55 protein-coding genes, 7 tRNA genes, 1 rRNA gene, 4 pseudogenes and 1 riboswitch are annotated in these 57,671 nt (G+C 41.9%); of the genes and pseudogenes, 47 read left to right on the forward strand and 20 right to left on the reverse strand.

Translation table 11 applies throughout. The features are described 5' to 3' along the window. The first annotated feature begins 139 nt into the window (after nt 1–139). The 5 genes from rrf (at nt 140) to C6Y01_RS15495 (ending at nt 3,268) form a co-directional block, all read left to right on the forward strand. Nucleotides 140–255, forward strand: a 5S ribosomal RNA gene (gene rrf / locus C6Y01_RS15475). A 42-nt stretch (nt 256–297) separates the two neighbouring features. Next, a tRNA-Asn gene (locus C6Y01_RS15480) sits at nt 298–372 on the forward strand. A gap of 1 nt (nt 373) precedes the next feature. Beyond that, a tRNA-Thr gene (locus C6Y01_RS15485) sits at nt 374–446 on the forward strand. Nucleotides 447–801: 355 nt separating this feature from the next. Then, complete coding sequence (locus tag C6Y01_RS15490; protein WP_034664447.1) at nt 802–2,241, forward strand: SulP family inorganic anion transporter; 1,440 nt, start codon at nt 802–804, stop codon at nt 2,239–2,241. 46 nt (nt 2,242–2,287) lie between these two features. Then, on the forward strand, nt 2,288–3,268 hold the full coding sequence (locus C6Y01_RS15495; protein ID WP_080869583.1) for a bile acid:sodium symporter family protein: 981 nt from the start codon (nt 2,288–2,290) through the stop codon (nt 3,266–3,268). Nucleotides 3,269–3,307: 39 nt separating this feature from the next. Here C6Y01_RS15495 and C6Y01_RS15500 read toward each other — a convergent pair whose 3' ends face one another. From C6Y01_RS15500 to murQ, 6 genes are read right to left on the reverse strand one after another with little or no spacing between them, the layout of a single operon-like run. Continuing rightward, nucleotides 3,308–4,555 (reverse strand): exo-beta-N-acetylmuramidase NamZ family protein, encoded by a 1,248-nt coding sequence (locus tag C6Y01_RS15500; RefSeq protein ID WP_034664443.1) that lies wholly within the window; start codon nt 4,553–4,555, stop codon nt 3,308–3,310. Between the two features lie 11 nt (nt 4,556–4,566). Further along, on the reverse strand, nt 4,567–6,486 hold the full coding sequence (locus tag C6Y01_RS15505; protein WP_034664441.1) for a glycoside hydrolase family 3 protein: 1,920 nt from the start codon (nt 6,484–6,486) through the stop codon (nt 4,567–4,569). Nucleotides 6,487–6,499: 13 nt separating this feature from the next. Further along, on the reverse strand, nt 6,500–7,855 hold the full coding sequence (gene pbp4b / locus C6Y01_RS15510; protein WP_034664439.1) for a penicillin binding protein PBP4B: 1,356 nt from the start codon (nt 7,853–7,855) through the stop codon (nt 6,500–6,502). Nucleotides 7,856–7,874: 19 nt separating this feature from the next. Further along, a complete protein-coding gene (locus C6Y01_RS15515) occupies nt 7,875–9,248 on the reverse strand; it encodes a PTS transporter subunit EIIC (RefSeq protein ID WP_034664437.1) in 1,374 nt (457 codons plus the stop codon). Beyond that, nucleotides 9,245–10,114 carry a MurR/RpiR family transcriptional regulator gene (locus C6Y01_RS15520; protein WP_034664434.1) on the reverse strand — a complete coding sequence of 290 codons (870 nt, stop codon included), beginning with the start codon at nt 10,112–10,114 and terminating at the stop codon, nt 9,245–9,247. Before C6Y01_RS15520 ends, C6Y01_RS15515 begins: the two co-directional genes overlap by 4 nt. Nucleotides 10,115–10,128: 14 nt before the next feature. Beyond that, the gene (gene murQ, locus C6Y01_RS15525) at nt 10,129–11,040 is read right to left on the reverse strand and encodes an N-acetylmuramic acid 6-phosphate etherase (protein WP_106038457.1); all 912 of its coding nucleotides are present in this window, start codon (nt 11,038–11,040) and stop codon (nt 10,129–10,131) included. 220 nt (nt 11,041–11,260) lie between these two features. Between murQ and C6Y01_RS15530 the strand changes: the two genes are divergently transcribed. The 12 genes from C6Y01_RS15530 (at nt 11,261) to glmS (ending at nt 20,305) form a co-directional block, all read left to right on the forward strand. Continuing rightward, nucleotides 11,261–11,335, forward strand: a tRNA-Glu gene (locus C6Y01_RS15530). Nucleotides 11,336–11,341: 6 nt separating this feature from the next. Then, nucleotides 11,342–11,417, forward strand: a tRNA-Val gene (locus C6Y01_RS15535). A gap of 3 nt (nt 11,418–11,420) precedes the next feature. Further along, nucleotides 11,421–11,493: transfer RNA gene (locus tag C6Y01_RS15540), tRNA-Thr, on the forward strand. A gap of 28 nt (nt 11,494–11,521) precedes the next feature. Continuing rightward, nucleotides 11,522–11,606, forward strand: a tRNA-Tyr gene (locus tag C6Y01_RS15545). 4 nt (nt 11,607–11,610) lie between these two features. Further along, nucleotides 11,611–11,682: transfer RNA gene (locus C6Y01_RS15550), tRNA-Gln, on the forward strand. Between the two features lie 136 nt (nt 11,683–11,818). After that, nucleotides 11,819–12,730, forward strand: coding sequence for an arginase (gene rocF / locus C6Y01_RS15555; RefSeq protein WP_034664429.1), 912 nt, complete (start codon nt 11,819–11,821; stop codon nt 12,728–12,730). A gap of 183 nt (nt 12,731–12,913) precedes the next feature. Continuing rightward, nucleotides 12,914–13,477 carry an RNA polymerase sigma factor SigW gene (sigW, locus tag C6Y01_RS15560; protein ID WP_034664426.1) on the forward strand — a complete coding sequence of 188 codons (564 nt, stop codon included), beginning with the start codon at nt 12,914–12,916 and terminating at the stop codon, nt 13,475–13,477. Between the two features lie 14 nt (nt 13,478–13,491). Beyond that, nucleotides 13,492–14,118: an anti-sigma-W factor RsiW gene (gene rsiW, locus C6Y01_RS15565; protein WP_034664492.1), complete on the forward strand. Its 627-nt coding sequence runs from the start codon at nt 13,492–13,494 to the stop codon at nt 14,116–14,118. 217 nt (nt 14,119–14,335) lie between these two features. After that, nucleotides 14,336–15,157, forward strand: a complete 822-nt coding sequence (gene cdaA / locus C6Y01_RS15570) for a diadenylate cyclase CdaA (protein ID WP_060595397.1) — start codon at nt 14,336–14,338, stop codon at nt 15,155–15,157. Beyond that, nucleotides 15,150–16,559 carry a CdaR family protein gene (locus C6Y01_RS15575; protein ID WP_106038458.1) on the forward strand — a complete coding sequence of 470 codons (1,410 nt, stop codon included), beginning with the start codon at nt 15,150–15,152 and terminating at the stop codon, nt 16,557–16,559. The genes cdaA and C6Y01_RS15575 overlap by 8 nt, the downstream gene beginning before the upstream one ends. Before the next feature lie 25 nt (nt 16,560–16,584). After that, the gene (glmM, locus tag C6Y01_RS15580) at nt 16,585–17,931 is read left to right on the forward strand and encodes a phosphoglucosamine mutase (RefSeq protein WP_034664420.1); all 1,347 of its coding nucleotides are present in this window, start codon (nt 16,585–16,587) and stop codon (nt 17,929–17,931) included. A gap of 571 nt (nt 17,932–18,502) precedes the next feature. Next, nucleotides 18,503–20,305: a glutamine--fructose-6-phosphate transaminase (isomerizing) gene (gene glmS, locus C6Y01_RS15585; protein WP_106038459.1), complete on the forward strand. Its 1,803-nt coding sequence runs from the start codon at nt 18,503–18,505 to the stop codon at nt 20,303–20,305. A gap of 57 nt (nt 20,306–20,362) precedes the next feature. Here glmS and C6Y01_RS15590 read toward each other — a convergent pair whose 3' ends face one another. Together C6Y01_RS15590 and C6Y01_RS15595 are read right to left on the reverse strand one after the other, a co-directional pair. Further along, complete coding sequence (locus C6Y01_RS15590; protein ID WP_106038460.1) at nt 20,363–21,058, reverse strand: hypothetical protein; 696 nt, start codon at nt 21,056–21,058, stop codon at nt 20,363–20,365. Next, on the reverse strand, nt 21,010–23,514 hold the full coding sequence (locus tag C6Y01_RS15595; protein WP_106038461.1) for an nSTAND3 domain-containing NTPase: 2,505 nt from the start codon (nt 23,512–23,514) through the stop codon (nt 21,010–21,012). The genes C6Y01_RS15590 and C6Y01_RS15595 overlap by 49 nt, the downstream gene beginning before the upstream one ends. Nucleotides 23,515–23,991: 477 nt before the next feature. On the opposite strand from C6Y01_RS15595, the gene C6Y01_RS15600 reads away from it, so the two are divergent. The 17 genes and pseudogenes from C6Y01_RS15600 (at nt 23,992) to C6Y01_RS15685 (ending at nt 37,453) form a co-directional block, all read left to right on the forward strand. Beyond that, on the forward strand, nt 23,992–24,348 hold the full coding sequence (locus C6Y01_RS15600) for a DUF2200 domain-containing protein (RefSeq protein WP_106038462.1): 357 nt from the start codon (nt 23,992–23,994) through the stop codon (nt 24,346–24,348). A gap of 161 nt (nt 24,349–24,509) precedes the next feature. Continuing rightward, a complete protein-coding gene (locus tag C6Y01_RS15605; protein ID WP_106038463.1) occupies nt 24,510–24,701 on the forward strand; it encodes a PLD nuclease N-terminal domain-containing protein in 192 nt (63 codons plus the stop codon). 14 nt (nt 24,702–24,715) lie between these two features. Continuing rightward, complete coding sequence (locus tag C6Y01_RS15610; RefSeq protein ID WP_106038464.1) at nt 24,716–25,633, forward strand: ABC transporter ATP-binding protein; 918 nt, start codon at nt 24,716–24,718, stop codon at nt 25,631–25,633. Continuing rightward, nucleotides 25,630–26,394: an ABC transporter permease gene (locus C6Y01_RS15615; protein WP_106038465.1), complete on the forward strand. Its 765-nt coding sequence runs from the start codon at nt 25,630–25,632 to the stop codon at nt 26,392–26,394. Before C6Y01_RS15610 ends, C6Y01_RS15615 begins: the two co-directional genes overlap by 4 nt. 10 nt (nt 26,395–26,404) lie before the next feature. Then, nucleotides 26,405–26,674 (forward strand): annotated as a pseudogene (locus C6Y01_RS15620) (RidA family protein); the annotation flags it as partial. A gap of 240 nt (nt 26,675–26,914) precedes the next feature. After that, on the forward strand, nt 26,915–27,637 hold the full coding sequence (locus tag C6Y01_RS15625) for an ABC transporter ATP-binding protein (RefSeq protein ID WP_106038467.1): 723 nt from the start codon (nt 26,915–26,917) through the stop codon (nt 27,635–27,637). 63 nt (nt 27,638–27,700) lie between these two features. After that, nucleotides 27,701–29,050 carry a sporulation killing factor system integral membrane protein gene (gene skfF / locus C6Y01_RS15630; RefSeq protein WP_223249947.1) on the forward strand — a complete coding sequence of 450 codons (1,350 nt, stop codon included), beginning with the start codon at nt 27,701–27,703 and terminating at the stop codon, nt 29,048–29,050. A 19-nt stretch (nt 29,051–29,069) separates the two neighbouring features. Next, complete coding sequence (locus C6Y01_RS15635; protein ID WP_106038468.1) at nt 29,070–29,585, forward strand: HEAT repeat domain-containing protein; 516 nt, start codon at nt 29,070–29,072, stop codon at nt 29,583–29,585. Between the two features lie 457 nt (nt 29,586–30,042). After that, nucleotides 30,043–31,170, forward strand: coding sequence for a DUF418 domain-containing protein (locus C6Y01_RS15645; RefSeq protein ID WP_106038469.1), 1,128 nt, complete (start codon nt 30,043–30,045; stop codon nt 31,168–31,170). 163 nt (nt 31,171–31,333) lie between these two features. After that, entirely contained in the window at nt 31,334–31,705 is a 372-nt protein-coding gene (locus C6Y01_RS15650) for a GntR family transcriptional regulator (protein ID WP_034664402.1), read from the forward strand. 5 nt (nt 31,706–31,710) lie between these two features. Continuing rightward, nucleotides 31,711–32,586, forward strand: a complete 876-nt coding sequence (locus C6Y01_RS15655; protein WP_034664399.1) for an ABC transporter ATP-binding protein — start codon at nt 31,711–31,713, stop codon at nt 32,584–32,586. Beyond that, nucleotides 32,570–33,175: an ABC-2 transporter permease gene (locus tag C6Y01_RS15660; RefSeq protein WP_034664396.1), complete on the forward strand. Its 606-nt coding sequence runs from the start codon at nt 32,570–32,572 to the stop codon at nt 33,173–33,175. The genes C6Y01_RS15655 and C6Y01_RS15660 overlap by 17 nt, the downstream gene beginning before the upstream one ends. Nucleotides 33,176–33,352: 177 nt before the next feature. Further along, nucleotides 33,353–33,556 (forward strand): annotated as a pseudogene (locus C6Y01_RS19315) (AraC family transcriptional regulator); the annotation flags it as partial. Between the two features lie 135 nt (nt 33,557–33,691). Further along, a complete protein-coding gene (locus tag C6Y01_RS15670; protein WP_080869585.1) occupies nt 33,692–34,324 on the forward strand; it encodes a TetR/AcrR family transcriptional regulator in 633 nt (210 codons plus the stop codon). Between the two features lie 51 nt (nt 34,325–34,375). Continuing rightward, a complete protein-coding gene (locus C6Y01_RS15675) occupies nt 34,376–35,059 on the forward strand; it encodes a bacitracin ABC transporter permease (RefSeq protein ID WP_106038470.1) in 684 nt (227 codons plus the stop codon). Between the two features lie 28 nt (nt 35,060–35,087). Next, nucleotides 35,088–35,846, forward strand: a complete 759-nt coding sequence (locus C6Y01_RS15680) for a DUF4097 family beta strand repeat-containing protein (RefSeq protein ID WP_106038471.1) — start codon at nt 35,088–35,090, stop codon at nt 35,844–35,846. 218 nt (nt 35,847–36,064) lie between these two features. Beyond that, on the forward strand, nt 36,065–37,453 hold the full coding sequence (locus C6Y01_RS15685) for an amino acid permease (protein ID WP_106038472.1): 1,389 nt from the start codon (nt 36,065–36,067) through the stop codon (nt 37,451–37,453). 39 nt (nt 37,454–37,492) lie between these two features. On the opposite strand, the gene C6Y01_RS15690 is transcribed toward C6Y01_RS15685, so the two are convergent. The 7 genes from C6Y01_RS15690 to C6Y01_RS15720 all read right to left on the reverse strand — a co-directional run bounded on the left by C6Y01_RS15690 (nt 37,493) and on the right by C6Y01_RS15720 (nt 44,203). Then, complete coding sequence (locus C6Y01_RS15690; protein ID WP_106038473.1) at nt 37,493–38,374, reverse strand: glycerophosphodiester phosphodiesterase; 882 nt, start codon at nt 38,372–38,374, stop codon at nt 37,493–37,495. Nucleotides 38,375–38,466: 92 nt separating this feature from the next. Beyond that, nucleotides 38,467–39,801, reverse strand: a complete 1,335-nt coding sequence (gene glpT / locus C6Y01_RS15695; RefSeq protein ID WP_034664381.1) for a glycerol-3-phosphate transporter — start codon at nt 39,799–39,801, stop codon at nt 38,467–38,469. A gap of 225 nt (nt 39,802–40,026) precedes the next feature. Continuing rightward, nucleotides 40,027–40,797 carry a SurA N-terminal domain-containing protein gene (locus C6Y01_RS15700; RefSeq protein WP_106038474.1) on the reverse strand — a complete coding sequence of 257 codons (771 nt, stop codon included), beginning with the start codon at nt 40,795–40,797 and terminating at the stop codon, nt 40,027–40,029. Between the two features lie 152 nt (nt 40,798–40,949). Continuing rightward, nucleotides 40,950–42,833, reverse strand: a complete 1,884-nt coding sequence (locus tag C6Y01_RS19275) for a thioredoxin domain-containing protein (RefSeq protein WP_106038475.1) — start codon at nt 42,831–42,833, stop codon at nt 40,950–40,952. Nucleotides 42,834–42,862: 29 nt separating this feature from the next. After that, the gene (locus tag C6Y01_RS19280) at nt 42,863–43,024 is read right to left on the reverse strand and encodes a DUF255 domain-containing protein (protein WP_095407591.1); all 162 of its coding nucleotides are present in this window, start codon (nt 43,022–43,024) and stop codon (nt 42,863–42,865) included. 131 nt (nt 43,025–43,155) lie between these two features. Next, entirely contained in the window at nt 43,156–43,758 is a 603-nt protein-coding gene (locus C6Y01_RS15715) for a YczE/YyaS/YitT family protein (protein ID WP_106038476.1), read from the reverse strand. Between the two features lie 10 nt (nt 43,759–43,768). Next, nucleotides 43,769–44,203 (reverse strand): GNAT family N-acetyltransferase, encoded by a 435-nt coding sequence (locus C6Y01_RS15720; protein WP_106038477.1) that lies wholly within the window; start codon nt 44,201–44,203, stop codon nt 43,769–43,771. A gap of 141 nt (nt 44,204–44,344) precedes the next feature. Between C6Y01_RS15720 and C6Y01_RS15725 the strand changes: the two are divergent. Beyond that, nucleotides 44,345–44,796: pseudogene (locus C6Y01_RS15725) on the forward strand (MarR family winged helix-turn-helix transcriptional regulator). Nucleotides 44,797–44,874: 78 nt separating this feature from the next. Here C6Y01_RS15725 and C6Y01_RS15730 read toward each other — a convergent pair. Both C6Y01_RS15730 and C6Y01_RS15735 read right to left on the reverse strand, forming a co-directional pair. Next, a pseudogene (locus C6Y01_RS15730) lies at nt 44,875–45,042 on the reverse strand (DUF255 domain-containing protein); the annotation flags it as partial. Nucleotides 45,043–45,106: 64 nt separating this feature from the next. Continuing rightward, entirely contained in the window at nt 45,107–45,613 is a 507-nt protein-coding gene (locus tag C6Y01_RS15735; RefSeq protein WP_034664374.1) for a hypothetical protein, read from the reverse strand. A 193-nt stretch (nt 45,614–45,806) separates the two neighbouring features. Here C6Y01_RS15735 and C6Y01_RS15740 point away from each other — a divergent pair, with 193 nt between their 5' ends. The 7 genes from C6Y01_RS15740 to C6Y01_RS15770 all read left to right on the forward strand — a co-directional run bounded on the left by C6Y01_RS15740 (nt 45,807) and on the right by C6Y01_RS15770 (nt 49,891). After that, on the forward strand, nt 45,807–46,067 hold the full coding sequence (locus C6Y01_RS15740) for a metal-sensitive transcriptional regulator (RefSeq protein WP_003217059.1): 261 nt from the start codon (nt 45,807–45,809) through the stop codon (nt 46,065–46,067). Between the two features lie 123 nt (nt 46,068–46,190). Further along, nucleotides 46,191–46,673, forward strand: coding sequence for a DsrE/DsrF/DrsH-like family protein (locus C6Y01_RS15745; protein ID WP_095285905.1), 483 nt, complete (start codon nt 46,191–46,193; stop codon nt 46,671–46,673). 14 nt (nt 46,674–46,687) lie between these two features. Beyond that, the gene (locus tag C6Y01_RS15750) at nt 46,688–47,041 is read left to right on the forward strand and encodes a rhodanese-like domain-containing protein (RefSeq protein WP_088003756.1); all 354 of its coding nucleotides are present in this window, start codon (nt 46,688–46,690) and stop codon (nt 47,039–47,041) included. 47 nt (nt 47,042–47,088) lie between these two features. Next, nucleotides 47,089–47,649, forward strand: coding sequence for a sulfurtransferase TusA family protein (locus C6Y01_RS15755; protein ID WP_106038479.1), 561 nt, complete (start codon nt 47,089–47,091; stop codon nt 47,647–47,649). A gap of 14 nt (nt 47,650–47,663) precedes the next feature. Continuing rightward, nucleotides 47,664–48,791, forward strand: coding sequence for an MBL fold metallo-hydrolase (locus tag C6Y01_RS15760; protein ID WP_034664364.1), 1,128 nt, complete (start codon nt 47,664–47,666; stop codon nt 48,789–48,791). Between the two features lie 34 nt (nt 48,792–48,825). After that, nucleotides 48,826–49,056, forward strand: a complete 231-nt coding sequence (locus C6Y01_RS15765) for a sulfurtransferase TusA family protein (protein WP_034664361.1) — start codon at nt 48,826–48,828, stop codon at nt 49,054–49,056. A gap of 58 nt (nt 49,057–49,114) precedes the next feature. After that, nucleotides 49,115–49,891, forward strand: a complete 777-nt coding sequence (locus tag C6Y01_RS15770) for a sulfite exporter TauE/SafE family protein (RefSeq protein WP_106038480.1) — start codon at nt 49,115–49,117, stop codon at nt 49,889–49,891. Nucleotides 49,892–49,926: 35 nt separating this feature from the next. Here the strand turns inward: C6Y01_RS15770 and C6Y01_RS18985 are convergent, their stop codons facing one another. Beyond that, nucleotides 49,927–50,103 carry a hypothetical protein gene (locus tag C6Y01_RS18985; RefSeq protein ID WP_162839382.1) on the reverse strand — a complete coding sequence of 59 codons (177 nt, stop codon included), beginning with the start codon at nt 50,101–50,103 and terminating at the stop codon, nt 49,927–49,929. 330 nt (nt 50,104–50,433) lie between these two features. Continuing rightward, nucleotides 50,434–51,867, reverse strand: coding sequence for a proline--tRNA ligase (gene proS, locus C6Y01_RS15775; RefSeq protein ID WP_095285912.1), 1,434 nt, complete (start codon nt 51,865–51,867; stop codon nt 50,434–50,436). Between the two features lie 397 nt (nt 51,868–52,264). Beyond that, nucleotides 52,265–52,364: riboswitch (purine riboswitch) on the forward strand. A 77-nt stretch (nt 52,365–52,441) separates the two neighbouring features. Between proS and C6Y01_RS15780 the strand changes: the two genes are divergently transcribed. From C6Y01_RS15780 to C6Y01_RS15805, 5 genes are all read left to right on the forward strand, one after another. Then, on the forward strand, nt 52,442–53,614 hold the full coding sequence (locus C6Y01_RS15780) for an MFS transporter (RefSeq protein WP_106038481.1): 1,173 nt from the start codon (nt 52,442–52,444) through the stop codon (nt 53,612–53,614). Between the two features lie 248 nt (nt 53,615–53,862). Continuing rightward, a complete protein-coding gene (locus tag C6Y01_RS15785; protein WP_034664352.1) occupies nt 53,863–54,321 on the forward strand; it encodes a MarR family transcriptional regulator in 459 nt (152 codons plus the stop codon). A gap of 111 nt (nt 54,322–54,432) precedes the next feature. Further along, nucleotides 54,433–54,678 (forward strand): hypothetical protein, encoded by a 246-nt coding sequence (locus C6Y01_RS15790; protein WP_106038482.1) that lies wholly within the window; start codon nt 54,433–54,435, stop codon nt 54,676–54,678. After that, nucleotides 54,675–55,136: a 2-thiouracil desulfurase family protein gene (locus tag C6Y01_RS15795; protein ID WP_106038483.1), complete on the forward strand. Its 462-nt coding sequence runs from the start codon at nt 54,675–54,677 to the stop codon at nt 55,134–55,136. The genes C6Y01_RS15790 and C6Y01_RS15795 overlap by 4 nt, the downstream gene beginning before the upstream one ends. Before the next feature lie 456 nt (nt 55,137–55,592). Continuing rightward, nucleotides 55,593–56,420: an aldo/keto reductase gene (locus C6Y01_RS15805; RefSeq protein ID WP_034664349.1), complete on the forward strand. Its 828-nt coding sequence runs from the start codon at nt 55,593–55,595 to the stop codon at nt 56,418–56,420. Between the two features lie 41 nt (nt 56,421–56,461). On the opposite strand, the gene C6Y01_RS15810 is transcribed toward C6Y01_RS15805, so the two are convergent. Then, nucleotides 56,462–57,544 (reverse strand): iron-containing alcohol dehydrogenase family protein, encoded by a 1,083-nt coding sequence (locus tag C6Y01_RS15810; protein ID WP_034664488.1) that lies wholly within the window; start codon nt 57,542–57,544, stop codon nt 56,462–56,464. Nucleotides 57,545–57,671: the final 127 nt, after the last annotated feature.

Genomic DNA, 57,671 nt, shown 5'->3' on the forward strand with positions numbered 1-57,671 from the left:
ATCAGGTTGATAGGTCTGAGGTGGAAGCGTGGTGACACGTGGAGCTGACAGATACTAATAGATCGAGGACTTAACCTTTATTCTAATGTGAAGCTTGAACATTGTTATCTAGTTTTGAGAGAACATTCTCTCCATCAGGTTTGGTGGCGATAGCGAAGAGGTCACACCCGTTCCCATACCGAACACGGAAGTTAAGCTCTTCAGCGCCGATGGTAGTTGGGGGTCTCCCCCTGTGAGAGTAGGACGCCGCCAAGCTTTTTGTTTATATCCTTCCAATGGAAGAAGTTACTTTATCATTCCGCAGTAGCTCAGTGGTAGAGCTATCGGCTGTTAACCGATCGGTCGTAGGTTCGAGTCCTACCTGCGGAGCCATGCTTCCATAGCTCAGTAGGTAGAGCACTTCCATGGTAAGGAAGAGGTCAGCGGTTCGAGCCCGCTTGGAAGCTTTCCTCTAAATTATAATGATTAATGTTTAAGGTTTCTCGATGATGAGAAGGCTTTTTTTGTTTGTTTTAAAATGTTGAACTTGCTCAGTGACAAGTAGACTAATGAAAATGGAATAGATCGATTTTTAAGGAAGCTTTGTATCAATTTTCTACACATTCCTTCTTTTTGTTCTTGATTCTTTAGTGCCTTTCTTATATTCTTACTAAAGTGATGATATCCTCTCTAACAAAAGACTCTGTACGTCCCTCTTCCCCCCCGAAAGTGAAGCATTATTTATTTTTCCTTTCTTCATCTCCAGGTTTGGTTGATCTTCTTTTTCCATGTTCGGTATGTATATAAAAAGGAGTAGATGGTTTGAAAGATTTATTTGTAAAGCAAGAATGGTTTGGGCAAGTGCGTCAGGATGTGCTTGCGGGTATTTTAGTGGCTCTGGCTTTAATTCCTGAGGCGATTGCGTTTTCAATTATTGCGGGCGTTGATCCGAAGATCGGGTTGTATGCTTCGTTTTGTATTGCAATTGTGATTTCGTTTGTTGGTGGACGGCCAGGTATGATTTCGGCCGCTACAGGGGCTATGGCTCTGGTCATGGTTAATTTGGTTGCCGATCATGGATTGCAATATTTGTTTGCAGCTACGATTTTAACAGGTCTGATTCAAATAGTGTTTGGACTCTGCCGAGTGTCTCGTCTGATGAAATTTATTCCGAGGTCCGTGATGGTTGGTTTTGTGAATGCGTTGGCTATTATGATCTTCATGGCTCAGCTTCCACATTTCGTCGGAGAATCAATGGCCATGTATATCATGACAGGTGGCGCCTTGTTGATTATTTATTTATTGCCGATGGTGGTAAAAGTGATACCTTCCCCACTCATTGCGATTATTGTCATGACGATCATTGCTGTATTTGGACATATTGATGTTAGAACGGTTGGAGATATGGGAGAGCTTCCTAGTTCTTTGCCTGCTTTTCTGATTCCTCAAGTACCGTTTAGCTGGGAGACACTTACTATCATTTTTCCTTATTCTTTAGCACTTGCGATGGTTGGTTTACTTGAGTCTCTTTTAACTGCACAGATTGTCGATGATATGACGGAGACGTCTAGTCGTAAGAACAAGGAAGCGAGAGGTCAAGGGATTGCTAATGTGGTTGCAGGATTCTTTGGTGGTATGGCTGGCTGTGCGATGATTGGTCAATCAGTGATTAATACGAAGGCAGGCGGGCGTGGCCGTCTTTCTACCTTTGTAGCGGGTGCATTTCTAATGGTGCTGATTTTTGTACTCGGAGATGTGGTGGTTCAAATTCCGATGGCTGCTCTTGTGGCTGTGATGATTATGGTCTCCGTTGGGACATTTGATTGGAGTTCCTTTCAGCAGCTAAAAAAGAATCCGAAAACAGATTCTATTGTCATGATTGTCACGGTCGTGACTGTGGTGTTGACTCATGATTTATCAAAAGGTGTGTTTGCAGGTGTGCTGCTTAGTGCGATATTCTTTGTAGCAAAAATATCAAAGCTTCATATTACCTCTACAGAAAGCCAAGCGGGTATTTGGGTGTATCGAATTAAAGGGCAAATTTTCTTTGCTTCTGTCACTGATTTCATCCAAGCGTTCCATCAGGAGAAAGATCTCCAAGCCGTTGTGATTGATTTGTCTGAAGCGCGTATATGGGATGAATCAGGCGTGGCAGCGATAGAACGTGTAAAGGAAAAGTATCAAGCAGCTGGTGTACAGGTAGACGTAGTTGGAATGGATACCTCGAGTCGAAAGCTTGTGAAACAGGTGAATGGTTCTTAAAAAGATCTTTCTGTTTGTTACAATAGAAAAGGTAAGAAAGTGAAGGATGGAGGTGGCCGGCATGCTTGTGCGTTTGAACCAAGTGCTCGGCCGGATGATGCCGCTTATTACGCCCATTAGTGTGTTACTCGGTGTACTATTGTCGGCCTATTTAAAGGATTATACGTTTATGGTGCCCTGGGTATTTGCCATGATGACATTTTCAGGGAGCTTGTCATCTACTTTTTCAGCTTTAAAGCATACGGTGATGCACCCATTGCCTTTGATTTTATCGTTTATGATTTTACATGTGCTGATGCCTTTTTATGCCTGGTCAGCAGGGCATTTGATATTTGCGGGTGATTCCATGACGATCACCGGTTTGACGCTTGCGATGGTGATTCCAACAGGTGTTTCTAGTTTAATATGGGCGGCGATGTATAAAGGGAATGTCGGGTTAACGTTATCCATCATTTTAATTGATACATTGCTTTCGCCATTGATTGTGCCAGCCAGCTTGTCACTCTTCGTCGGTACACAGGTCCATATGGACATGGTCGCAATCATGAAAGGGCTGTTTGGTATGGTGGTGCTGCCCTCTATTTTAGGGATGCTCGTTCGCCAGTATGCAAAGCCATCGGTGACGAAAACAATTGGTCAGACCCTGTCTCCTTTTTCAAAATTAGGCTTGTTTGTTGTCGTATCGATTAACAGTTCTGTTGTCGCCCCATATTTGCGTGAACTGGATGTTGCATTTTTTAGCAAAGCAGCGACTGTCTTTTTCATTGCGATGAGTGGGTATGCTTTTGCATGGTTGATTGGAAAGGTGATGAAATGTACTCAAGGGGAGATTGTGGCCATTGTGTATACGGGCGGCATGAGAAATATTAGTGCCGGAGCTGTGCTTGCTATTAGCTTTTTCCCGCCTGCTGTTGCTGTCCCTGTTGTGATTGGCATGCTATTTCAGCAAGTGCTTGCTGCCTTGTTTGGTTTCTTACTCAATCGTTTTGAGCTGAAGGCGCCTGCTGTGACTAAATCTTTATCATGAAAAGACCTCCATCTTATGAGATGGAGGTCTTTTTGCGAATTAATAGATGAGATATTTCTTCCGTTTCTTTTCGAACGATTTGAGGTCGTGATGATAGCGCTTCATGATGTGTTTGACGGAAGTACCTTGATTGATTTCTTCTTTGATCCAACCATTTCCGATGAGTTTATCAAAGCTGCCTGTTTGAAGGAACTGAAAGTCTTTTGGATATAAATCATGTATTGCTTTGATGATGGATAACCCTGTTTTTACCGCTTCGAATGAAGAGCGGTCTGTGACGTATAGCTGCACACCGTGTGATAGCTTACCTGCATGTTTAGAAAAAGTGGGGGTGAATGATACTGGTCTAAATTGTACACCCTTTAGTTTTAACTGATTTAAATAATCTGCTAGTTCGCTGCTATTGATATATGGAGCGCCAATGAGTTCGAACGGTTTTGTTGTTCCTCTGCCTTCAGAGACATTTGTGCCTTCAATTAATCCTGTGGCGGGATATACAAAGGTACTATCCACTGTCGGCATGTTAGGTGAAGGAAGGACGAACGGCAGCTTCGTGTCATCAAACGTCATGGAACGCTTCCAATTTTTCATTTTGATGACTGTGACATCAGCATTGATATGAAACTCTTTGTTAAAGAATTTTGCTAGTTCACCAGTGGTCATCCCATGTCTTAATGGTATTGGATAGAGCCCTACAAATGAAGCGTGCTCAGGTTCTAAGACAGGGCCTTCTACTTTTAGTCCGCCAATGGGGTTTGGACGGTCTAGGACAACAAAGGGAATGTTGTTTTCTTTAGCGGCTTCCATCGCATAAGCCATCGTGTAAATATAGGTGTAATAACGAGCGCCAACATCTTGGATATCAAACAGCAAAACATCTACATCTTTAAGCATATCAGGCGTTGGTTTTCTTGTTTTTCCATAGAGAGAGTAAACAGGGAGACCCGTTTTTTCATCGGTATAGGATTCGACGCCTTCTCCTGCTTGTGCATCGCCGCGCACACCATGTTCAGGCCCATATAGAGCAGTAAGCTTGATATTTGGATGCTCAAATAGGAGATCGACACTGCTTTTCATATTTGCATCAATGCCAGTTGGGTTCGTAATGAGACCGACTCTTTTTCCTTTTAACCATGAAAGGTTGCTTGAGAGTAGTGTTTCGATCCCTGTTTTGACCGTTGCTTTTTTTCCTTTTGTGTCTGTTCGTCCTTGCTCTGCAGGGGAGGCTGCGGTCAATGTGCTCATGATGAGAATGCTTGCGAGTATCAAGCTTGCTGTTTTTTTCAAGAGAATCCCTCCTATTTGATCTGTTTCCCTTTCAAGTTGAGTCCATAGCCGAATGGATACAGGGTTTGATTTGGATGAGTGACAGATGGGATATCCACAGGCAATTTGCCCTTAGGTGATGCAGCGCCAAATATCACTTCTAATCCAGCAGGAATATTTGGCTGATTGAATTGTCCGTTTGAGTAGCCTTTAAAACCGTAAACGGCTAGTAAGGCATCAGCCTCCTCAAAATTTGCCGCATCGTAAGGATTTCTTAGACTCATGATGACCATTTTTTTGTTTTGTGCTGCTGTTTCTTTCATGACAGCACGCGGAAAAGCAGTAGCCCACTTTTTCGGGTCCTGGACATTGTCATCAATCACACCATCATTCACAGCTGGGTCATTTTGGACAACGTAAGAGCCAGTAATCACATAGTCAGCATCTTGAATCAGTTTGGCTGTTTCTTTAGTGAAAGTCTTATCCGCAAACGCATATGATTGGATACGTACAGGTTTGATCCTTTTTTTATTGATCAGAGAGTCAATTGTGACAGACATGGCTTTTGTCTGATCTTCGTAAGGTGCCATGACCAAGATCTTGTCATTCTTTTTAGGCTGGAATGGTAAGGTCTTTTCGTTGTTTTTAAGCAGGGTGATCCCTTCACGTGCCATTTTTTGTTCTGCTTTCCGGTGCGACTTTTTCCCAACGACTTGAGTGGCTTTTTTGATTTTTTTCTCAAGGGTGATGGGTTTCTTGGAAGAAATGATGCCGCGTTTGATCTTCAATTGAAGAATTTTTTCAACAGATTGGTTGATTTGAGACATCGGAATTTCTTTCTTTACAATCGCCTGTTTTACAGCATTGAACACATTCTCTAGGTTTTTTTCTGTTTTTAGAGAGGTGACTGGTGCTGGCATAAGGGCGATGTCGACACCTGCCTTAATAGCCATCACCACGGCTTCTTCCTGCCCAAAGTTATCTGCAATCGCTTTCATATTTAGGGCGTCTGTTACGACAACTCCTTGAAAGCCCATCTCTTCTTTTAATAAGTGTGTGATGACTTTTTTCGATAAGGTTGCTGGAACCATAATGTCCTCGCCATCTTTTTTGCTTTTGTACGTTGTGTGGTCAATGGCAGGGAATTGAACATGAGCGGTCATGACCATATCCGCACCAGCGTTGATGGCTTGTTGAAACGGATAGAGCTCAACCTTTTTTAAACGATCTAGATCATGTTCTACGAGCGGCAAGCCGTAGTGACTATCGACAGCTGTATCACCATGTCCCGGGAAATGCTTGAGTGTCGAAATAGTTTTTTCCTTTTGAAGTCCTTTCATGGTTTGAAGACCGAGCCTAGTGACGAGAGCAGGATCAGAGCTAAAGGAACGGACACCAATGACGGGGTTGTTTGGGTTATTATTCACATCAAGCACAGGAGAGAAGTTTGTATTGATCCCTAGTGCATTTAGTTCTTTGCCGATGATTTTACCTGTGTCGTATGCATTTTTCTTACTTCTAGAGGCACCAATCGACATATTTCCTGGGAAATGTGTTCCCTTTTGTAATCTTGTGACGATTCCACCTTCTTGATCAATTGAAATGAGTAATGGAATGTTCGGTGATGCTTTTTGAAATTCATGAGTGAGTTTGACGGTTTGTTTCGTATCAACGACATTCTCCGCAAATAAGATGACACCGCCTAGATGATATTTTTCAACAAGATGAGACACTTCTTTATTCATCTTTGTTAAGCCTGTAGGTGCAGATTCATCTTTTGTTTGCCAATTGCGAAAGTCTGGCATGAGCATTTGACCTATCTTTTCATCCAGGGACATGTCTTGCACCATTTGTTTTGCGGTTGGAAGAGGGGCAGAGCTAACCTTTTCCGTTGGAATGGAAGAGGTTAGCAGGGCCAAAACCAGAGCAGCGGGGAAAAGAGCTTTTAACATCGAATTCCTCCTTTTACTTAAAAGATTCGTAGATTGCGGTCATGATGCTTCCATAAGTACCAGTTGGGAAAAGGTCACCTTCAAATTGATTTGGGTTGGTTTCAGGTGAAACGACAGGCGAATGTTTCTTATTTGTCAGCAAGACGATACCTAGATTATGTTTTGGATCAATCAATGTCATGGTTCCGGTCCAGCCAGTATGTCCATAGGCTTCGTTACTTGCATATTTTCCAAACATCCATTCCATGTCAGTATGACCGTTTTTTCGCCAGCCTAGCCCGTATGTTGGGTTTGTATCAGAAGAGGCTGTAAAGAGATCGATAGAAGCTTGATCAAAGATGGTGGTTTTTCCATAGCCTCCTTTGTTCAGCATGAGCTGGAGCAGCACGGCCATGTCTGATATGTTAGAAAAAAGTCCAGCATGACCAGAGATACCTGCCATTGAGTAATATGCTTTCTCATCGTGGACTTCGCCTAGCAGGGTGTACCTGCGAATGTTTTCAAAATCAATGACACCATCTCGCGAATTACCTAAACGTTCGGTTGCTGCAAAATGCTTTTGTTTGAATCTTTTTTGCAGTGGATTGAACATTGTATGTTTGAGACCTAGCGGCCGATAGATTGTCGACTCTACATATTGATCAAGAGGCATACCTGTTTTTTTCTCAATGATCATGCCTAACAGCATGTAATCAATGTCACTATAAATGTGCTGGGTGCCTGGTTTGTATTGCAGCGGCACCTTTGGCAGCCATTTCATTGTTGTCTTTCTATCTTGAGAGAAAAAGGAGCCGGCGGCTTCTTTGCTATAAAATAAGACACTGGAAGGGAGTCCGGCAGAATGGGTCAGAAGATCATTTACACGGAGCTGTTCTTTGCCGGTTACCTTTGCATCTGGTTCATCTTTAAAATCTGGCAGGATGGATTGTATTTTTTCGTTCACATCCAGTTTTTTCTCGTAGACGAGCTTTTGCAGGGCATAGTTGGTCGCATACATTTTGGTGTTGGATGCCAAGTCGAACAGTGTATTCTTTTTCATTTTCTTATATGATTTAAGTTCAGTTGTGCCTTCGTATTTTTGCCTGTAGCCATAGGCTTTTTGATGGACGATTTTTCCGTCTTTGATAATGATGAGTGCGGCTCCTGGAAATCCTGCTTTGATGTCGTTTTGAATCATGTGATCAACCTTCCTAAGCTGCCTGGAAGAAAAACCTGCTTGTTCCGGTCGTTTTGCCTTTTTTAAGACGGGATATTCTTCAGGTGCTGTTTTAGACAAAGACGATACAGGATGGGAGCTAGTTGCAAATGTTTGTACGGGTAATCCAAGGAGCATGAGCAGACTTGTTATTAAGAGAAAGTATTTCTTCAAGAGTTAGACCTCCTATTGCTTATTTTTCCTCAAATTCAACAGCCATATCATCATGAAAACCAAATAAGTATGTGAAAATAAATCCAGCGACATATGCAATAAAGAGTCCGATTAAGTAAAGAAGCATTTGATGTGTGTGAACAATAAAGGTTAATGGGAGACCTGATACACCAATCGCCTTCGTTGCAATTTGGAAGTAGGCTTGAAATGCGCCGCCGATTCCAGCGCCAAGACAAGCGGTGAGAAATGGCCGTCCCAGCGGGAGTGTGACACCGAAAATGAGTGGTTCACCAATGCCGAGCATCCCTGAAGGAAGTCCACCTGCAATGGCTCTTTTGAGTTTTTTCTTTTTTGTTTTCATATAAATGGCGAATGCCGCACCGACCTGTCCTGCACCGCCCATAGCGAGAATTGGCAAAAGAGGGTCATCTCCAATGGAATTGATGAGTTCCATATGAATTGGTGTCAGTCCTTGGTGAAGTCCTGTCACAACAAGTGGAAGGAAGGTCGCACCAAGAACAAATCCAGCGAAGATTCCGCCCATATTTAATAGATAAGTTAATCCTGAGGTAATGGCATCAGATATAAATCCGCCGACTGGCATGAAGACAACGTACGTAAAAATGCCTGTAATGAGTAGTGTGATGGTAGGTGTGACGATGATATCAAGTGACTGCGGGACGAAGCGTCTAATTCGGGTTTCCACAAGCGCCATAAAGATGGCGGCTAGAAGAACACCGATGAGTCCGCCTCTGCCTGGTAGAATATTTGTGCCAAATAACATAATATCTGCGGAGGCTGGGTTAATAATGAGGATACCAGCTAAAGCGCCTAATGCAGGAGAGCCTCCAAACTCCTTTGCGGCATTTGTTCCGACTAAAATACCGAGATATGCGAACAAGCCTGAACCAATAACGGTTAAAATGATCGCTGCTTGAGACTTTTCATCGAGCCAGCCTGCTTGCACGATTGCTTTCGTAATTCCTGTAATAAGACCCGATGCAACGAGTGCCGGAATGATAGGAATAAAAATGCTGGCAACCCGTCGTAAGAACAGCTTGAACGGTGTGCGGTTCTTTTGTGAAATGGCTTGCTTGTTTTTTTGTGCTTCATTGTTTAAATCATACGAGCCAGAGGCATTTAGCAGTTGTTCAAACGCACTTGATACTTGGTTGACAACACCAGTACCTAAGATAATTTGCAGCGTTTCTGCCTCAACGACTCCAATGACGCCATCGAGTTCTTTGATTTTTGTGATGTGAACTTGTTCATTGTCAATCGGTGTAATTCGGAGACGCGTCATACAATGTGTATGGGAAGAGATGTTTTCAGAACCACCACAGAGAGAAAGAATGTCTTTCGCCAACTGCTGATATTTCGTTTGATGACTCATGTTGAATCCCCCTTTGATTTTCGTTTCATGGAGCGGATGGCATGTCTTGTCTTGTCAATATATTGCGCTGTCTCTTCATATTGACGGGAAGCTAAGCTGAGGAACAAGACATCAATTAAGTAGAGCTGTGCCATTCTAGAGGAAGTGGCTGCACTGCGAAAAGGTGCTTCATTGGAACCGGACGTCGATAGGTGAACATCACTTAAGGCAGAAACGCTTGTTTGACCAGGATGCGTTAAGGCAATGGTTTTCACTTGATTGTCTTTTGCAAGCTGAAGAGCTTGAATGATGTCTAACGTTTCTCCTGAAAAGGATATACCGAACACGATGTCATTCTTTCCTGCATTTGCGATGACCGTTGATGCGATGTGCATGTCAGTGAAGGCAGTCGCTGCATAATTGATTCTGAGAAATTTCTGCTGGGCATCCGCTGCGACGATGCCAGATGCGCCGACGCCGATAAAATGGATTTGGTTTGCATGCAGCAGTAATTGAACAGCTTTTTCTAATGCATCTGCATTTAAAATAGAAGCGGTGTCCTTAATTGATTGAATCGAGTTTCCTGCTGTTTTTTGAATAATGGATTGAATCGGTTCATCTTGTTCGATATCACGGTAGCCTTGTTTATCGTTGTGCATCAAGTCTCCAGCGATTCGCATTTTTAAATCGTGATAGCCATCTAGCCCGAGAGATTTACAAAGGCGGATGACTGCAGAGCTGCTTGCACCGGCTGCCTGGCTGATCTCGTGTACTGTGCTCTTAATGACTTTGTCAGGATGGGCAAGAATATAGTCTGCAATGATTTTTTCAGATTGGGGGAGCTTTGCTTTCATTGTGTGTAGTAGGGTGAGTCCACCTGCTGACATGAGCTCTGCCTCCTTTAGGATTGATGATGAGAGATGGCTTTGTCGATATGGCCATTCGCTTTGTTGAGTAAATCCTTGGCTGTTTTTTTGTCTGTGTTTGTTTGGAGCATGACGATGGCGGTTTTGACTTCTAAGTCTGCTGCTTCAAGAGTCTTCACGGCTTGTTCATAGGAAGCGTTTGTCACATGTTGAAGGATGGTGATGGCGCGTTCTTTTAATTTATAATTGCTGACTTTTACATCAACCATCAGGTTTTCATATACTTTACCTTGTCTGATCATGACAGAGGTGGAAAGCATATTTAAAATCATTTTATGAGCGGATGCGGCTTTCATTCGTGTTGACCCAGTGATGGCTTCTGGTCCTACAATGACTTCAATGGCGCAGTCTGCCAGCTCGCTAATTTCTGCTTGTTCATTGCAGCTGAGGGCTACTGTTTTTGCGCCGATGGATTTAGCGTAGTTTAAAGCGCCGATGATGTAGGGTGTCCTGCCGCTGGCGGCGATACCGACGACCGTATCTTTTGATGTCAGGTGAATGTGTACTAAATCCTGTTTGCCGGCTTCTTCACTGTCTTCCACATCTTCGGCAGCATGTGAAAAAGCAGAGTCGCCGCCTGCCATGATACCGACAATCACATCAGGTGAGACGCTATAGGTAGGGGGACATTCAACAGCATCCATCACGCCAAGTCTGCCGCTTGTCCCGGCTCCTAAATAAACGAGTCTACCCCCATTTGAAATGGATTCATAGGCGAAGTCACTTGCTGTTTTGACATGTGGTAGGACACGGTTCACTGCTTGAGCGACCTTCATATCTTCTTCATTGATCAGCTGGAGTATTTCGAGCGGATCTGCTTGTGATATTCCCATTGTGTTAGGGTTTCTTGATTCTGTTGTCAAAGAACGCAATTGAGATGGCTGCATGCGACATTCCTCCTTATTTCTTCATTTTCAGTATATTCAGTGTGATATGAAATTTCAACATTATATTTAAATATTGAAATTATATTTCACTCGAAACGTTGTGCTAACTGGAGGTAAATAATTAGAAAATAAAAAAAATAAAAATCCCCTTTACAAAAGGGGGACAACCTGTATATAATAACTTTTGTCAGCTTCACGGAAACAGCAAACTTGACAAACTGGCCCGTTGGTCAAGCGGTTAAGACACCGCCCTTTCACGGCGGTAACACGGGTTCGAATCCCGTACGGGTCACCATGATGTGGAGGATTAGCTCAGCTGGGAGAGCATCTGCCTTACAAGCAGAGGGTCGGCGGTTCGAGCCCGTCATCCTCCACCATATGCCGGTGTAGCTCAACTGGTAGAGCAACTGACTTGTAATCAGTAGGTTGGGGGTTCAAGTCCTCTTGCCGGCACTGTTTTTTCTTTATCAATTCCATATGTGGAGGGGTAGCGAAGTGGCTAAACGCGGCGGACTGTAAATCCGCTCCCTCCGGGTTCGGCGGTTCGAATCCGCCCCCCTCCACCATTTTTGGGCTATAGCCAAGCGGTAAGGCAACGGACTTTGACTCCGTCATGCGTTGGTTCGAATCCAGCTAGCCCAGTTAAGACACCTTTTTCAAAAAGGTGTCTTTTTTTATGTTGGCAGACGGAATGTATAACTATTCAAAATATTGTTGAGTTGAGTCAGAAGGCATCGAGAAAGTAAAATATAAGCATGAACGGAAAGGGGATGTACATATGGGAGATCAAAAGAAGGTCACGATTGTCGGAGTTCCGATGGATTTGGGTCAAATGAGAAGGGGCGTCGATATGGGACCGAGTGCCATTCGGTGTGCAGGCGTAAAAGAAAAATTGGAATCGCTTTCATTTGATGTGGAGGATCTCGGCGATATTTTGGTTGAACAAAGAGATGATGAGAAAGGTTTATATACAAGTGAAAAGCTAAAAAATTTAACGGAGAATGCTGGTGCGAATCAGCTGCTAGCTGAGAAGGTTGACAGTATTGTGCAATCAGGCTCATTCCCGCTCATTTTAGGCGGTGATCACAGCATTGCGATAGGAACACTTGCGGGGGTAGCCAAGCATTATGAAAACTTAGGTGCCATTTGGTATGATGCACACGGTGATTTAAATACAGAGGAAACCTCTCCTTCTGGAAATATACATGGTATGCCGCTTGCAGTCAGTATCGGCCTTGGGCATGCTGATTTAACGAACATTGGTGGTTATTCCCCTAAATTGAAGCCTGAGAATGTTGTTATAATTGGTGCTCGATCCTTAGATGAAGGAGAGCGGGCATTGATTAGAGAGAAAGGCATTAAAGTGTATACGATGCATGAAATAGATCGTTTAGGGATGACAAGGGTGATGGAGGAAGCCATTTCATATTTAAAGGAAAGAACAGATGGTGTCCACCTGTCACTTGATTTAGATGGACTAGATCCAGCGGAGTGCCCTGGTGTAGGAACTCCTGTGGCGGGCGGCATTAGTTACCGGGAGAGTCATCTTGCCATGGAGCTTTTAGAGGAAGCGGGTATTTTGACTTCAGCTGAATTTGTTGAGGTGAATCCGGTTTTGGATGAAAAAAATAAAACAGCCGAGGCAGCTGTTGCGTTGATTGGTTCGTTAATGGGCGAAAAGCTATTGTAGAGCGGGACTTGTTCCCGTTCTTTTTTGTTTTGGAGAAATTTAAGGATATATTAAGGTTTTTACCGGTGGATATGCGTAACACGCTGTCAAAAATTTGTTACACTATTTTTTAGAGGAGAATGAAACCTTTTGGAAAGAGATTCGTATACATAAAGACCGGTGAAGGCAGAGGTTGAATATACTATGGACACAATGATTAAAAAGAGAATTAAGCAAGTGAAAAAAGGCGACCAGAACGCATTTGCAGACATCGTAGACCTGTATAAAGACAAAATTTATCAGCTGTGCTACCGTATGCTTGGGAATGCACACGAAGCAGAGGATATTGCACAGGAGGCGTTTATTCGTGCCTATGTGAATATTGAAAGCTTTGATGTAAATCGTAAGTTTTCTACGTGGCTGTACCGCATTGCAACCAACCTGACCATCGACCGTATTCGCAAAAAAAAGCCGGATTATTATTTAGATGCAGAGGTGGCAGGAACAGAAGGACTGAATATGTATTCTCAAATTGCTGCTGATGGCATTTTGCCAGAGGAAGAGGTGGTGTCTCTTGAATTATCGAGTACCATTCAGCAAAAAATTCTAAGATTACCCGATAAATATCGTTCGGTCATCGTATTAAAGTATATTGATGAACTCTCGTTAAAAGAAATTAGCGAGATTCTGAATATACCCGTTGGTACGGTAAAAACGAGAATACACAGGGGTAGAGAGGCTCTCCGGAAACAGTTGAGAGACCTTTGAGTGAGGTGATTTTGATGAGCTGTCAGGAAAAAATCGTCCTGCTTATGCATCAGTATTTAGACGGGGACATTGAGCCCCAAGACGAAAAAGAATTAAAGAGCCATCTGCAATCGTGTGAGGAGTGCCGTACTCATTTTCAACAAATTGAGAAATCCATCGCGCTTGTGCAGAGTACATCTCATATAGAAGCACCAACTGATTTCACTGCAAAGGTGATGGCAGGTCTTCCAAAGGAAAAAAAGCGTGTGTCGGTTCAAAGATGGATCAAAGCTCATCCGCTGATGGTGGCCGCTGCCCTCTTTCTCATTTTGATGGGAGGCAGTCTGTTTACAAGCTGGAATACCGATCATAATTTCAGTGTGTCGAAGCAGCCGAATCTCGTCGTTGTAAATGATACAGTGACCGTACCTAAAGGGGAAACCGTAAAAGGTGATGTCACTGTTAAAAATGGCAAGCTGATTGTAGAAGGCAAGGTTGATGGAAATGTCACCGTCGTCAATGGGGAACAGCTGACTGCTTCTGCCGGACAAGTCACTGGTCAAATTAATGAAATTAATGAAGTGTTTGATTGGATTTGGTACAAAATGAAATCTACAGCACAAAATGTGATGCGGGTCATTGGACCAGAGGAGCAAAAGTAATCATACGGGTCGAGAGCAGTCTCTTTAGGGGGCTGCTCTTTTTCTATATTATAGGTCAGAATGTATGCGAACTAGCACGCCAGCCATATATGGCAACTGTTTTCCTTGCTGAAACAAAATGTGGTATAATAGCCACGCTATGTATTTACACATAGGCTCTTTTTTTATCAAAAATGCATCAAACGAAGAATAACTGAAAATTCTGGAGGACGAGGAAATGGCTTTAGGGGATATTCCTTTTTTGCAGTACCTCGGTAATGCTGTTGATGTTCTCGTTGTTTGGTATGTGATATATAAATTAATGATGGTCATCCGCGGAACAAAAGCGGTTCAGCTTTTAAAGGGAATTGTGGTCATTGTTCTTGTCAGGATGGGAAGTGCGTATCTCGGTCTTAACACACTTCAATGGCTGATGGATCAAGCGATTACGTGGGGATTCCTTGCGATCATTATTATTTTTCAGCCAGAGCTAAGGAGAGCGCTTGAGCAGCTTGGGCGCGGCCGTTTCTTCTCAAGAAGCGGGACACCTATAGAGGAACAGCAGCAGAAAACGATCGAGGCAATTACAAAAGCAATTAAATATATGGCAAAACGCAGAATCGGCGCGCTTTTGACAATTGAGCGTGATACTGGGATGAATGATTACATAGAGACTGGAATTCCTTTGAATGCAAAGGTGAGTTCAGAGCTGCTCATTAATATTTTCATTCCAAATACACCGCTTCATGACGGTGCTGTCATTATGAAGCGTGATGAGATTGCAGCTGCGGCTTGTTATTTACCGCTGTCAGAAAGTCCTTTTATCTCTAAGGAACTGGGGACGCGACACAGGGCGGCAGTCGGAATTAGTGAAGTGACAGACAGCTTAACCGTCATCGTTTCTGAGGAGACAGGCGGCATTTCTGTCGCAAGAAATGGTGATCTCCACCGAGAATTGACAGAAGAAGCGCTTGAAGAAATGCTGATTGCTGAATTTAGTAAGAACAGCAAAGATGCTTCCTCGACCAAATGGTATTGGAGGGGCAAGAAAAATGGATAAGATTTTGAATAATCGCTGGGCCGTAAAGCTTCTTGCATTGGTCTTCGCTTTATTGCTGTACGGTGCAGTCAATTCAGCGCAAGCGCCCACGCCGAAAAAAATCGGTGAATCCTTTTTCCCAACATCGACGACAGATGAAGCAACTTTAACCGACATTCCTGTTAAGGCGTATTATGATGACGAGAAGTACGTCGTTACTGGTGTGCCGCAAACAGTCAATGTGACGATTAAAGGGTCAACGAGTGCTGTGAAAACAGCAAGACAAACAAAGAACTTCGAAATATATGCAGATATGCAGAATTTATCGACAGGTACCCATAAAGTGGAGCTGAAGGCAAGAGATGTATCAAAAGGGCTCACACTATCGATCAACCCATCTGTGACGACGGTGACGATACAAGAAAAAACAACAGCAGAATTTCCTGTTGAAACTGAATTTTATAATCAAAATAAAATCAAAGATGGCTATTCACCTGAACAGCCTATTGTGAATCCGAAAAAGGTCACAGTCACTGGCTCAAAGGACGTGATCGACAAAATTTCTGTCATTAAAGCATTTGTGAACCTAGAGGATGTCGATCAGCAAATTGAAAAGGAAGCGAGGCTCACTGTGTATGATAGCAGCGGGAACGAGCTGCCAGTCGAATTGAGTCCCTCTGTGGTGAATATTACAGTTCCCATCTCAAGTCCAAGCAAAAAGGTTCCGTTTAAAATAGAGCGGACGGGCAGCTTACCTGACGGGATCAGTATCTCAAGCATTGAGACAAGCCCGAGTGAGGTCACGGTGTACGGCTCTCAAAAAGTGCTGGATTCGCTTGATTTTATTGATGGCGTCAAGCTGGACCTAAGCAAGATCAAAGATGATACGGAGATTGATGCCGACATTCCCCTGCCAGATGGTGTGAAAAAGGTATCGCCCGAAACGGTTAAAATCAAGGTGAAGGTTGCAACAGCTCAAGAAAAAAAGATCGATAATGTACCGATTTCTGTCGTGGGTCTGAGCAAGGATCTCACCTCCGATTTTGTGAGCCCATCTTCTGGACGGCTCTCGTTAACAGCAAAGGGATCAAAAAGTGCGATTGATAAACTAAAGGCTTCAGATCTTGAAGCCTATATCAATGTCGGGGACTTGAACGAAGGAACACATGAGGTCACCATTCAAGTGAACGGTCCTCAAAATGTGACGTTGACATTATCGAGATCAAAGGTCAAAGTGAAACTGACTTCTACTGAGACAGAAGATCAGCCAGCGTCTACGAATGATCGCAAGGATCCATCTTCTGATGACGATGATCAGGATGAGAAGAGTAAAGAAGAATCCACGCAAGATAAAGCAAAGAAAGAATCAAGTCAGAGACAGCGGATCAAAGAAGATAAAAAAGAGGACGAAGCGTCCTCTTGAATGGTAAAAAAGGAGCGATTGAAACATGGGCAAGTACTTTGGAACTGATGGTGTAAGGGGTGTGGCGAATAGCGAATTAACGCCAGAGCTCGCATTTAAAATTGGGAGATTTGGCGGCTATGTGCTCACGAAGGATAAAGAACGTCCAAAGGTACTCGTTGGACGAGACACACGTGTATCCGGTCATATGCTAGAAGGAGCGCTCGTTGCAGGCTTACTTTCAATTGGCGCTGAAGTGATGCGTCTAGGTGTGATCTCAACACCTGGTGTGTCTTATTTAACGAAGGCAATGGACGCAGAAGCGGGTGTCATGATCTCTGCTTCTCACAACCCAGTTCAAGACAACGGAATTAAATTCTTCGGCGGTGACGGCTTTAAGCTGTCTGATGAACAGGAGAATGAAATTGAGCAGCTGATGGATCAGCCGGTCGATCAATTGCCACGCCCAGTTGGAGCGGATCTTGGAACGATGAATGACTACTTTGAAGGAGGTCAGAAATACTTGCAATTCTTGAAGCAGACAGCGGACGAGGATTTCACAGGTATTCACGTGGCGCTTGACTGTGCTCACGGTGCAACCTCTTCTCTAGCGACACATTTATTTGCGGATTTAGATGCTGATGTGTCCACAATGGGAACATCACCAAACGGATTGAATATCAATGATGGTGTCGGCTCAACTCATCCAGAGGCACTTTCTGCTTTTGTGAAGGAGAAGGGTGCAGATATTGGTCTGGCGTTTGATGGTGACGGAGACCGTTTAATTGCTGTCGATGAAAAAGGTGATATTGTAGACGGCGATCAAATTATGTACATATGTGCACGTTATTTGAAGGGTGAAGGCCGATTAAAGGATGACACCGTCGTGTCCACGGTCATGAGTAACCTAGGCTTCTATAAAGCGCTGGAGAAACAAGGCATTAAGAGCATCCAAACCGCTGTTGGTGACCGCTATGTGGTTGAAGCGATGAAAAAGGATGGCTATAATGTCGGCGGTGAACAATCAGGCCATTTGATTTTCCTTGATTACAATACGACAGGTGATGGCATGCTTTCTGCGATCATGCTTGTCAATACACTCAAAGCAACAGGAAAAACATTGTCAGAGCTTGCAGCTGAAATGGAAAAATTCCCGCAGCTTCTAGTGAATGTGAAAGTGTCTGATAAATATAAAGTGGAAGAAAATGAAAAAGTAAAAGCAGTGATTCAAGAGGTCGAAAAAGAGATGAATGGAGACGGCCGTATTCTTGTTCGTCCATCTGGAACAGAGCCGCTTGTACGCGTGATGGCAGAGGCGAAAACAAAAGAGCTGTGTGATGAATATGTGACTCGAATTACCGCTGTTGTGAAAGAGGAAATGGGTATCGAGTAATAGATGAAAGCAAATCGCCAGCGGCGGTTTGCTTTTTTTTCGAATAAACGTCATAAATGGATGGATTTGTACGAATCTTATAAGCGAAGGCAATTTATTGCTGCCTTCATACATAGGAGAGCACATCAAAAGTAGAACGTGACAAGCCTCATCGCATATAGTGTATGGAGGTCTCACTTTCTTGAGCGGGATCACCCGCTAAATTGTGATTGACGGAGGTCAGACCTTATAGTACAATCATCCTTGTGTTACTGGATTTTTATTCTATCAGGAAAGGCAGGGTAGATGTTCAGCAACTCTCTTATAATTATAGCGCCCGAACTAAGCGATCGGACGAAAGATGCTTAGTTGACGAGGATGGAGGTTATCGAATTTTCGGCGGATGCCTCCCGGCTGATCAAAAAAGAGATCACAGCCGTAAGTGTTTCTTTAAAGCAAAGAGGTGACTCTTTGTACAAAGGGAATACACATGATCTCCCAAATTAAACATGTAGAGAGGGACGAAGAAATGTCCCTTCTATTTTAGTAGGCTTTCTTTGTCCCTTTCACATGAACGGGAGGAAGAATATTTATGTGTGGAATCGTAGGTTATATTGGTCAGAATGATGCGAAGGAAATCTTATTAAAGGGTTTAGAGAAGCTTGAGTACCGCGGGTATGACTCAGCAGGTATCGCTGTGGCAAACGAAGAAGGCGTGCATGTGTTCAAAGAAAAAGGACGTATTGCTGAGCTTCGTGAAGTTGTTGATGCAAACGTAGCATCTTCAGCAGGAATCGGACATACACGCTGGGCAACACACGGTGTACCAAGCCATCTAAATGCGCATCCGCATCAAAGTGCTTCTGGCCGTTTTACGCTTGTTCATAACGGTGTCATCGAGAACTATGTACAATTGACACGCGAATATTTACAAGACGTCACACTAAAAAGCGACACAGATACAGAGGTTGTTGTTCAAGTTATCGAACAATTTGTAAGTAGAGGTCTTGATACAGAGGAAGCTTTCCGTCAAACGCTTCTTCAACTAAAAGGCTCTTACGCAATTGCCCTTTTCGATAACGAAAACAAAGAAACAATCTATGTGGCGAAAAACAAAAGCCCATTATTGGTTGGTTTCGGAGAAGATTTCAACGTTGTAGCTTCTGACGCAATGGCGATGCTTCAAGTAACAAACGAATATGCGGAATTAATGGATAAAGAAATGGTCATTGTCACAAAAGACGAGGTGATCATCAAAAACCTTGACGGTGATATCATGACACGTCCTTCTTATATCGCTGAGCTAGATGCAAGCGACATCGAGAAAGGCACATATCCTCACTACATGTTAAAAGAAACGGATGAGCAGCCGCTTGTCATGCGCAAAATCATCCAAGAATATCAAGACGAAAACGGCAAGCTGTCAGTCGCTGGCGATATCGCAAGCGCAGTAGCAGAAGCAGACCGCATTTACATTGTGGCTTGCGGAACAAGCTACCATGCAGGACTTGTCGGTAAACAATATATTGAAGACTGGGCGAAAGTACCTGTAGAAGTCCATGTAGCAAGTGAATTCTCTTACAACATGCCGCTTCTATCGAAAAAGCCGTTGTTCATCTTCCTTTCTCAATCTGGGGAGACAGCGGACAGCCGTGCTGTACTTGTTCAAGTCAAAGAGCTTGGTCATAAAGCATTAACGATCACAAACGTACCAGGATCTACGCTTTCTCGTGAAGCGGACTTCACATTGCTTCTTCATGCAGGACCAGAAATTGCAGTGGCTTCAACAAAAGCTTACACAGCACAAATTGCTGTTCTTGCGATCCTTGCATCAGTTGCAGCCGAATTAAATGGTCAATCTCTTGACTTTGATCTTGTGAAAGAACTTGGGATTGTAGCAAATGCAATGGAAGCCCTTGTCGATCAAAAGGATGAAATGGAACAAATCGCTCGTGACTTCTTCACAGTGACACGTAACGCATTCTTTATCGGAAGAGGACTTGATTACTATGTGTGCCTTGAAGGTTCACTAAAACTAAAAGAGATCTCTTACATCCAAGCAGAAGGATTTGCTGGCGGAGAACTCAAACACGGCACAATTGCTTTAATTGAAGAAGGCACACCGGTTATTGCCCTTGCAACGCAAGAGCACGTGAACCTCAGCATTCGCGGTAACGTCAAAGAAGTCGTGGCACGCGGAGCAAACCCATGTGTCATCTCACTAAAAGGCCTAGAAGACGAAGGCGACCGTTTCGTCCTTCCAGCTGTAGACCCAGCACTTGCACCACTTGCATCTGTTGTCCCATTACAGCTCATCGCTTATTACGCAGCACTTCATCGCGGGTGTGATGTGGATAAACCACGTAACCTTGCGAAGAGTGTGACGGTGGAGTAGGTTTAATTTTTATAATGAAACACCCCTTTGAGAATTTGTTAAAGGGGTGTTTTTTGTTTAGGTTACTATTATTTGCGAATAATCACCATTTTCAAAGCGTTTAAGGAGATTTTCAATCTTTTTTATGGATGTTAATGAGTAACTATAAACTCCAAGCTCTTTTATTAAACAGATGTTCTCTATTTTGTAAATTGGCACTTCACAATTATGTGCTTTACGTTTTATTAAGTCACCTTTAATTAAATAAGTAAACGTATTTTGGGGAATCGAAGGCAAATCCCAAAAATCAAAATCAGCTATTCCTAATTTCTCTATTAGATTTTGTTCGTCATTAATACTATATTGTTGGCCGATATGATTAATTTTATCATGCTGTTCATATTCTAATAACAACTCCATAGTAGACATGAGTTTTAATACTTTTGATGATTCATCGCCATCTCCTAATTGCTTCATAAATCGCTTAATGGCAGGTTCAACATAGAATTGATTAAAATGATATGGTGTTAACTCTTCGAAAAGCCTATATAATATGCTTTCCCACTCACTGTTATAGATGTAGTATTCTCCAAATTCAGGATAAAATAGTTCAGATAATTTTTTTCCATTCTCCAGCTTTATTCGTTTGATTTTTTTTGAATTTTCACCCCATATTTCGGGGTAGATTTCTAGTAATTCATCATCATCAATGCTAAAACTTATACTCATCGAAAAGCAAGCGACGAATAATGGAATATTAATAAATCGAACCACTGTTCATCCTCTAATATTAAATGTTCATACACAATATTTTTGAGTGGAGGGTTATCTGCTAAATGATCTCTATAAATGTTACTTTTTAAAAATTCCCTTTTTCGAAATAAAGGTTGTTCCCGATACATGAATGAACAAAATGAATCAATACAAAAGTCAATTAAATTTATTAATAATGTAGAATCACCTTGGGTTAAATAGGTTAACGTTTTCATATATAAGTCGGTTTCTCTCTCAGGTAGCATTGAACCGTCTTTTTCTAATGTTGCGATTAATAAATTCAAAGATTCTTTCGTATTTAGTAACTGATAGATGTAAACTGGTGAATTATTGTCTAATACGAGATTTAATTTATCTTTGACACCATTCGAAAGTTTGCTTTTTGATATAAGTTCGATAACTTCATCATTTTCTATTAATTCTTCTTCCTTTCCATACATCCAATCATATGCGTTATATTTTACTGTACTTACGTCATGTTCACTTAAATTATCAGTTGGCGAATGTCTGTTCATTATTGAATGGTCATTATTTATTCGTGTAGGTGAGCGTCCATATAAAAGCTCAATTTGTTTATCCATTTCTATTGAGTATTGAAGGCCATAAAAGTCACATAAGTCAGGAATGCTATCAATTAACATATCTAATTCTACATCCATGCAGTATTCTTCTAAAAAATCCAACTCTGAAAAAATCAATTGTTTTATATTTTTTCTAATTTTTGAGTTAAAAGATTCATAAAATATTTCGTACTCCTTAGGAAATATTTCTCGAAAACGTTCCATCGCTTTATAATGAAACACACTAAAGGCGTTTTTGAAGTATTTATCTATTAATTTATATCCGTTAAAAGCCATTCCAATATTTGTGCAACTTACGATATAATCAGGTAAATTATGCAAATCATTATATTGATATTCTTTAGGGTCATTACTCCCCATATCAATACAGTACTGATTGATTTTATACTCTAAAAATTTATAAAGTCTCGGTTGTTTTTGATTTTGTGTTAGATAAATTCTAAGTAAATCAAAGAATCTATCTAAGCTTCCCTTTTCTTGTTCTAAAATATCAATATTCCATATATTATCGTTTTCTGAAAAACTAGTTGTATAATCATCATAATGTTCTATACAACTTTGTATGATCTGTTCACTAATGTTTGAACTACAAGAAGGTGATACATTCTTAAATAGAAACAATAATTGATTATAGAAGGAGCAGCAAGGCAGTAGCTTGGGAATCCATTGTTCACAATTCTCTTTCAAGAAGTCAAGCAGAAAATCTTGTGCTGATGGGTTTATAAAATATATAAAGATATCATCATACTCATCATCATAAACGGTCTTGATCATGGTTTCTTCAAGTTCTCTAAGACTCTCACTTAAATTCTTCGTGTGCGTTTCATTGAAATAATAATGTAAAGAATTTTTGTAGCAGACTTCTACATCCTCTTGTAATGAAGGTGTTGAAGTAATTAGTAGTAAAAAAGCTACAAACTTTGCTTCATTAGATAAATTATCAAAAATATCTCTCCAAAAATCACTTGGACAATCTAAATAATTTAACAATCGATTTAAGTAATCTTCTGGTGTTTCATAACTTTGAGGTTTTTGATCTAAAAATAGTGATAGTACCCTTGGATTATAATTGTCGTGATATACAATCTCATCTGTATGAAGATGCAAATAGTTAACATGCTCATAATTTAGTTTTGAGTAGTAGAGACGACTAAATAAAATACTTGCTTTTTCACTCTCGGAGTATGCTTCCAAGTTGCAAATTAAGGTATAGTTATCAAATACTTTTTTTAGTAAAGGACTTTGATGAATGAGTTGTTGAAGAATATATTCTCTTGTTGTAATAATTAATCTTGTATCATTAGGGAAATTTTCGATATCCTTTATTAACTTAGCTAAGCGTTCTTCTTCTTTTTTATTCTTTTCTTTTTCGAGGATACTTCCCCAGTAATCATCTAAAATAAAAACTTGTATTTGGTGTTCATCTAACATACTGTATATATCATCGATTGAGTATACCCATCTAAATCCGTTTAAATGATTTTGATACAAATGGGCTAAAGCTAGAATTTGAGCGATTGTTGTTTTTCCAACACCTGGTTCTCCGGAAAGTATGATAGTTCGGTTAATGTCCCAATTCGAAACTGCTGATCTATAGACTTTTGAAGGTATAAAAGTTTTTGCTGTTTTACAAGCATCTTTTAATCTATAGGCAGACTCTCTATAAATACGACTATGTAGATATTCTTTTAACAAGTGTTCAAGCACATTTGAATTTGGAATTAAAAGCTTTGGTTGATTAATTATCACTTTTCTGTAAGTCGGCTGTGAAAGGAGTCTGTTCAATTCAACCCTATCTAATATATCGTGTTCAGTCACATTGAATTCTTTAAATAATTCAACAATATCTTTCGTTTGTTGACGTGTTAACTCCATTGATATCCCTAAGATATAGCGATCTGGTTTTAATTTGCGAACTTTTTGTAGGTCTTGCTTTAAAGAATGTATTAAAGGCTTAAAAGATTGCTGAGCATAACGCTTTACTTGTATGACGGTTTCAGTTTTACCGTCTGTATAAAACCATCAATGCCTTGATCTCGCCCCTCTTTAAAGGTTCTAAAGGGAACGTTCTCTCTTTGAGAGACTACATCACATACCAACACTTCAAACTCTAATGGTTGAAGTAATGCATGAAAATCGTAATTAGACAATTTTCTTCTTCCTTTCACATGTTGATAACGAGTAATTATATCATAATTTATGTATATATGGTTATTATTGTAATGTTTATTTTGTAGCTAGATTCCTCATTACTAGATTGGACATAAAAGGTTAGGCAGATTAAAAACGTGAGGGTAACTATCTTCTAATGCATGGATAAAAGTACTTTAAGAAAGAAAAGGGGAATAACACATGACCAAACCTAAAATCTATACAATGAGCTTCGCAAAAGTCTATCCTCTCTACATCGCAAAGGCAGAGAGAAAAGGACGAACAAAGGCTGAAGTCGATACGATTATTTGTTGGTTAACAGGGTACAGTCCGGAAGAGCTGCAGGAACGGGTGGATCAACAGACAGATATTGAAAACTTCTTTGCCGAGGCCCCTGAGCTTCATCCTTCCCGCAGTTTAATCAAAGGAGTCATCTGTGGTGTTCGAGTAGAAGACATTGAGGAAGAAACCATGAAAAACATTCGGTATCTAGATAAGCTGATTGATGAGTTAGCGAAAGGAAAGACGATGGAAAAGATTTTGCGAGATTCGTTATGACCATCACAAGCAAGCCCAGTGAACTTACTTTCACTGGGCTTTTTTATATCTTATAGACCACTCGATCGATAAAAATAAAATCCATTTGAACGAATTCACTCTTCATGTCGTCAAAAGAAGTGATATCAAAACAAATTGGTTATGAAAAAGGAGTGGCGTGGATGGATATGAAGATGATTTTACCTCTCGTTTTGCTGCAAGCCATTTTAATGGTGATTGGTTTGTTTGATTTGCTGAAAAGAGATCCATCTAGGATCAGAGGAGAGGTGAAGTGGGTTTGGGCTTTGGTGATTGTGTTTGTGGCGAGTGCCGGTCCTATTGCGTATTTCATTTTTGGTCGTAAACAATCTTAGTAGGGGGGATTTGCTTGAATATGCTGGAGTGTCAAGGGCTGACGAAATCGTATGGTCGGCATGAAATTTTAAAAAACGTTTCGTTTTCTGTTGGGGAAGTTGGTTGTGTCGGTTTTTTAGGAGCCAATGGAGCGGGGAAGACAACGACGATTCGGATTTTGACGGGGCTTGCTCGTCCTACGTCTGGCGTCGTGAAGGTGGCGGGTATGGATGTGACAAAGGACATGGATGACATCAGTCATGTGATTGGATATTGTCCGCAGCAGCCTGCATTTTATCAGGACATGACGGGGCAGGAGTGGATGCATTGGGTTGGCGGGTTATTTCAATTAGAGAAAAACATCATTCGCTCCAAAACTGAGGAGCTGTTGAAGCTTTGCCGTGTGTATGAGGCGAAGGATCGTGCCATTGGCAGCTATAGTGGAGGAATGAAGCAGAGGCTCGCCATTGCACAGGCGCTCATCAACAGCCCGAAGGTTCTTATTCTAGATGAACCTGTGTCCGCACTTGATCCGATGGGGAGAAAAGACGTCCTGACTTTGATTGAGCGTTTAAAGCATGAGATGTTGATCTTTATGTCGACCCATATTTTAGATGACATTGAAAGGGTGGCGGATCATATTATCATGATCAACAGCGGAAAAATTGAAATGTCCTCTTCCATGAAACAGATCAAAGAAGACTATATTCAGCCAGTGATTGAATTTCAATTAGAACAAAAGAATACGAAATTAGTGGCTTTGTTAAAAGAGCAGGATTGGATGGAGGAATGCATTGAGGCAGGGGACGGTTATCAGGTGCGAGTGAACGATCAACAAATGGCGTTGAAGGAGCTGCCTGGTCTCATCACTGAAACTGGCGGTGTTCTCCTCCATTATCGACTATCTAAGCTGACGCTTGAAGATATTTTCATGAAGGTTGTGAATGCATGATGATGCTGAAAAAGGAATTTAGGGAGTTATTCACTAGTTATAAAATTTTATTTGTGCCGATCATTTTTACGATTTTAATGATCACACAGCCTATTACGCTCAAAATGCTGCCGGATCTTTTATCGAAATCAGCTAATTTACCTGAAGGGTCCACATTTTATATACCAGAGCCTAGCGCTGGTGAGGCTTTAGCGAGTGCATTGAGTAAATTCGATTCGCTTGGTGTTTTTATTCTCATTATGATTGTGATGGGGACGATCGCTGGAGAGCGTGCCTCTGGGGTGACGGCGATGATTATGGTGAAGCCGATCAGTCGAATGAGTTATTATGTCTCAAAAATATGCGCCTATGCTGGTTTGACCTTGTTTAGTTTGGTGGTGGCGGTGCTTGCCTCCGTTTATTATGTGGACATTCAATTTGGGCATCTGGATTGGGTCAATGTGGTAAAAGGAACGCTTCTTTATTACCCCAATTTATTGCTGATTGTCGTGTCGACCATTTGTGCTTCGGCGTTCTTTACGCGTTCCGTCACAGCCGGCGGTGTATCGCTTGTGATCAACCTTATTCTATTTACCGTTCCTTCATTTTATGAGGATACATTAGGGAAGTTTGCGCCTAAAGGCGTGACAAGTGCGGCAGAGGAGATGATTCATAGAGGGACTTATTCGGATCAGACTCTTACAAGCTTTCTAGGTGTATCGGTATTGATTGTTATCTTTTTTCTCATTGGATGGTTTCTTTTTAGAAAACAAGAATTATAGGTTGCTGGACCCTTTGGAGCAGCTCGAATTATCGTTAGAGAATGTGAAACGGAATGTAGAAGCGGCAGATATGGCTGTAGAAGAAATAACGAAACTAGTGTTTTATCTTGTGGGAGAGTTCGATGCTGCGAGTAGAAAACGAATCATGAGTCAGTTTTTAGGTGATCATCTTCCTTGTATGACGATGGTTTATGTGGTGGCCCCGGCTTCTCCTGCTTTGAAGGTAGAGGTGGATGCTTGGGCGTGTCAGGAGATGGGTTTGGGTGATGGGGCGGTTTGAGGGAATAACTGTTTAATAGATAAAGGATTAGGATACTGTCGCCTAATCTTTTTTTATTTTGTACATGATATATTTTCTTAATCTGTTGTACATAGAATAGATTACCTCATTCCTATTACCTTGTTATTCTCTATATGGTAATATTAGGGTAAGTGGTTAGTGGGTCTAATGACATTCGCTTTTCATCTTATAACACACCATAGATAAGCATACATCACTCTAATACAAGGGAGAGATTCGATGCCATTCATGGAGGTTCAGAATATAAGCAAACGATACAGTAATGGTGATGGGATAGAGGGCCTGTCATTTTCCATAGAAGCAGGAGAAGTTGTGGCGCTGCTTGGGCCGAATGGCGCCGGGAAGACGACAACGATTCGGTGTTTAACGGGTCTATATAAACCAGATGGAGGGGAAATTCTCATTGAGGGTTTCCCGCCTGGTCATTCCCATGTCCAAAAACAAGTAGCTCTTATTCCTGATCAGCCGTATTTGTATCCAGACTTAACGGCTGCTGAACATGTTCAGTTCCGTGCTCGTGGATATCATAAAGGCTTAAAACAGATCAAGGAAAAGGTATATGGAGCGTTGAAAGAAGTACATATGGAAAAAAAGATGAACGAACTGTGCGGAAGGCTGTCAAGAGGTCAAAAGCAGCGTGTCGTCTTAGCAGGGGCCATTGTTCAAGATGCCTCCCTTTTTATATTAGATGAACCGACTGTTGGGTTAGATATTGCGTCAAAACAGTGGCTGTCGGATTGGCTGAGACAAAAAAGCAGTCAAGGTGGGTCGGTCTTTGTGTCGACTCATAGTCTGGAGTTCGTTCTCGATACGGCCAGCAGGGTGGTATTGATTCGAGACGGTGCCATCATGAAGAATATGGATGTTCCTCAATTAAAGGAAGAACAGATTGAGTGGAGGGCAGAAGTCATTCAACTTCTGGGGGAGTGGTCAAGTGAATAACACACTCTCCCTTTTATGGATGAAATCTCAAAGGCGCTTGATCAGTAAAATCAAGAAAAGAAAATGCCTTTTGTGATCTTACTTCTTTTCATTGCGGCAATTGGTTTTCAGCTAAGCGCAGTTTCAAGTATGGGTGATTGGAATACGGTTGCAGCTGGATGGATCATTGTCAGTTTGTTTGTTCTCTATACGGGGTTTGGCTTGTTTACAAATCGACTCCCTAGTCAAATGAACGATATCATTTGGTTATATGGAAATGGCGCTTCTCTATGGACAGTTGTCATCAGTGTATGGTTGTATCACATTTTTTGGCGAGGGGCTCTTCTCATTGTCTCTGCTGTGGCTGCGGATCTTCTTCTGTTTTTTATGACGCAGCAGTACCCGTTTCTGCTTGGAAAATCACTCATCCTGACAGGGCTGTTATGTTTGATCGAAACTTGGATGATTGCGATGTCTTGTGCTAGAACCATTCGAGTATACAAGCGCCTGCTCTTACTCGGTTTTGTATTGATGTTTGGCTTCTTTGCACTGCTTGTTTTGAATCAATTCATGATGAAACAGCCCTTCTTGATGAACATTGCTGATTCTTTGATGTTTCAAGCTGGACGTATGTTCGAAGAGTTCTCCATTCTTTCTTTCTTCATCTTTATTGGAGTAATGTTCCTATCTTTCCTGATGATGTACAAGGCTAGTCATCGTTTAGAGATGAAGGAGTCTTTAGTCAAGGAGGCAGTATTTTGGGAAGAATTTGAGGGGAAACATATTCAATCAAGTCCAATCGTTCAAAAAAAGGGCAAGACGTGGTGGGGGCTTCCGTCATTAACGGGCAGCTGGGCTTTTCTTTGGATTGAATTATTGCTGCTAAAAAAGTATGCGACCTTCCATTTGTTATCTACCATGCTGTTAATTGGTACTTACTATGTCGTCCTTACTTATTTTTCAGATTGGCTGAATCTATTCTTAATCGTCATCGCTGCATCCGTTCTTTTTAGTTCATATTATGCGGGGATTGTAAGACACGCACAAACAGGAGTGCTCTATCTTTTTCCAGGCGCTTTATATCAAAAAATCATTCTGTTAGAAGTGTTTCAAACCTTTTGGCTGTATGCGTTCTACTTGATTTCACTTTATTTGGTTGAGATTCAGGATGTATTGTATTGGACCTTATTTGGTGGAGGAGTTTATATATGGTTTTTGGTCATACGGCTCTTTGCCTTTATGCAGCCTCTGAGACGAGAAAAGAGTTTTGCTTTGGCCGCCTATTATCGATCATTGCTATTTGCGTCTGTGATCAGTGCTGTGGTCATTATTAGCATTCATCTGTTCACTGATGGCTTGTTGACAGCAATTGTATCCCTAGTGGCTGGAGCTGTATTTTATGTGCTTTGTTATCGATACCGTGCGGTTCATTAAAAAGAGGAGTTGATTGTCAATGAAACCAGAAAATAAGCTGTCTCAATCAGTTCAACAATTGGCAAATACAAATGAAGTAACGATCATTCAAGCAATAGGGGAATTGAGAAAGTTCGGAAAAGATGCAGTGCCCGTCCTTGTTGAGGCTTTAAAAGAAAGAGGATCTCTGCGGAACATTGCAGCAGCTGTACTTGGTGAATTTGGAGCAGATGCGGGAGAAGCAGCTGAGCCGCTAGCCCAGCTATTAGAAAGTGACGAAGAGGATACAAGAATGGCCGCTGCCATGTCACTCATGAGGATTGGACAGCCCAGCTTGCCATTCCTTCTGGCACTGGCTAAACGTTATGAGGGACCTACTTGTTTCTGGGCATCATGGTGTATCTCTTGGGTTGATCCATCAAAAATTGAAAAAAACATGTACGAGTGCTTAAAACAAGAACAAGAAAATCCAACAGGCAGCGTCACTCCTTTTGCTGCAGAGGAAGCATTAGGGAAAATTATCGCTTTTCAGCTAAAGGAAAAGGAGGATGAATAGTGGAAAAGCAAAAACTCAATTGGCCTGAGCACCTTCCGTGGATTCATCCTTCAGATCAAAGGAAAAGTTAGAAAAACATTCAATTGGTTAGTAAGTGTAAGGGAGGAGAGAGTGTTGTTTCTATCAAACAAAGAATTAAAAAGAAACGCGGTTTTTTTCGCAGGGATTGGAGCGGTTTTGTTGATTTTAATGATATTGAAATGGTTTCCGATTCCTGCAGACTGGGAGCTGATGTTGATTTTTTTTGGATTGGGGATTTTGTTTTATTTGAAACGTGTGATGCGGAAAGAAGAAAATCATCATTCATAATTCATCAGTAAGATACCTAGAATGTATATTCTAGGTTTTTTTATTAAAATTACCTTAAAACGCATGTTTTTACATGGGTGTAGAGACCAATTTTTTGAAAGTGTGGTAGGATAAATATGCTTTTATATTTTCCGAAGGAGCTGTCGTGTTGAAGGGATCTAGGGTTGAGTTCATTGATAGTTTGCGTGGTTTTAGTTTATTAGGTATTTTGATCGTGAATATGCTTAATTTTCAATATGATTATGATTTTGAGAAAATGTTTGATTCGAGTTTTTGGGGGCAGGAATTCGGAGTTTATCTGACGGAAATTTTGTTCCAAGGGTCGTTTTATCCGATATTCTCTTTTTTGTTTGGGTATTCTTTTATCAAGCTGATTGAATCAACGAAAGCCAAGGGACTAAATACGAATGCCATTGTCGTTCGCCGGGGCTTTGGTCTTATTGTGCTTGGGATGCTGCATTACATCTTTATTTGGAATGGTGACATTCTTCTTTATTATGGAGCTTGTACGTTTTTCTTGATGATGTTTTTGAGCAGCCGAATCAAAACAATGCTTATTTGGTCGGGTGTGTTAGGGGCGTTGTCTTTAGTCGTTGTGCCATATATGATGAACTTTGTTTATGGGAATGATGATTTTTTAACCGATGTGTATGCGAAGGGTGCATATGGAGATATTTTGCTCAGCCGGATTACGGTTGAAGACGATATGTTGATTGTGACCATGATTCTGGCGATCGTGACCATTACGCTTATGCCGATACTAGGGTTTCTTTTCGGTACGATGATGGTGGGTCCGTTCGCATTGCTTGGCATGGTGATTGGTAAACGAGGACATCTGACAGAAGAAGATCGAGGAATGGCCTATCGCAAAGGCTGGGTATGGATGATTGTCGTCGGGCTTGCGCTAAAATGTGCGACGTTCATTGATGCGCCTTGGAGTGAATTCGTTATGATTCTCGGTGGCTATGTGCTGGCGATCGGGTATATTCAAGCGTTTATTGTTTTTTACTATTCGAAAGCAGCTCAAGGCCTCAAACGTCTGCTTGCAGGACTTGGCCGTTTGTCCCTATCAAATTATTTGGCGCAGTCGATCATTTGTACAACAATTTTCTATTCTTATGGACTTGGTCTATTTGGACAGATGGGGTCAATGTTTGGACTGCTGCTCGCTGTCGGACTGTACACAGCACAGCTGTTCATCAGCTATCTCTATTTGAAAAAATGGAGAAGAGGTCCGGTGGAGTGGATGATGGGAAAATGGGTGTATTGGAGATGAATTTTGTTGGGGAAGGCCGCATAGCTGAAGAGCTGTGCGGTTTTTTTTAGTTGAGTTGCAATCAAAAAATGGTTGATTATTCTTTCAGTGTGTATATAATGTGTATATAGTGTATATACAATATTTCGTTCCAAACACCAGTACAGAAAAAAGAGGTTTTTATATGCAGATTACGATTTCAAACCACTCTAAGGAGCCCATTTATGAGCAAATTACGAATCAAATCAAATCGATGATTTTAACGGGGGAGCTGGCGGAAGGCTCGGCACTGCCGTCTATTCGAAAGCTGGCGAAGGATTTGCAAATTAGCGTCATCACAACAAAGCGAGCATATGAAGAGTTAGAGAAGGCAGGATTTATTTATTCGATTGTAGGCAAGGGATCATTTGTTGCGGAACAAAACCTAGAGGTCATGAGAGAGAAAAAATTGAAGGTGATTGAGGATCAGCTTGGAGCGGTTGTCACAAACGGCAAGGAATTAGGCTTATCTTTTGATGAATTGCAGCAGTTATTAAAGTTCTTGTATAAGGAGTGAGATGAGTGGAGCATGTGATTGAATTCAAAGGAGTATCAAAACGATTCAAGGACTTTTCTGTTCAGAATCTTGATTTACAGGTCAAAAAAGGCTTTGTTACAGGGTTTATTGGGGAAAATGGAGCCGGTAAGTCGACCACCATTAAAATGATCATGAATTTGTTAAAACCAGATTCAGGTGAGGTCAAGATTTTCGGATTAGATTATCACACCCATGAAAAAGAGATTAAGGAACGAATCGGCTTTGTTTACGATGCCAACGTTTTTTTCCCAGGTTTGAATTTAAAAGACATTAAACGGATTGTGGCACCTGCTTATAAACGCTGGGATGACCGTCTTTTCCATCAATATATTGAACAGTTTGGCCTGCCCCTGCATAAAGCAATCAAAACATTCTCAAAAGGGATGCAGATGAAGGCGTCACTTGCGATTGCGCTATCACATCATGCAGAGCTGATTATCATGGATGAGCCAACAGCCGGTTTAGACCCAGTTTTTAGAAGAGAGCTGTTAGGAACGTTACAAGAGTTAATGATTGATGAGAACCGGACCATATTTTTCTCAACACATATGACAACAGATTTAGACCGGATTGCGGATTATATTGCGTTTATACAAAATGGACAATTGGTCTTTCAACAGTCGGTTCATGATGTAGCGGAGAATTATGCGCTGGTGAAAGGAAACCTGGATTTATTGGATCGAGACACAGAAAAGGCTTTTGTCCATATTCAGCGTACAGCAGCAGGGTTTGAAGCATTAACAGATCGGATCGGTGAAGTGAATCATATTTTTGGAGACGCTGTTGTGATCGAACCGGCGTCGCTTGAGGATATCATGTTTTATTTGAAAGGCGGGGTGGCGCATGTTTCATTTAATTAAGCGTGATGTGATTTTGCAGAAAAAGCAGCTGATTATTTTCCTTCCGTTTATCTTATTTTTTATTCTCATGGATGCGCATCCGGCATTGACGTTTCTAGTCGCTAGTTTCTTCATTCCTTTTAACACATATGCGTACGACGAGAAGGCAGAAACGAATATTCTATTAAACTCTTTGCCTTATACACGTAAAGAAATTATCGCATCACGTTATCTTGGTGCCGTTTTCTATATGATTATCGCAATCGGGCTGACAAGTGCTGCTTTATTTGTTTTTGGGAAGCTGTTTTCGCTGACGGATATTGCGATTGGCAGCGGGCTGTTTTTATTGTTTGCGGCGTGTACGTTTCCATTGTTTTATATCTTGAAGCCTGGCTATATCACAACGGCAGTGATTATTGGCTTTATCCTTTTATCTGGTATAGGACCGCCATTTGTTGCCTATTTAGCGGAGCAATTCAGTGGGATCACAGATTTTATCATGAAATTATCGATACCTATTTTATATACTGGGTCAGCTGTGCTGATTATGCTTATCTACCTGCTGTCTTGGGGGCTTTCTACTGCTATTTATCAGAGGAAAGTGTTCTAGGAAAAATAGCTGAATCTATTCAAAGTAGATCATGACCGCAATTATGATCAAGTAGAGGTGAGCGAGATGATGTATAGTCTGTCACGCAAGAGGCGATTTTCTATTTTGAGTCGCATTTGATGGATGAGCTGTATTAAGGCAGGTGCCTGAAATAGTGGGGAATTCTCATTTTCATTTCAATATGCGATTGTTTTAGATATCCCTTCTCACAGTGAATCCATTCATTTTGGTGTCTTGCTCAGCGGCAAGGGAACGGTATGGGCAGATGGGTTTCGATTTGAGGAAGTGAATGAGAAGACACCTACAACCAATATGGTGGAGGATTCTGCATTGCCAGATGTTCCAGTGAATTTACAGTTTGAGCTTGAGGAGACCGTGTGAGCGGTCTTTTTTATTTATTTTATATAAAGAACCTATATTGACAGTTTATCATGAAGTAGATTAAAATACATACCAACGGTCGGTATGTAAGAGGAGGCGTTTCATTTGGCCAGAAATAAATATCCAGAAAAGACAATCCAACAAATTTTAGATGTGTCGACGAAGCTGTTTCAGGAAAAAGGATTTGAAAAGACGAGTTTGCAGGATATCATCCATGAATTGAACATGTCTAAGGGTGCTATTTATCATCATTTCAAATCGAAGGAAGAAATATTACGTGCCGTGATGGATCGGCAATTTCGTCATGCGACAGAGAAGCTTGAAGATCTGATTGAGCATACAGAGGCAGTTCATGCAAAAGAGAAGCTGCAGCTTATTTTAGAGAAGCTTGTGGCAGATCCACAGTCTCACTCAATTGATGGAATCTTAGTTGATCAGATCAAAAACCCGCAGTTTGTGGTGGAAGGGATGAAGGCAGGAGTAAATCAGGATGCGCTTAAAATTAAAAGGCTGATTCTAGAAGGAATTGATGATGGTTCGATGAAGACTGCTTTTCCTGGTGAAGTGGCAGAAGTGTTTATGCTTCTCGTGAATATATGGCTGAATCCAACACTATTTGCTCGTGATCAACAGGAAACTAGTCAGCGTTTGCTGTTTTTACAACAGATGATGAAAGGGCTTGGAGTGGATGTAGTGAGTGATCTATTTATTCAAAAGGTCACAGCGCATTATGCTGGAATTGGTGGATATGATCAGCCTGGAACCTAAATGGTCAGATAAGAGACAAAAAGAAAAATTCATTTCATAGGAGGATGCCTTATGCTTCACTACATAAAACTTGAGCTAAGAAAAAGCCATATGAAACATTATATTCAAGCTAGTATGATTGCAAGCATTGTACTGCTGGTGTTTATTTATTTTGTCGCGTTTGTTGCACAGGTTGAACAGGAAATAGGTTTTCAGCAATATCCGAATATCTATTTGTTGACCAGTATAGTATGGATGATCTTTTTTTCGATCGTCACAGCCTTGATGTATTGTCGAGTGATGGTGACTGCATTGAAAGAGCATGAACCTCATTCATCAAGTCTGAAAGCATCACTCCTTTCGAGAATGGTCTGGATGCTGTGCTTTTCTACGATTGCAATGCTGTGTAGCATCATTCCCTCATTTGTTGTGTTTAGTGTCACTGAAACGTTCTTCTCCCTTGTTCAGGATGCGCTGACAGCTGATGTGATGTTCACTGTGATCAAAACGTACCTAGTGTTTACTTGTTGTATCAACGGTATTGGCATGATTGCGATGAGAGTGGGGTTAATGAAGAAATCTACCTCCATGACCATTCTGACTGCGATTGTTCTATGTGCTGTTTTAGGAAACCTATTAATTGCTTTTTATGGAAATGATCAAATGAATTTCATTCTGTCAGGAGTCATGATCGCAGCCGTTCTCATTGTGATCTTGGAATTATGGGGCAGTATCATCCGGCTTCAAGGGAGATGAGCCGCGTTGAAAAAAGGAGGGAGACATTGTGGAGCATACGATTCAAATTGAAGAATCGGTCGTAGAATTATCGCTGGATTGGCTATTGGGAGAGGTGCGTATTCATCATCATGATCATCCTTATCTATTCATTCGTCAAACGACCAATCAAGCTTTTCCCAAACGCTATTTGCTGCATCATCAGGTAAGAGAAGGACGTTTAGTCATTCAAGATAGACGAAAAAGAATACTCAGCTTAGGGTTTCACCTTTATAAAACTGATGTAGATATTTATCTTCCTAAACAACAATTACAGTCCATATCTCTTCGTTGTAAAGGAGCAAATCTTCAGGCAGAGAGGCTGAAGGTGGAAAATGTCTCTTGTCATTTAACTTCTGGAAAGACGATGCTATCAGGTGAAATCAAGCATCTCCATTTAGAGACAGCAGGTGGACTTATTTCTAGTCGGCAGCTGGTCGCGCAGAGATTATTACTGCACGCCACATCGTCAAAAGTTGAGTTGACGGGTGCTTTTTTGGACGTTGATCTGCATGTAACAGGTAGAAGGATACAGATTCATTCTACAAACATGCTAGATTCACTTAAATCTACTTCAACAGGAGCAAATGTCAAAGTGGCGATACCGGAAAATGATGGGTTTACTTGTTATGTAAAGAAAAGATCCGGCGCTTTCCGGAATGACTTTTCTTGTCATCGAGAGAAGGAAAAAATGGTGCATAAAAATGGATTGCGATCCTTTGAGGTTGATATAAGAGGCGGTCAGTTCCTATTAAGTCATCAGATTTGAAATGACTTTCACCCTTTGATTCAATATATCAATATAAAACAATTTGAATATCTCTTTATGTCGGAATATTTTGATAATAGTGTTTCCCTCAAAAAAACAATTGTTTTTTAAGGGTAGATTTATTATGATAATATACATCGAAAGGTTGATGTTTCTCAATCAGAATGAACATTCTGATTTTTATTTTTTATGTTGTTTGTTGATGAGGGGGAAGAAAAGTGGCTCAAAAGGAATTAAAGAGAGGGTTAAGTGCCCGCCATATTCAAATGATTGCACTCGGCGGCACGATTGGTGTTGGCTTATTTATGGGGTCAGCCAAGGCCATTCAATGGACAGGTCCATCGGTTCTTCTAGCGTACGCAGTATGTGGTATCTTTATTTTTTTTATTATGCGTGCGATGGGAGAAATGTTATACGTTGAACCGAGTACAGGTTCATTTGCTACATTTGGTCATCAATATATTCATCCGCTTGCGGGGTATATGACAGCTTGGAGTAACTGGTTCCAGTGGGTCATTGTCGGGATGTCGGAAATTATTGCAGTAGGCGCTTATATGAAATATTGGTTCCCAGACCTGCCAGCGTGGATTCCAGGTTTAATCGCGATGATTATTTTGGGAGCGGCCAACTTGATTTCGGTTAAATCGTTCGGTGAGTTCGAATTTTGGTTTGCAATGATCAAGATTGTGACGATTATTTTGATGATCATTGCAGGTCTAGGCATTATTTTCTTTGGATTTGGAAATGGCGGGACGCCTATTGGCTTGTCTAATCTGTGGGCGCACGGCGGGTTCTTTACAGGTGGATTTACCGGATTCTTGTTTGCGTTGTCGCTCGTCATTGCTGCCTATCAGGGGGTAGAGCTGATTGGGATTACAGCAGGTGAAGCACAAAATCCAGAAAAGACGCTGACCAATGCCATCAAAAGTATCATCTGGCGTATTTTGATTTTCTATATCGGTGCGATCTTTGTCATTGTGACAGTGTATCCTTGGGATCAGCTGAATACCCTTGGCAGTCCATTTGTGGCGACGTTTGCGAAAATTGGGATTACAGCAGCTGCTGGTATTATTAACTTTGTCGTCATTACAGCAGCGATGTCAGGCTGTAATAGTGGGATTTTCAGTGCGGGACGTATGCTTTATACATTAGGTGTGAATGGACAGGCGCCTGCTTTCTTCACCAAAATTTCGAAGAATGGCGTGCCGTATTTTGGGACATTTGCTGTGCTGATTGGTCTAGCGATAGGAGTTGTCCTCAATTATGTTGCGCCACCAAACATTTTCGTCTATGTGTATAGTGCGAGTGTACTTCCTGGTATGGTGCCTTGGTTTGTGATTTTGATTAGTCATATCGGCTTTAGAAAAGCGAAGGGATCTGCTCTTGATCAACATCCATTCAAGATGCCGCTAGCGCCGTTTTCTAATTATTTAACAATCGGTTTCTTACTGATGGTGCTTGTGTTTATGCTTATTAATCAGGATACGCGTATTTCTCTGATTGTGGCCATTGGGTTCTTGATTGTAGTAGCGCTTAGCTTCTTTGTCTTTGGGATTGGGAAACGGAAACCGATCGAAACAGCTTCTTCTGATCAAACGGTAAAATAATCAAAGGCCTTGCGGGATGGACCGCAAGGCGTTTTTTGTTTAGAGTGAAGCTTTCACACGGTTAAAGACATCTGGAAAGTTGGTGAAAAGGCCGGTGACGCCGTATTGCAGTAAACGGGTCATGTCTGCTTCGTTGTTTACCGTATATGGGTGGAGGAGGAGTCCGTGGCTTCTGACCTGCTGTACGTTTTCAAGTGTCAATGCTCTAAAGTTTGGCCCGACACCCACTGCATAAGATTTGATGAAGTCGAGTTGATCATCTGTGATGGACGTCATTTGGGTTCTGTCTAAAAGCTGTACTTTGGGAAGGCGTGGATCTAATTTCTGTAGTTTTAGCAGGCTGTCTTGGCTAAAGGATTGGATAATGACCTGCCCTTTTCTTGTGTGTTTCCCGAGAAGATGATGTTTTTTAAGGGTAGCCAATAGCTTTTCTTCCATTTGCGGATAGATGTCTGGTTTTTTTGTTTCAATATAATAATTCTCTCGTTTGCCGAAATAGCGCAGCACCTCATCTAATGTGAGTACTCGCTGTCCGATATAGTTGGCATTTTGTCTGTCGGGATTGACTTCGTTAAACCATGTACCGGCATCAAGCTGTTTGATTTCGGCAAGTGTGAGGTCTTTGACCCAGCCTGTTCCGTTTGTGGTCCGGTCAACGGTTTCATCGTGCATGACGATGAGGTGTCCATCCTTTGTCATTTGAAGGTCGAGTTCGAGGTAATCCACATTCATCTTTGTAGCGAGTTTGTAGGAAGCCAGGGTATGCTCTGGTGCATACCCTGATGCTCCGCGGTGTGCAACGGTTAGAATACGATCTGGAGATAAAAGATGTTCATGTGCCGATATGGTGGTCGGCACCCACGCAAAAGACAGTAAAGCAAAAGAGAGCAACACGAAAGCAAGTAATCTACTTTTCTTCATATTTTATCCTCCTTTTACGGTAACTGCCTTCATCATAAGAAATAGATGTAAAGGGCATGTTGGGTGGATATGAATCTTTTATGTGATTTTCATTAAGCTTGCTCTACGCGCTTCCCTGTATTCCATGTCATCGCCAGGAAGACAATCGCAAGCACACAAGAACCAACCAGTAAAATGAAGCCTCCTGTCCAGTCATAGTGATCTACGACGACGCCCATCATCGCATTGGCAAAGGCAGAGCCGCCAATATAGCCAAAGAAGCCAGTGAGTCCGGCCGCAGTGCCAGCCGCTTTTTTAGGAGCGAGGTCAATGGCTTGAAGTCCAATGAGCATGACAGGTCCGTAAATCAAAAAGCCGATGCTGATAAGGGCGATGTTATCGACCATTGGATTGCCAGCAGGGTTTAACCAGTAAACGAGCACCGCAATTAACACCCCAGCCATAAAGAGGACGCCCGCTGGTGCACGGCGGCTTCTAAAGAATCGGTCGCTGATCCAGCCGCACAACAATGTCCCCGGAATGCCTGCATATTCATAAAGAAAATAAGACCAGCGTGAATGCTCTGGTGAAAAGCCCTTTGCTTCTGTTAAGTAGGTCGGCGCCCAGTCCACGACACCGTAACGGACGAAGTACACAAAGACATTGGCAATGGCGATATACCAAAGGAATTTATTGTTGAGTACATACTTAAATAAAATCTCTTTCACTGTTAATTCTTTTTCTTGATCTTCATACTGCTGTGCCGGATAGTCATTGCGATATTCCTCGATTGGCGGAAGGCCAGCGGATTGCGGGGTATCTCGGACGAGTAGAATGATCACGATGGAGACGATAATGGCAATGATGGCAGGGAAGAAAAAGATACTTTTCCATGTCGCAAACAGCACGATCCCTAAGGTGATGAGCGGTGCAAGAATTCCCCCGCCGATATTGTGAGCGACGTTCCAAATGGACATTTTCGTTCCACGTTCACTAACCGAAAACCAATGCGCCATCGTGCGTCCGCATGGCGGCCACCCCATGCCTTGGAACCAGCCGTTTAAAAACATGAATAAGAACATGATCCATACACTTGACGTCACCCATGGAAATGAGACAAATAGGATATTGATAAGGGCTGATAGAAAGAGTCCGGTGGCTAAAAAGTATCTTGGGTTACAGCGGTCTGAGATCATCCCCATGATGAATTTACTAAAGCCATAAGCGATAGAGACAGCTGCGAGTACAAAGCCTAATTCACTTTTCGTGAACCCTTCTTCCTGTAGATAAGGAATGGCAAAAGCGAAATTTTTGCGCAGCAAATAGTAGCCCGCATACCCGATAAAGATGCCTAAAAAGACTTGCAGCCGCAGCCGCTTATAGGTCTCATCTGTTTTGGCATCATCGAGCCTGTCGATATGCGGAGCGGGTTTAAACCATTTGAACATAAAGATCCTCCTCTTGTCGTTATCCGATTGACTGAAGCAAAAGTACGAGATCGGCGTTTGATCTTGTACTTTTTAAGAGACAAAAGAATTGATAGCGCTTTCTTTTGTACTCCCATCATATCGGATGGAAGAGACGTTTATGATGAGGCTTTTGTCATAATTTTGGGAAAACAGTTCATCAAGTAACGAAAAAAAATCCGCACAATGGCGGATTTTTCTTAGCTGTTACAGAGATACATTAATTTTCGCAGATTTCTTTAGTTTTTCAATTTCTTTTTGTACTTCTTTCTGCTTTTCTTGAGATTCTAGCTGTTTTTTAATTTGTGATTTAACCTCTTTGTATTCAGGTGCTTTTTGCTTTTGTTTTTTCATTTCATCTGCGTATTGATCATAGTACGCTTTGACATCCTTTTCAGAGACGGACGCTGATTTGATTTCTTTGTCGACATACTGGCTGTATTTGATGCTGTCGGCAATGTCACTTTTCAGCTGATCCATTGTGAGTCCGCTTTTCTTAAGAGCTTCTTCAAATTGAGCGTTGTCTTTGAATTGTTTCTTTTCTTCTTTTAGCTGTTTATCTACCTGCTTGTCAGAGGCTTTGATGCCCTTCTTCTCAGCATCTTGCAGGATGAGCTCTTGACCTACGAGCGCATCAATGGTTTGTTTCTTGACTGCTTTTGCGCCTTCTTTAGATGTTGGGTCTTGCCCTGATTGTTGAAGCTGGCCTTGAATGGTCGATAAAGCACTATTATATTCATTACCTGTGATTTTGTCTTGGTTGACGGTCGCAACGACCTTTTGATCATCGATTTTTTGTGCGTCTAATTTCTTTTGCATCTCTTCCATTTGCTTTTGCTGTTCTTTTTGGTCAGCCTGTGTTGTTTCCTTGCTTTTGGCTGAATCGTTTTGCTTATCTTGTTTGGCATCGTTTGACGAGCAGGCTGCAAGCCCAACAGATAACAGACAAGCGATGAGTGTGTATGATACCTTTTTCATCATTTTCTCTCCCTTCGGTATGAGAACATCTAGTGCGCATTCTAACCGTTTTTTAGGAAAAATAAAACCGTACAGACAATTTGTTAGCGGATTGACATGTTTTTTATCTGTTTGTCCTCATTTTGTCTTCTCATAGTCATCTTATGACAAACTCAATCGTGGAATAATTGTTCCATCGCCTCGTCGATATTGGTAATGGGCTGGCGGCAGCTGTAGTTTTCACAAATATACACAGTGGTTCTGCCATCGATTGTTTTGTAATCTTTTGTAAAGGGTGCGAGCTGCGCTAATTCCTGCCCTGTTTCGGCAGTCAATATGATATCAAATGGCATGAAGCGTTTCCGAAGCGCCTGTAAAAGTCGTTCTTTTTGAGGATCACCGTTTTTCCCGAGAATGATGATCTCTCTTTTTGTTGCATATTGACTCAAGAGTCCTTGCAGAAACGCTGTGTGCCCGCTTGGATAGGAAGAGACATCGACATAAAAAGCTTTGAACATCTGCTCTAATGTGTCCAGCCAGTCCTGACGTCCGGTCAGTCTGCTTAGCGTGAGAAGCTGCTTGAGTGCGGTGCTGTTACCAGAAGGCATGGCGCCGTCGTACACTTCTTTTTCTCGAACGAGGAGCGCTTCCGCATCTAATCCTGAGAAGAAAAAGCCCCCTTTTTCCTTGTCCCAAAACAGCTCAAACATGTTCTCAGCTACTGTTGTGGCTTTTTCCAGCCATTCTTGTTCAAAGGTTGCTTCGTATAAGGACATATAGGCAGAAAGCATATGCGCATAATCCTCGATAAAGCCAAGATGCTTCACGTCACCTTCTCTATAGCGGACCATGAGCCGCTCATGTTGGACGAGGTGTGTTTCTAGAAAAGACATCGCCTGCTTCGCCATGCGGATGGCTTCCTCTGCACCGAATACCCTTCCTGCTTTGGCGAGCGCAGAGATCATCAGCGCATTCCAAGATGTGAGCACCTTGTCATCGACAAGCGGTGCGGGTCGCTGCTGTCTGACAGATTGTAAAATGTGCCGGGCAGATTGAAGCTTGGACTGAAGCGTATGGTCGTCGATCGAGAAAGAGGCTTTGATGTCATCAAAAGAGGTTGAAATGGTATGAGGGATGTTCGCCCCTTCAAAGTTCCCCTCTTCAGTGATGTGATAGACTGCGCAGAACAAAGCGCCGAGGTCCTCGCCTAAATGAGTCATGATCTCATCTTTTGACCAGACGTAATATTGTCCTTCTTTCCCCTCAGAATCTGCATCTATCGCTGAATAAAAGGAGCCGTCCAGATTCATCATATCTTGTTTAATAAAGTGGATCAGGTGTTGGACAAGCTTTTCATACTCAGGCTGTTGAGTAAGCTGATATGCTTCTGTGTAAGCTTCCATCAGCAAGGCGTTATCATACAGCATTTTTTCAAAATGAGGCACAAGCCATTTTTCGTCTGTTGAATAACGAGAAAAACCTGAACCCACATGGTCGTATATACCGCCATTTGCCATTCCATCTAACGTTTTCGTGACTGCATATAGCGCATTTTCCTGCCCAGTCCATTCGTAATAGCGCATCAAGAATGAAAGCATATGAGGTGCAGGAAATTTCGGTGCGGAGCCGAATCCGCCGTGCAGCGTATCAAAGCTGCTCATGAGCTGGTAATAGGCTTTGTGGATCGCCTCTTGAGTGAGCGTACTTTCTGTCTGCCCTGCTGCTTTGATCCGCAAATTATTTGTCGCCTTCTCTGCCAACGATTCGATATGATCGCGGTCGTTGTGATACGCATCCAGCAGTTGCGTCAGTGCTTCAATGAAACCAGGACGTCCGTAAGCACTTCTCTTTGGAAAATAAGTCCCCGCATAAAAAGGCTTTTGATCAGGCGTGACAAATACATTCAACGGCCAGCCGCCTTGCCCCGTCATCATCTGACAAACAGACATATACATAGAATCGATGTCTGGACGCTCCTCACCGTCGACTTTAATCGAAATGAAATGCTCATTTAAGATGTCAGCGACTTGCTGATCTTCGAAGCTTTCGTGTGCCATGACGTGGCACCAGTGGCAAGTTCCTTTAGCTACCCATACCCAATCGATACGAAAACTGGTTTGTTTTCGCGTTTCGCTTTTTCAAATGCTTCGTCTGACCATGTGTACCAGTTGACTGGGTTATAGGCATGTTGAAGTAAATATGGAGACTTCTCAGCGATTAATCTATTGGGTTTATTGTTAGTGGGCATGGGATCACCTTCTTTCGATAAAGTTTCTTATCAGTATGGTCTTTCCAATATCTAATATACCAAATATCAAAAAAAGAAGAGGTCTTTTAAGGTTAGCCTCTTCTTTTCTTTTTATAAGGTGATTCCAGACCTCAATTGGATAAAAGGCGACGTTCAACAATAGACATAAATAAGTGAAGTATCATGCCTCCTAAACACACAGTTAAAATGGTTCCGATACCGATAGGACCTTTACATATATAAGCCAAAAATAAGAAAAAAGCATACAATACTGTTCTTGAAAATAGGAGGGTTCTTTTTGAAATATCTCGAATAATGAGTGTTAAATGATCGATAGGCGTTGATGCAAATTTTGTTTGAAGATAGATGGCTGTTCCAAGACCAATGAATACCAAACCAACTCCGAAACACGTCAGTTTGCTAAACCACATGCTTGTGTAGATGACATGTTTTATGAGGAACAACCACAGATCAATGCCTATTCCAGTCACGAATGCTGTAATCAAACCTAATAAAACAGGTTTTTTTCTTGTTAATATAGAGTTACAGATTAAGATAATGACAGAGATAAGGACCTCCCAGCTTCCTACGGTAAGACCGACTTCTTTGGAAAGGCCAACCAAAAGGGCATCGAATGGGGAAGTACCTAGTCCTGATTGGATTGTTAAAGAAATGCCTAAACTTAATACGAGTATACCTAGTCCGTAATAAACATACTTCTTTTTATTAGACATGATTTGTATTTCAAGATATTTCTTTTGTCATCAAGATGTGTGGAATTCCGTCTTCCATAAATTCATCTGAAGTAGTTTGATAGCCCAGTTTTTTATAAAAGCCTTCTGCATGTGTTTGCCCATGCAGCTTAATCTTAGAAATGCCTTTTTCTTGCATGATTTTTTCCAGCTCTCCAATGATGATTTTGCCTAAACCGTACTTACGATAAGGTTTTAGGATACAGATTCTTTCCAGTTTACCTGTATGATCAACGATGCGCACACGGCCTGTGCCGACAGGCTGATTCTCATGATATACCAAGACATGCTGGCATTGTTCATTGAGTGTATCGAATTGATCGAACTCATCGGATTCAGGTACTTGCTGTTCTTCAATGAATACCGATTTTCTAATATCTTGAGCAACATGTAAATCATTTTCATTTGTTATTCTTTTTATATTCATTATTTACCAATCCTTTTCTAATATTAGTCTGGACTCTACAGCATGCGTGTGTTCTTATAAAAGTAAGGTTAAATTATTTTTGTTGTAATTGCAACAAAAATAGATGTGATTGCAACAAAAAACATGTGAGGAGTTTTGGGTATGAACGACATTTTACGAGAGATCGGCATGATAGCAAGAGCTTTAGATTCCATAAGCAATATTGAATTTAAAGATTTGGACTTAACGAGAGGGCAGTATCTCTATCTTGTACGTATATACGAAAACCCCGGTGTTATTCAAGATAAATTGGCTGAAATGATAAAAGTTGACCGAACAACGGCTGCGCGGGCAATCAAAAAATTGGAAATACAAGGATTGATTGAAAAACAGCCGGACAGACAGAATAAAAAAATAAAAAAGCTGTTCACGACTGAGAAAGGGAAAAAAGTTTATCCTTTTTTAAAAAAAGAAGAAGAACATTCTACGAAAGTGCCTGTTCTGATTTTTCACCTGAGGAAAAGGAAACCATTTTTAAACTTCTCCACAGAGTCAGGAAAAATGTAGAACGGGATTGGGAAAATGTGAAGAAGGGAAACAAAAGGGACTACTAAATTACAAATTTAAACTTTAAAAGTTTTAGAGCACATTATGTGGTATAGTCCCTTCCATAAAAATATGTAATGGCATCAGTGGCAAGTGGCATAGACAATGCTGACTAGCACCGGTTTATTTTCACGTTTGGCTTTGTCGAAGGCTTCTTGCCCCCACGGGTACCAGTGAACTGGGTTGTGGGCGTGCTGAAGGAGGTACGGTGATTTTTCGTTGATGAGTTGGTTGGGTGTTTGGTTGTTTGGCATGGGTCACCTGCTTTTTTGTTTTTATTTTTTATAAGATCCCTCATTTGGAAGGAATTTATCATCTTTACTTCTTCACCAGCACATATTGTAAGTGTTCTAATTCAAACATATCAATCAGTTCATCGATCTCTTTAAAATCGATATGTTTTCCAAATCGTTTTTTGCTTAGGTCAATTTCTACATCTAATTGATCGTCTTTTTCTTTCGTTTCCAGACCGTCTACACAAGAGTAGATTTCAATGGTTTCTCCTTTTGACAGCTCTGTTTCAATGAAAAGGAAAAGAGGACGAAGAGAATGAATGATGTCTAATTCATAAACAAAAGAATGGGTGAATTTATCTCTTACTGCTTCATAGACCGGATCTACATAAGCAATGTGAATGCCAGCAAAGTCCTCTTCTGTTTCGTATACTTCTATCAAGGGCTCTTCTTTTTGATAGATTTTGGTCTTTTTTCGTTTTCTATCAACCGTTTTGATATTGAGTTCAGAGAGTGGTTTATAGGTAGGCTTTTGACCAAAGATACCAAGCGGCAGCTCTTTATTAGCACCAATATAGTGATGTAAAGTCATATGTGTGTCCTCTTTTCGCCAACTAATTTCTCGTGCATTGATTAACTTCTTTTTATCAATAAATGGTGGAATGTGCAATTCTTTTCACATACGATCTTTCCTTTCTCTATAAAAAGGAGGGCAAGTCGTTTGACTAAATACCTCTTAGGGTATACTATCTGTTCATAGAAAGAATAGAAAGGAGTGCTGGTACATGGAATATAATCAGCAGATGAAGAACCGTCTTCGCCGGATTGAAGGGCAGATTAAAGGGGTTCTTGCGATGATGGAGCAAGGCAAAGATTGCCGCGAGGTGGTCACGCAGCTGTCTGCATCACGTAATGCCATTGATCGGGCAATGGGTGTGATTGTGAGTACAAATCTTGAGCAATGTGTTCGTGAAAGTCTTGAACAAGGCAAGGATACGGAAGGTCTTGTGAAAGAGGCAGTTGAGCTATTGGTGAAAAGCCGGTAAGAAATTCTTCAGCCTTTGGAGGTTGACGGATTTTTTTACTTGATGTAATATACCCTTACCGGTATATGTATATATTTTTATTTTCTATATACCCCTATAGGTAATTACTGAAGGAGGAGCAGAATGGAAGAACAGAAAAAACGTACGACGATTGTGTTATTCAGTGGAGATTATGATAAAGCGATGGCAGCTTACATTATTGCCAATGGTGCAGCAGCCTATGATCATGAGGTAACCATTTTCCATACGTTTTGGGGGCTGAATGCCTTGCGTAAGGATGAGATGGTGCCAATGAAAAAAGGATTTTTAGAAAAAATGTTTGGGAAGATGATGCCGCGCGGGGCTGATCGAATGGGGCTGTCAAAGATGAATTTTACAGGGATGGGGCCGAAAATGATCAAGCATGTGATCAAAAAGCACAATGCTATGACCTTGCCGCAGCTCATTGATATGGCGAAGGAACAGGATATCAATCTTGTGGCATGTACAATGACGATGGATCTTTTAGGATTACAGGAAAAAGAATTATTAGATGACATTCAATATGCTGGTGTAGCGGCATATTTAGCAGAAGCTGAAATCGGACGTGTGAATTTATTTATCTAGTGAGGTGATACAGGATGGTGCAGACGATTTTACTCATCATCGTGATTGGATTACTCGTGAGCCGCTTTCTGCCGGTACGAGGTGTGAAGCAAATGGATGCAGCCCATATGAAAAAGAAGCTGAAAAGCAAAGGTCAACAGCTCATTGATGTGCGCTCTCCTAGTGAATTTCAAACAAACCATATCAAAGGCTTTCAAAACATCCCGTTGTCTCATTTGAAGAAACGAGCTTCTCAGCTTGAGAAAAATGAAGAGGTCTATGTGATATGTCAAAGTGGAATGAGAAGTATGCAGGCGGCGAAAATATTGAAGAAGCAGGGATTTACTCAAATTACAAACATTAAGGGTGGCATGAATGCTTGGCATTAAGTGCGCATAAAAATATACCCCTACCCCTATATGAAGGAGGACATGACATGCAGCAACCAACTGTTATTTTAGATGCAAAAGGATTGGCATGCCCAATGCCGATTGTGAAAACAAAAAAACAAATGAATGAGCTTTTGCCCGGAGATGTACTTGAAGTGCAAGCCACCGATAAAGGGTCAGCAGCGGATCTAGCGGCTTGGTCAAAAAGTGCCGGCCACGAATTTTTAGGAACAAAAGTAGAAGGCCAGGTGCTCTATCATTTGATCCGTAAGGGCGGAGCGCAAAAGGAAGAAGGGGAGTCAATGATTTCAGAAATGTCTTTGAATACGTTTCAACAGAAGGTAAAAGAAGATCCATCTTTGTTTGTTTTAGATGTACGAGAGCTGGATGAATACGAGGCGGGTCATATTCCAGGAGCTGTTCACATCCCTCTTGGTGAGGTTGAACAACGTGCGGAAGAATTGAGCCGGGAGATGGACATTTACCTTATCTGTCATTCAGGCAGAAGAAGTGAATTAGCTGCGCAAAAGTTAAAAGAAAAAGGATTTCATCAATTGATGAATATAGTGCCTGGCATGAATAGCTGGACAGGACCGATTGAAAAATAGGAGCTGAATGAAACATGACGGTAAAAGCGATGACAGCAGAGCAGTTAACTAAAAAGATCGTGAACAAAGAGCCGCTCTTTTTGCTAGATGTGCGAAATCAAGCGGATGTTCAGGACTGGAAGATTGAAGGGGAAGCAATAGTCGATATGAATGTGCCTTATTTTGATCTCCTTGAAGGAGTAGAGGGCATTTTATCTCACATTCCTTATGACCGTGAAGTGTTGGTGGTTTGTGCCAAGGAAGGCTCCTCTATCATGGTGGCGGAGATGCTGTCAGAGGCGGGCAGAACGGTCCATTATTTAGAAGGCGGTATGAAGGCGTGGAGCGAGCATCTAGAGCCAGTGAAGATCGGGGATTTAACCGGCGGTGGAGAGTTGTATCAATTTGTGCGGATGGGCAAGGGATGCTTGTCTTATATGATCATGTCCAATGGAGAAGCCGCAATTGTAGATGCAGCTAGAATGACGGATGTCTATATCCATTTTGCTAAAAAGCATCATGTCTCTATCACGCAAGTGTTGGATACTCACCTTCATGCGGATCATATTTCTGGCGGGAAAAAACTGGCTGAACAGACTGGTGCCAGCTACTGGCTGCCGCCAAAAGATGCAGAAGAAGTGACCTTTGAATATAAACGGCTTGAAGAAGGACAGCGGATGACGATTGGAGCGGCTTCCATTGATATTCACCCCCTTTACTCGCCGGGGCATACGATTGGTTCAACATCTTTTATCGTGGATCATCAATATCTTCTTTCAGGTGATATTTTGTTCGTTGATTCGATTGGAAGACCTGATCTCGCTGGAATGGCGGAGGACTGGGTAGGTGATTTGAGAGAAACACTCTATGACCGATATAGAGCACTTTCGAAAGAATTCATTGTATTGCCAGCGCATTTCATGATCATGGATGAAGTCAATGAAAACGGAAGCGTTTGGAAGGAGCTAGGCGTTCTATTTGAAGAAAATCATGGACTGAATATTGAAGATGAAGACGTATTTAGACAAATGGTCACGAAGAATCTGCCTGCACAGCCAAACGCCTATCAAGACATTCGTCAAGCCAATATGGGGAAGCTGAACCCAGACGATGAAGCGCAGCGTGAAATGGAAATTGGTCCAAACCGTTGTGCGATTCGGTAATGTCCAATAAAATAAAGAAGAGAGGAACAATCAAATGACATCAGATCAAATATTAGATGTAACAGGGCTTGCATGCCCAATGCCGATTATTCGAACGAAGAAAAAAATGAATGACTTGACGGAGGGTCAAGTTTTAGAAATACATGCAACAGATAAAGGGGCTAAAGCTGACTTGGCAGCATGGGCGAAGTCAAGCGGACATGAATTGATCACGCAGACGGATGAAGGACATGTGCTGAAGTTCTGGGTGAGAAAAGGGTCCTAAAGGATGTAGGGGTATCTGCTGAAGATCCCCTTTTCCTTTTGCAAAGGAGGAGACCAGCGTGGATTTTGCGTTTTTGATTACACTTTTTATCATCGGATGTATTGGTTCCTTCTTATCAGGAATGGTGGGGATTGGAGGATCGGTGATCAACTATCCTATGCTGCTTTATATCCCGCCACTGGTCGGTGTGATGGCACTATCAGCTCACGAGGTATCAGGGATTGGTGCTATTCAAGTGCTTTTTTCGACGCTGGGTGGGGTATTGGCCTACCGAAAAAGCGGATATTTACATCGATCGTTGATTTTATATATGGGGAGCAGTATATTGGCGGGCAGCTTATTAGGCAGTTATGTCTCCCACTTTATGCCAGAGAATGGGATGAATCTCGTCTATGGATTGCTCGCGGTAGTGGCTGTGATCCTCATGCTGATTCCAAAAAAGGGACAGCGTGCAGACTCAGAGGGAGAAGTCACTTTACATAAAGGGCTTGCGGCAGGTATTGCCTTTGTGATTGGCAGTGTTTCCGGGGTGCTAGGCGCGGGTGGAGCATTTATATTGGTACCGGTGATGCTGTCTATTTTAAAAATTCCTGTCAGGATGACGATTGCGTCCTCACTTGCGATTACGTTTCTATCTGCTATCGGTGCATCGACTGGAAAGGTATTGACGGGTCAAGTTATGCTTCTTCCTGCGGTTGTGCTGATGCTGGCAAGTTTAGTAGCTGCTCCGATTGGTGCTAAGGTCGGTCAGAAAATCAATGCCGTCTACTTGCAATGGGCACTAGCTGTGATGATTACGGCGACAGCGGTCAAAATTTGGCTTGATTTATTATAAAGAAAAGACCAACAAAGCAAACGTGTTGGTCTTTTTTATTTGACGTCATCGTGCTCGATATATGTTTCAAGGGCTGGGTGAAACTCTTTTTGATAATGAAGGTTGGGGCATGTTTTCACGACTTTGCCTTGCAGGGCATTGGACTTAGAGGCTTCTAATGCAGTTTTACATTTAGGGCAGCGTTCGGCAAACAGTGAGGGCCAGCGCTTCATATATCACCACTCCAGTTAAAGTCTTAAAAACCGATTATATTAATATGAATTATAGGGGATCGTGCAGGTGAGGTCAATGGGTGTTTGGGTCTTTTTAACAAAAAAAGAAGCCTCAGCGTGTAGACAAACCCTCGCATTCGTTGTCAGTTCTGCGCGCCGATGCTCACGAATGTCAAATTCGCTCCGCTTCGGTGCTCGTCCTTCCTAGACTTCAAAGGTTTTCAGGTCACGCTGAAAAGAAGACAAAGGGCTAAAATAAAGATCATTTTAGCCCTTTGTCAACAATCTGAAAGAAGCATCGTGAAGGATGCTTCTCTTTCGTTCCTATTCTTAATAAGCTTTCGCCCAGAAGACCATATCAGATGCAGGCTTTCCGCAGCAGACACATGTGTCTGAAACGGATTCCTGTTCAAATGGGATACAGCGTGAGGTCGCCCCTGTTCTTTCTTTAATGTCGTTTTCACAGCCTTCGTCACCGCACCACATGGCTTTAATCAATCGGTTTTCTTCTGAAAGAATGTGCTCAATGTCTTCAATTGTGTGAGCTTCTGATGTTTTTTCATGTAATCGTTCTTTCGCCTTTTCGTACATCGTCCGTTGAATGTCTTCAAGCGTGGATGTGATGGTTTGTTCAAGTGCATCTAATGTGACAGCTTGCTTTTCACCAGTGTCTCGTCTTGCGAGCATCACTTGTCCTTTTTCAATATCCTTTGGTCCCACTTCTACACGTAAAGGAATGCCTTGCATTTCACATTCGTTGAACTTCCAGCCTGGCTGTTTATCGCTTGCATCGATGTCAGCACGTGCGATGCGGGTGAGTCGATTTTTCAATTCGTAGGCATGATCGAGCACACCTTCTTTATGAGAGGCGATTGGCACGATCCGCACTTGGGCTGGCGCAATGTTTGGCGGAAGGACAAGCCCTCTGTCATCGCCGTGCACCATAATCATGGCGCCGATAATTCTTGTGGTGAAGCCCCAAGAGGTTTGCTGGACATGCTCTAGTTTTCCTTCACGGTTTAAGAATTCAATGCCAAATGCTTTGGCAAATCCGTTCCCGAAGAAGTGAGAAGTGGCCGTTTGCAGCGCTTTTCCATCATGCATCAAGCTTTCGACCGTATAGGTGAAGCGGGCACCAGCGAATTTTTCCTTCTCTGTTTTTCTCCCTTTAATGACAGGAATGGCAAGGAGCTCTTCGCAAAGAGAAGCGTAGATGTGAAGCATTCTTTCTGTCTCTTCAATCGCTTCTTGCTCAGTCTCATGGCATGTGTGTCCTTCCTGCCATAGGAATTCAAGCGTTCTAAGGAATGGACGTGTGGTTTTTTCCCAGCGGACGACATTCGCCCATTGGTTATAAAGCTTCGGTAAATCACGGTAGGAATGAATGATATTTTTGTAATGCTCAGCGAACAGTACTTCAGAGGTTGGTCTGACGCAGAGCCTTTCCTGTAATTCGGATTCACCGCCATGTGTGACCCACGCCACTTCAGGAGCGAAGCCTTCGATATGGTCTTTTTCCTGCTGCAGCAGACTCTCTGGGATAAAGAGCGGCATATACACATTCTCATGCCCTGTTTCTTTGATTTGGCGGTCAAGTTCGTCGCGAATATTCTCCCAAATTTTAAAGCCGTATGGCTGAATGATCATACTGCCTCTGACGCTTGAATAATCGACGAGGCGCGCCTTTGTGACAACATCTGTATACCACTGGGCAAAATCGTCTTCCATGCTTGTGATTTTTTCAACAAATTGTTTCTTTGACATTGCATGTTCCTCCTTTGTAAAAACAAAAAAGCTGTGCTTTAAGTTAGGGACCATTCCTGGTGGTACCACCCTAATTTAAAGCACAGCTTTACACTCGATCATGATAACGGTATGAACCGCTGTATGAAACAGAACTAAATCGGCAGGTTCACTTGAAGATGTCAGTAGGAACTTCTCAGCACCGTTCCCTCTCTGTTAAAGGTCAATTCAAGCTACTATTCCAGATCTAAGTTGATCAATGTTCGTTGATTTTTCATCAGTTTACCTGTAAATGCAGGAGAAAGCAAGTTGTACTGGGGTTTCTTGTCATGCTGCTCTGAGTGCTTTTGTTTGATCGTGAATTTGCAGTCATTTCCTATTTTTACAGCTTGCCAGTTATGTAAGCATATGCTACTATATTTGAAGAAAAAAATAGACTTGTATAACCTCAATAATATGGTTTGAGGGTTTCTACCAGGATCCGATAAATCCTGATTACAAAAGCGCGCTTTCCTTTTTTGTAATCAGGGTTTTTTTGTTTGTCTGCACCCTGTATCAAAAGTGAAAGCGATGATATAGAGAAGGGATGTTAGACATGAACTGGAGAGTATATTTATTAGCCGTTTCTACTTTTGCGGTTGGATTAGTTGAGCTTGTGGTTGGGGGCATTTTGCCAAGCCTTGCAGAGGATTTGAATGTATCTCTTGCAACAGCTGGGCAGCTCATCACCGTATTTGCCATTGTGTATGCCATTTCAGCACCCGTGCTGCTGACCGCCACAGCCAAAATCGAACGAAAGCGTCTTTATTTAATCGCGTTATTGGTGTTTACATTAGGAAATGTGTTCACATATTTTAGTTCAACCTTTGCCCTTGTCATGATCTCTAGGGTATTGATCGCGATGAGTACAGCGCTTGTGGTGGTGTTGTCACTGACGATCACTGCTAAATTGGTGGAACCAGCGCATCGTGCGAAGGCATTAGGGCTGATTTTTATTGGGATTAGTTCTTCACTTGTTCTCGGTGTACCGATCGGTATTTTTATTACAGAGAGCTTTGGTTGGAGAGTGATGTTTTTAGGAATCAGTATTTTATCAGCGATATCGATGGTGCTGATCTATTTCCTATTGGAGAAAATGCCTGTTGAAAAAGTGACACCTCTGAGAGAGCAAATACGTTCTTTAGGGCATCCGAAAATTTTTAGTGCACATTTGATCAGTTTGTTTATGCTTGCAGGTCATTATATGCTTTATTCTTATTTCACTCCATTTTTGATGGAAGTTCTGCATATGACCCCGTTCTGGATTAGTATTTGTTATTTGGTCTTCGGGCTTGCTTCTATTGGCGGGAATGGATTTGGCGGCTGGCTTAGTGACAAGCTGGGTTCAGGGAAAGCCATTTTGCTGGTGACAGTCGCATTTGCAGTTGTGATGTTTATCATTCCTTATACAGCGGGTGTGTTTGTCCTCTTTATGATCATGGTTGTCCTTTGGGGAGCGCTTAGCTGGGCTTTAACGCCTGCCTTGCAGAGTTATTTGATTCAAACAGATCCTGTCACGTCTGATATTCAGCAAAGCTTAAATACATCGGCCTTGCAAATTGGTATCTCAATTGGATCAGCGGTTGGCGGTGTCCTGTTTACGATGACCGGTTCATCTGTTGATCTGGCGAAATTCGGTGCAGTGTTTGTGCTGATTGCCTTTAGCTGTGCGGTGATTTCGTTGAAAAGACCACCACTGTATATGGATCGTCAGCATCGTGCTGAATAGCTGCCTATGATAGGCAGCTTTTTTTCTGTTCTATATTATTACAACATCACACGAAAAGAGCCTTTCTATTCATGAATTATAGCAAATAAAAGAAAGAGGAGATGTGACATCATAGATCATCTAGTAGAAAAGTACATACACCATTTTCAGGTCTGATGGCCTGTTCTTTTTCTCACACTGACATTTCTTTTGACTCCTCTTTTAATTATTAGTACCATTTTATTAACCAGTTAAGAGTGGAGGTTCAGATGGAGACAAAAGAGCAGATTGTATTAAAAGCGATTCAAGATTTGATTATGCATAGAGAAAAGAGACGGAATGATCCAACAGATCCACTGATTACCACGACTGATACACTCAAGCAAGATTGGACACTCACACAGCTTCACATTTTATCGATGATTCAAGCCAATCCAAACGAATCAAATAATACATTTCTTTCTCAACAACTAAAACTATCAAAGCCTGCCATTACAAAGGCTGTGAAAAAACTAATTGATAAAGGCATGGTGGACTATTGCCACCGGCAAGGGGATAAGAAATCTGTCTACTATTCATTGACAGAGAAAGGCACGCAATTGGCAGCGCTGCATGATGAACTACATGAAAAAGCTGTCGCGTCCTATTTAGAATTTCTCCAGCAGTTTCATGAAGATGAATTACAGGTGATTGAGCGCTTTTTGAAGGCTTGGAAAGAAAAAATATAGATTAAAAAAACCGAAACCATCGTAGAAAATGAGATGATTTCGGTTTTTTATATGGTAAAATTAACATATATTGACGTTATTCGTGATCGTGCTCAAAAGGAGGAAGCTTCTTTGGAGAAAGAAATGATGGGAAATTTTAAAAAGTACGTATTCATCATGCCGTTTGTTGGATTGTTTGTCAGCTTGCTATTATATGTTTATTTTTTTGGCATTACTGGAGTTGAAGGGTCGATTTGGGCTGCTGCTTTGTATTGTGCTCTGCCCTTTTTGGTGTACACGATATTTTGTTTGCCGATAAGTATTTATTTTTCGGTCAGTAGAAAACGTTCAATCCATAAAAATGAGGAACAGACGTGATTGTGGTCAGCGCTTGTCTTGCTGGGTTGAAGGTCCGGTATAATGGCAGCCATCGATTAGATCAGCGAATCGAAGAGCTGGTGCAGGAAGGAAAGGCTGTGACAGTTTGTCCTGAACTGCTTGCCGGTTTTTCTACGCCTAGACCACCGGCAGAAATCATTGACGGAGATGGATATGATGTTTTACGGGGGCAGGCTGCTGTTGTCGATGTTCATGGAACTGACGTCACAGAGATGTATGTAAAAGGTGCAAAAGCCACGCTGGAACAGGTTCAGTCTCTGAAAGCAACAGCGGTTGTGCTAAAAGAGTACAGCCCTTCTTGCGGTAGCCGGCTGATTTACCAGGGAGAGTTTAACGGTAAGACAAAAGCTGGTGATGGTGTGACGTCCGCCTTGCTGAAACAGCATGGGATTCAAGTGTTCTCCGAGGAGGATGATTGGACTTCATTGTTTCAATAGGTGTGGCGTGGATAGAAGGAGGAGCTAGGTTGAAAAAGTGGACATTGGTGTAGGTGTAGTGGTTATAATAGGAATAGGTATTTATTTTATGATCAATGCCAAAACATACTCTTTTGATGATGTGACCTCACTGGATAAGAATACCTGCTGAATGAATTTTCAGGTATGAAATTAAAGAAGGCGAATGGCGCTAAAAAAGAAACAAAAGAGTCTTATTGGATTAGGGTGTTAGAGGAGGGCAATGTTACATACTGAATCGTCTTTTATGATCAAGCTTATTTAGAGACATATGATGGTTCTAAAACGAAAAATAAGATCAGCGAATACCAAATCGTTGACGCCAATCAAGTCGATATAGGACAATATATCAAATAACACCAGCGAAAGTTCATGCATGATCAATAGAAAATTCGGGTATAGTGCATGGTAAGTAAAAATGAAGCGGAGGTTTGTTTGATGAGTGGATTAACAGATACAGTCACATTAGCAAACGGAGTAAAAATGCCGAAGCTAGGCTTTGGTGTATGGCAGGTAAAAGATGGGGAAGAGGCTGTAAATGCAGTCAAAGACGCTCTTGAAGCAGGCTACCGCAGCATCGATACCGCAGCGGCCTATCAAAATGAAGAAGGGGTAGGCAAAGCCATTCAGCAATCAGGCATCTCTCGCGATGATCTGTTCATTACGACAAAGGTCTGGAATCGTGATCAAGGCTATGAAGCAACACTTGAAGCCTTTGAAACAAGTATGAACAAGCTTGGGCTAGATGTTTTAGACCTTTATTTAATTCATTGGCCAGTTGAAGGCAAATATAAAGAAACATGGAAAGCACTAGAGAAGCTGTATAAGGATGGACGCGTTCGAGCCATCGGTGTGTGTAACTTCCATCAGCACCACCTAGATGATTTATTAGAAGAGGCAGAAGTTGTGCCAATGGTCAATCAAATCGAGCTGCATCCAAAGCTGACGCAGGAGCCTTTACGAGACTACTGCAAGGAGAAAGGGATTCATGTAGAAGCGTGGTCACCATTAGGCAGCGGGAAGCTTCTGAACCATCCTGTTCTTCAGGATATTGCGAAAAAACATGACAAATCCGTGGCACAAGTCATTCTTCGCTGGGACTTGCAGCATGGTATTATCACCATTCCAAAATCTGTGACGAAGAGCCGAATCATCGAAAACACACAAGTCTTCGATTTCGAGCTGTCCGCACATGAGATGGGCGTCATCGATCAGCTTAATGAAGATGAGCGCACAGGTCCAGATCCAGATAACTTTGATTTTTAATCGAAAGAAAAGCACAGGTGAGATGCCTGTGCTTTTTTTATTTAACGGTTTTTCGAGGCTGATACGTTTTCAATGACTTGAATGGCGTCGGCAATTTGCTCTTTGGAATAGTCTCCAATCAAGCAAAAGGTTTCGTCTTCACGTGCAGCATGGCTTGCCACTGTTTTTGCGGCTTCTTCCAGCTGGGCTGTGATGCCAAGCTCACGCATATTTCTAGGTAATCCGAGTGTTTCATAAAGCTCAAGTAATTCTTCTACTTCACTCATTCGACTTTCTGCGGCAAGCTGAACTAGAATGCCGTAGGCCACTTTTTGACCATGTAACACATGGTGCGTTTCCCCAATAAACGTCAATCCGTTATGGATGGCGTGCGCTCCTGCCATTCTGCCGTAGCGTCCCCCGTAGCCGCCGACCGTGCCGGCTAATGTAATAATGGTATCCGTTACATCTGCAAATGCTTGCGAGTGCTGCCCTGTTGTCAAGCTGTGGACGGCTTCTTCGCTATGAGAAAGAAGAATGTCTCTGACGTATACCGCCTGCTTTAGTGCAGCATGCACCATGAGCGGCAAGGAGTCTTTTGCATTTCGAATAATGGCTTCTGCTTCATACCATTTGGCCAGCGTATCTCCAATACCACTTTGAAGGTAGGAAAGAGGAGAAGAGAGCAAAAATGTATGATCAATTAAGGTGAGATAACTGGACCGTTTATGGTAATCGACTCTCATGAAATTCCCCTTGTCATCATAAATGACGCTAAGCGGTGTAGATGCAGCACATGTTCCTGGAATGGTTGGAACCATGATCACTTCAATTTGAAGAGCTTCTGCTACTGACTTGGCGGTGTCTAAAATGGTGCCGCCCCCGATCCCAATCATCACATCTGCTCCTTTCAGTTCTTCAGCAATTCGTGTGATCGCATTTGGTGAACTGTATCCTTTGTGCTGAACAACAGGCCAATGAGGTGGAAGCTTTGTGTACGCTGAAAAAGCATGAAATGAATCATGTCCCGTCACTACAGCGGGCGACTGGAAGGACGGAGAAACAAGTGAATCGAGTTCATGATAAATTCCTTTTTGTGAAATAAATTGGTTTGGACCGCTTCTGACGATATCTTCTGGCTGGATCATTGAGTTCTGCTCCTTTACAACATCATATTTCATAAATCATCTCATTTTACAGAAAGTTCTGTCAAATAATCGATAATATGAGGAGAAAGACCCTTCCGTTTTATGGAATTGAGCCGCTGACATT

Source organism: Bacillus sp. NMCC46 (genome assembly GCF_002998465.1).
In the GTDB taxonomy this organism is placed as follows: Bacteria; Bacillota; Bacilli; order Bacillales; family Bacillaceae; genus Bacillus.

Excerpts from the sequence above, each read along its gene's own strand:
- glmS (WP_106038459.1), top strand. The coding sequence starts at position 18,503 with ATGTGTGGAATCGTAGGTTATATTGGTCAGAATGATGCGAAGGAAATC.
- C6Y01_RS19280 (WP_095407591.1), bottom strand. The coding sequence starts at position 43,024 with ATGCCCACTAACAATAAACCCAATAGATTAATCGCTGAGAAGTCTCCA.
- sigW (WP_034664426.1), top strand. The coding sequence starts at position 12,914 with ATGGACACAATGATTAAAAAGAGAATTAAGCAAGTGAAAAAAGGCGAC.
- C6Y01_RS15650 (WP_034664402.1), top strand. The coding sequence starts at position 31,334 with ATGCAGATTACGATTTCAAACCACTCTAAGGAGCCCATTTATGAGCAA.
- skfF (WP_223249947.1), top strand. The coding sequence starts at position 27,701 with ATGCCTTTTGTGATCTTACTTCTTTTCATTGCGGCAATTGGTTTTCAG.
- rocF (WP_034664429.1), top strand. The coding sequence starts at position 11,819 with ATGGGAGATCAAAAGAAGGTCACGATTGTCGGAGTTCCGATGGATTTG.
- C6Y01_RS15720 (WP_106038477.1), bottom strand. The coding sequence starts at position 44,203 with ATGAATATAAAAAGAATAACAAATGAAAATGATTTACATGTTGCTCAA.
- C6Y01_RS19275 (WP_106038475.1), bottom strand. The coding sequence starts at position 42,833 with ATGGCACACGAAAGCTTCGAAGATCAGCAAGTCGCTGACATCTTAAAT.
- C6Y01_RS15520 (WP_034664434.1), bottom strand. The coding sequence starts at position 10,114 with ATGTCAGCAGGTGGACTCACCCTACTACACACAATGAAAGCAAAGCTC.
- C6Y01_RS15595 (WP_106038461.1), bottom strand. The coding sequence starts at position 23,514 with ATGGAGTTAACACGTCAACAAACGAAAGATATTGTTGAATTATTTAAA.
- C6Y01_RS15750 (WP_088003756.1), top strand. The coding sequence starts at position 46,688 with ATGGTGCAGACGATTTTACTCATCATCGTGATTGGATTACTCGTGAGC.
- C6Y01_RS15765 (WP_034664361.1), top strand. The coding sequence starts at position 48,826 with ATGACATCAGATCAAATATTAGATGTAACAGGGCTTGCATGCCCAATG.
- C6Y01_RS15660 (WP_034664396.1), top strand. The coding sequence starts at position 32,570 with ATGTTTCATTTAATTAAGCGTGATGTGATTTTGCAGAAAAAGCAGCTG.
- proS (WP_095285912.1), bottom strand. The coding sequence starts at position 51,867 with ATGTCAAAGAAACAATTTGTTGAAAAAATCACAAGCATGGAAGACGAT.
- C6Y01_RS15745 (WP_095285905.1), top strand. The coding sequence starts at position 46,191 with ATGGAAGAACAGAAAAAACGTACGACGATTGTGTTATTCAGTGGAGAT.
- C6Y01_RS15495 (WP_080869583.1), top strand. The coding sequence starts at position 2,288 with ATGGAGGTGGCCGGCATGCTTGTGCGTTTGAACCAAGTGCTCGGCCGG.
- C6Y01_RS15805 (WP_034664349.1), top strand. The coding sequence starts at position 55,593 with ATGAGTGGATTAACAGATACAGTCACATTAGCAAACGGAGTAAAAATG.
- C6Y01_RS15575 (WP_106038458.1), top strand. The coding sequence starts at position 15,150 with ATGGATAAGATTTTGAATAATCGCTGGGCCGTAAAGCTTCTTGCATTG.
- murQ (WP_106038457.1), bottom strand. The coding sequence starts at position 11,040 with ATGCAGCCATCTCAATTGCGTTCTTTGACAACAGAATCAAGAAACCCT.
- C6Y01_RS15690 (WP_106038473.1), bottom strand. The coding sequence starts at position 38,374 with ATGAAGAAAAGTAGATTACTTGCTTTCGTGTTGCTCTCTTTTGCTTTA.
- C6Y01_RS15700 (WP_106038474.1), bottom strand. The coding sequence starts at position 40,797 with ATGAAAAAGGTATCATACACACTCATCGCTTGTCTGTTATCTGTTGGG.
- C6Y01_RS15755 (WP_106038479.1), top strand. The coding sequence starts at position 47,089 with ATGCAGCAACCAACTGTTATTTTAGATGCAAAAGGATTGGCATGCCCA.
- C6Y01_RS15675 (WP_106038470.1), top strand. The coding sequence starts at position 34,376 with ATGCTTCACTACATAAAACTTGAGCTAAGAAAAAGCCATATGAAACAT.
- C6Y01_RS15605 (WP_106038463.1), top strand. The coding sequence starts at position 24,510 with ATGGATATGAAGATGATTTTACCTCTCGTTTTGCTGCAAGCCATTTTA.
- C6Y01_RS15780 (WP_106038481.1), top strand. The coding sequence starts at position 52,442 with ATGAACTGGAGAGTATATTTATTAGCCGTTTCTACTTTTGCGGTTGGA.
- C6Y01_RS15625 (WP_106038467.1), top strand. The coding sequence starts at position 26,915 with ATGCCATTCATGGAGGTTCAGAATATAAGCAAACGATACAGTAATGGT.
- C6Y01_RS15505 (WP_034664441.1), bottom strand. The coding sequence starts at position 6,486 with ATGTTAAAAGCTCTTTTCCCCGCTGCTCTGGTTTTGGCCCTGCTAACC.
- glpT (WP_034664381.1), bottom strand. The coding sequence starts at position 39,801 with ATGTTCAAATGGTTTAAACCCGCTCCGCATATCGACAGGCTCGATGAT.
- C6Y01_RS15715 (WP_106038476.1), bottom strand. The coding sequence starts at position 43,758 with ATGTCTAATAAAAAGAAGTATGTTTATTACGGACTAGGTATACTCGTA.
- rsiW (WP_034664492.1), top strand. The coding sequence starts at position 13,492 with ATGAGCTGTCAGGAAAAAATCGTCCTGCTTATGCATCAGTATTTAGAC.
- cdaA (WP_060595397.1), top strand. The coding sequence starts at position 14,336 with ATGGCTTTAGGGGATATTCCTTTTTTGCAGTACCTCGGTAATGCTGTT.
- C6Y01_RS15615 (WP_106038465.1), top strand. The coding sequence starts at position 25,630 with ATGATGATGCTGAAAAAGGAATTTAGGGAGTTATTCACTAGTTATAAA.
- C6Y01_RS15760 (WP_034664364.1), top strand. The coding sequence starts at position 47,664 with ATGACGGTAAAAGCGATGACAGCAGAGCAGTTAACTAAAAAGATCGTG.
- C6Y01_RS18985 (WP_162839382.1), bottom strand. The coding sequence starts at position 50,103 with ATGAAGCGCTGGCCCTCACTGTTTGCCGAACGCTGCCCTAAATGTAAA.
- glmM (WP_034664420.1), top strand. The coding sequence starts at position 16,585 with ATGGGCAAGTACTTTGGAACTGATGGTGTAAGGGGTGTGGCGAATAGC.
- C6Y01_RS15735 (WP_034664374.1), bottom strand. The coding sequence starts at position 45,613 with ATGACTTTACATCACTATATTGGTGCTAATAAAGAGCTGCCGCTTGGT.
- C6Y01_RS15785 (WP_034664352.1), top strand. The coding sequence starts at position 53,863 with ATGGAGACAAAAGAGCAGATTGTATTAAAAGCGATTCAAGATTTGATT.
- C6Y01_RS15600 (WP_106038462.1), top strand. The coding sequence starts at position 23,992 with ATGACCAAACCTAAAATCTATACAATGAGCTTCGCAAAAGTCTATCCT.
- C6Y01_RS15635 (WP_106038468.1), top strand. The coding sequence starts at position 29,070 with ATGAAACCAGAAAATAAGCTGTCTCAATCAGTTCAACAATTGGCAAAT.
- C6Y01_RS15740 (WP_003217059.1), top strand. The coding sequence starts at position 45,807 with ATGGAATATAATCAGCAGATGAAGAACCGTCTTCGCCGGATTGAAGGG.
- C6Y01_RS15515 (WP_034664437.1), bottom strand. The coding sequence starts at position 9,248 with ATGAGTCATCAAACGAAATATCAGCAGTTGGCGAAAGACATTCTTTCT.